The organism is Vibrio cholerae ATCC 14035, from assembly GCF_000621645.1.
GTDB lineage: Bacteria > Pseudomonadota > Gammaproteobacteria > Enterobacterales > Vibrionaceae > Vibrio > Vibrio cholerae.
Genome location: NZ_JHXR01000016.1, coordinates 1 through 57,671, shown reverse-complemented (window position 1 = coordinate 57,671; position 57,671 = coordinate 1). Strand labels below are relative to the sequence as shown.

The following is a 57,671-nucleotide window of genomic DNA, read 5'->3' as shown; positions in this document are numbered from 1 at the left end:
GGTTTCGTTGATTTTGCACGCATCCACTTTATTTCTGCACTGCATGGCACAGGTGTCGGTCACTTGTTTGAATCGGTGCAAGAAGCGTATCGCTCTGCAACCACGCGTGTGGGAACGTCTGTACTGACTCGTATTATGAAAATGGCCACCGATGATCACCAGCCGCCTATGGTGCGTGGGCGTCGTGTGAAACTGAAATATGCACACGCGGGTGGTTACAACCCACCGATCATCGTTATCCACGGTAACCAAGTCAACGAGCTGCCAGATTCATACAAACGTTATTTGATGAACTATTACCGTAAATCGCTAGAAATCATGGGTACACCAATTCGTATCCAGTTCCAAAATAGCGAAAACCCATTTGAAGGTAAGACGAATAAAATGACCCTCTCACAAGAGCGACAACGTAAGCGATTGATGAGCATGGTGAAAAACCGCAGAAAATAATTTATAAAGCCCAAGTTTACTTGGGCTTTTTTGTCTCTGAAGGAGAGAGATGCATGACCTATTGCGCAACAGAAGTCACCTTTCCACAAGGAATTACATCACTAGAGACTCAAGTGATGTTGCTTCAGACTCATCAAAATGGAATGGATATTGTCACCTACAGTACGCCTTTTCACCCTGTCAGTCATATTTGGCCCGATCATCCTGCTGACCGTGGAATCTTAATTTGGCAAGGTAGTGAGTATGCCGTCACTGACTGTGTCGTGGGGGCGATTGAACAAGCCTCGGGTCATTTGTACGTTGGAAATAATATCCCCGTAAAACGTGAAGAGAGCGGCTGGCTCTTTGTGGTCGTTCATCGTCTTGGCGAAGTCATAGCCGCATGCCAAGTGGGCGATAAGGTTCAGTTGCAAGTCGATACCCAATATCAAGCAAGTTTAAGCCGAGGTCATAGCGCAGGGCATTTAGGTTATTTAGCGCTCAATAAAGTCTTAGCACAGGGGTATTGGCGTAAAGATGCAGAGCGTAAAGACCCGCAGGGTTATTTTGACTTCAACAGCTATGCCCAAATCTCAAGTGATGTTACTCCTGATTGTTCAACCGATGTCTATCGTTTGGGGAAAACACTGCGTAAGCGAGGTTTAAATAGTGATGATGTGCTGAGAGATTTAAGTTTTATAGAACAAAAGACTAATGAACAGCTTGCGCAGTGGCTAGCTTTAGCCAGCCCAATTCGTCTTGAGTGCACGGGCTCAACCTTGACCGATTCACGTTATTGGGAATGTGACTTACATGAAGCCAATATCGCACGAATTCCTTGTGGAGGCACACACTGCAAGGGTTTAACCGCCTTTCAGTCGATCCAAGTGACACTGAAACAAGTCGATGAACAGCATATTGAGGCAGTCACTTGCGCGCAGCCCTCAGAATCTGAGTGATCTTTTTACTATATTCTGTCTTAAGTCTTAAATGGTTTTGTTTTTAGATTTTTATTCTTTTTAAAATTGAAATGCAGAATATGTAACTTATGCTTTCGGTGGGTGGTTATATAAAAGTTCTTTTCATGGCAGATCGCTGATCAAAACCTTTTGAGCAGAAGATCCGGTTAGGATCCTGCTTAAAAGAGTATCAGTTATTGGTTAATTAAGTCGCATCGATCTGAGTAGGCGTGATAAAGATCATGGCGTCGGATCCCATCTCGATGAATTATGTGATACAACGCAAAATGATAAGGAGAGTGCTATGGACAACCCATGTCCAACATGTGGCCAAGAATTAGAATGGACAGGTCAGTACCACTGCAGCGCTTGTACGGTAGATTACCGTAAAGTCGGATTTTGCCCTGAGTGTGGCAGTGAATTAGAAAAGCTACAGGCTTGTGGTGCGGCGAATTATTTCTGTAATCAGTGTAATGAGCTGAAATCGAAATCCAAAATCCGTTTTGTCTTCCAACCGCTTAACGGGAATTCACAGTAGAGAGAATCTCACCATCCATTAACTGGGTGACTAAAGTGTCACCCGGTTTCACTTGCGCGCTTTGGCGCACTAACTCACCTTGTGTGGTACGTGTCACCGAATAGCCACGGGCTAAGGCTGCAAGAGGGCTGACCGCATCCAACTTTTCACTCAACAAAGCGAGTTGATGGCGTGATTGGATCAAATAGCGTTGGATCGACTGATTTATTCGCTGCTCTTGCTGGATCAGATTAAAACGCTGCTGGCGGATCAAGTGAATGGGCGAATGGAGCTCGATCTTATGGCTTAAGCGATCCCAGCGTTGCTGCTGAGTTGCCAGACGTTGCTGCATCTTTTGCTCAAGACGCAGGCTGAGCTCATCAAGTTGCTGCTGCTGGCGCTCTAAACGAGCTTGAGGATGCTGTTTATCAAGCTTGTGCTGTAAACGGGCAAATTGCGTCTCTTGCTGCGCCAAATAATGGCGCATGGTGCTAGCCAGTTTGGCTTGCCATTGATGGAGTGCTTGCTGTTTATGGCGATGATCACGGCTGACCAATTCCGCCGCTGCTGATGGGGTAGGGGCACGCACATCGGCGACAAAGTCAGCGATCGTCACATCGATTTCATGGCCTACAGCACTGATAATTGGGATTTCACTCGCAGCGATAGTACGTGCCACGATTTCATGGTTAAAACACCACAAATCTTCCAAAGAGCCACCACCACGACCTACTATCAACACATCGCACTCGGCGCGTGTATTCGCACGACCAATCGCTTGGGCGATTTGAATAGCTGCCTCTTCACCTTGTACGAGAGTGGGGTAGATCACTACAGGCAGATTCGGGTCACGGCGCTTAAGCACGTGCAAAATATCGTGCAAAGCCGCGCCAGTCCGTGAGGTGATAATCCCCACGCAGCGTGGATTTTCCGGCAATGGTTTTTTACGTGTCTGAGCAAACAAACCTTCGGCGGCGAGCTGCATCTTCAGTTGTTCAAACTGCTGCTGCAGACGGCCATCCCCTTCCGGTTGCATGCTTTCAAGAATAATTTGGTAGTCACCGCGCGGTTCGTAAAGAGAAAGTCGAGCTTTAACTAATACTTGCTGACCATTTTGCGGTTTGAAATTCACCAGACGGTTATTGCCTTTGAACATAGCGCATTTAACCTGCGCTTGGCTGTCTTTTAAAGTGAGATACCAGTGACCAGAGACGGGAGCGGAGAAGTTGGAAATTTCACCCACCAACCAGACGATCCCCATTTCATTTTCCAGTAATAAACGAACTTCAGAATTTAAACGGGAAACGGTGTAGATATTTCGATTGGCGAGAGAAGAAGACAACGCTGATTCCTCAGACGTGGGTATGGAAATTAGCCGCAATATAATACATATCAAGGGGTGAAATGCAAATAAAAAATGAAAAAATGTGTAGTCAACCGATTGCCTCGGGCGTATAATCCGTCCGCAATATCAAATATAAATCCCTTTGTTACGCGAAACGATGAAGTGGATTTCCGTTGTTAACACTCCTGTTGTGAGATATTGCACATGCTACGAATCGCAAAAGAAGCTCTAACCTTTGACGATGTTTTACTCGTCCCTGCTCATTCCACCGTTCTTCCAAACACTGCCGATCTTCGCACTCGGTTAACCAAAAATATTGCGCTGAACATCCCTATGGTTTCTGCGTCTATGGATACTGTTACGGAAGCACGTCTTGCGATCGCTCTGGCTCAAGAAGGCGGCATTGGCTTTATTCACAAGAATATGTCGATTGAACAGCAAGCGGCTCAAGTTCACCAAGTGAAAATCTTTGAAGCGGGTGTGGTGACTCACCCTGTCACTGTCCGTCCAGAACAAACCATTGCTGATGTTATGGAACTTACCCATTACCACGGTTTTGCGGGTTTCCCTGTTGTCACTGAAAACAATGAACTGGTTGGTATAATCACTGGCCGTGACGTTCGCTTCGTTACTGATCTCACCAAATCTGTGGCTGCTGTGATGACGCCAAAAGAGCGCCTCGCGACAGTCAAAGAAGGTGCAACGGGTGCAGAAGTGCAAGAAAAAATGCACAAAGCGCGTGTTGAAAAAATTCTGGTGGTGAATGATGAGTTCCAACTCAAAGGCATGATCACCGCGAAAGATTTCCACAAAGCCGAAAGCAAGCCAAATGCGTGTAAAGATGAGCAAGGCCGTCTGCGTGTTGGTGCCGCTGTCGGTGCAGCACCGGGTAACGAAGAGCGTGTTAAAGCTCTGGTTGAAGCCGGGGTTGACGTTCTACTGATCGACTCTTCTCATGGCCACTCCGAAGGGGTTTTACAGCGTATTCGCGAAACTCGCGCAGCTTATCCACACCTTGAAATCATTGGTGGTAACGTGGCGACAGCTGAAGGTGCACGCGCACTTATTGAAGCGGGCGTAAGCGCAGTGAAAGTCGGTATCGGTCCTGGCTCAATCTGTACCACGCGCATTGTCACAGGCGTGGGCGTTCCACAAATTACTGCTATTGCTGATGCAGCGGGTGTGGCTAACGAGTACGGTATTCCTGTTATTGCTGATGGCGGTATTCGTTTCTCTGGCGACATTTCGAAAGCGATTGCGGCGGGGGCTTCTTGCGTTATGGTTGGCTCAATGTTTGCTGGTACTGAAGAAGCCCCAGGTGAAGTGATCCTTTACCAAGGCCGCTCTTACAAAGCCTACCGTGGAATGGGTTCACTGGGTGCGATGTCAAAAGGTTCATCAGATCGTTACTTCCAAACCGATAACGCGGCAGACAAGCTGGTTCCAGAAGGCATCGAAGGCCGTATCGCTTATAAAGGCCATCTGAAAGAGATTATCCACCAACAAATGGGCGGCCTACGCTCTTGTATGGGGCTGACTGGCTCAGCCACAGTAGAAGATCTGCGTACTAAAGCTCAATTTGTACGCATTTCTGGTGCGGGTATGAAAGAGTCTCACGTACATGACGTGCAGATCACTAAAGAAGCACCAAACTACCGTCTGGGTTAAGCGTAAACGTTTGCTTAAATGCTTGATGAGTGAATGTGAGGCGAGTAGACTCGCCTCCGTTGAAGAATCCCCCGTATTAATTCTCGGCTGATAAGACTGCTAAACAATGACTAAAAATATTCATGACCAACGAATTCTGATCCTCGATTTCGGATCTCAATATACCCAGCTAGTAGCCCGTCGCGTGCGCGAGATCGGTGTGTACTGTGAGCTGTGGAGCTGGGATGTAGAAGAGGCGGACATTCGCGAATTCAATCCTGACGGCATTATTCTTTCGGGGGGACCTGAAAGCGTGACCGAAGCTAATTCACCACGTGCCCCGCAATATGTGTTTGACAGTGGTGTGCCTGTCTTTGGTGTTTGCTACGGCATGCAGACCATGGCTGAGCAGTTAGGAGGCCGTGTTGCGACTTCTGATGAGCGTGAATTTGGTTATGCTCAGGTAAAAATTTCTGGCGAATCGGCGCTATTTAAAGATCTCGATCTCACGCAAGACGTTTGGATGAGCCACGGTGACAAAGTGGTCGAAATCCCAGCGGATTTCGTGAAAATCGGTGAGACCGATACCTGCCCATACGCTGCGATGGCCAATGAAGAGAAGAAATACTACGGCGTGCAGTTCCACCCCGAAGTGACACACACCAAAAACGGTTTACAGATGCTGGAGAACTTTGTTCTGGGCGTGTGTGGCTGTGAGCGTCTGTGGACGTCTGAATCCATCATCGAAGATGCGGTTGCTCGCATCAAAGAACAAGTGGGTAACGATGAAGTGATCCTTGGCCTGTCGGGCGGTGTCGATTCTTCTGTGGTTGCCATGCTGGTTCACCGTGCGATTGGAAGTAAGCTCACTTGTGTGTTCGTGGACAACGGACTACTTCGTTTAAACGAAGGCGAGCAAGTGATGGAGATGTTTGGTGATAAATTTGGCCTCAACATCATTAAAGTCGATGCAGAAGAGCGCTTCCTAAAAGCGCTAGAAGGCATTGATGAGCCTGAAGCAAAACGCAAAACCATCGGCCGTGTGTTTGTTGAAGTATTTGATGAAGAATCGAAAAAACTCAGCAACGCAAAATGGTTGGCGCAAGGCACCATCTATCCAGATGTGATTGAATCTGCCGCTTCAAAAACCGGTAAAGCGCATGTGATCAAATCGCACCACAACGTGGGCGGTTTACCTGATGACATGAAAATGGGCTTGGTTGAGCCACTGCGTGAACTGTTTAAAGATGAAGTGCGCAAGATTGGCCTTGAGCTTGGTTTACCTTACAACATGCTTTACCGCCACCCATTCCCAGGCCCAGGCCTTGGTGTGCGTGTACTGGGTGAAGTGAAGAAAGAGTACTGTGATTTATTGCGTCGTGCAGATGCAATCTTTATTGAAGAGCTGCACGCAGCGGATCTGTACAACAAAGTTTCTCAAGCCTTTACTGTGTTCTTGCCAGTGCGTTCAGTTGGTGTCATGGGCGATGGCCGTAAGTACGATTGGGTTGTGTCATTGCGCGCAGTCGAAACCATCGACTTTATGACCGCACATTGGGCACATCTACCTTATGAGTTCTTGGGTAAGGTTTCCAACCGCATTATCAACGAAGTGAATGGCATTTCTCGCGTAGTGTATGACATCTCAGGTAAGCCACCAGCGACCATTGAGTGGGAATAACTACTTAATAATGCGGATGAATATTCCGGATTAATCATATAAAACCTCAGGCATAGCCTGAGGTTTTTTCTTTTACAAGAGAATCTGTTGTTTTTGTATTTCCGTTCAAAGTCTTGATGTAGACCGCAAGCGTACGATTTACATCGGCTGGAAATGGCTCGCAATTCTGGCTTTTTTCTTATTTTTCACTATTAAATTAGTTATCAATAAGCCTACTCTCAAATGGATTTCCAAGTTGAGAGAGGGACTTTTATCCATGTTTAAACTCAAACATACCGCATGGTGGGTGGCCATGGCGTGTGCATTGCCTGCGCAAGCGGCGATGAATATTCAGCCTGATCCACAAAATCCTGGTGGATATTTGGTGGCTAAAGCGGATATTGCCGCAGCAGAACAAGCCAAAACCGCCAATCCTATGTATGCCATTTGGTCAAATGCCTTAGCGACCCGCGCCAATGCGATTGTTGATGCGATCGAGCCGGGACTGGCGACAAACCCTGATAACGTGAAACGGGTTGAACGCGTATTTCCTGAGTCTGAGTGGAATTTCCTCACTCACATGGCGGCACCTGAATACACTTATACCCGTTTCTTGCGTGCGATTGGCAAATTCCCGGCATTTTGTGCCGAGTATACCGATGGCCGCAATTCTGACGCGATTTGTAAAAAATCGATCGTGACCGCTTTTGCTCACTTTGCTCAGGAAACTGGTGGACACATCGCGAAGGACAACATTTCTGATAACCCATTAGCGCTGGAAGAGTGGCAACAAGCGCTGGTGCATGTGCGTGAAATGGGCTGGTCTGAAGGTCAAGAAGGTTATACCACGGGGTGTGGTCAAAATGACTGGCAGAACAAGAAGTGGCCTTGTGCTACTGGGCAAGGTTACTTTGGCCGTGGAGCAAAACAGCTTTCTTACCACTTTAACTACGGCGCTTTCTCCGAGGCTATGTTTGATGGTGATGCAACAGTATTGTTGAACAACCCCGGTTTAGTGGCTGATTCGTGGTTGAACCTTGCGTCTGCAATCTGGTTCTTCCTCACGCCACAAGCACCAAAACCTGCCATGTTGCATGTGATTGATCGTACTTGGGTGCCTTCACAGCGTGAAATTGATGCAGGGATTGGTTACGGTTTCGGCACCACGATCAATATCATCAATGGTGGTATTGAGTGCGGGGAGCAAAACAAAGATAAAGGGCAGCCGGTTAACCGTATTCGTTATTGGGAAGGCTTAGCGGCGCATTATCAAATCCCTATTGAAGCTGATGAGAAGAATACCTGCTGGCAGCAACTGCCTTACGGCAGCCTTAACCTCAATGGTGCGACCGATGTGCTTTACACAAACTGGGATGGTAACTGGAAATATTATCCAGATCGTCCGGGTGGCTACTCATTTGAATGTGAGTTGGTGGGGTTCCAAACCGCGTATTCTGCTTTGGTGGAAGGGGATTATGAGAAGTGTGTGACTAATCTGTATGGTTCACATGCGAGCTGGCCAAAAGTTCGTGTAGTGGAAAAACTTGATCCATTACCTACCGATCCGACAGATCCACCTGTAGGTGGTGCCCCTGCGTGGGAAGTGGGTAAGGTTTATAACTCAGGTGACAAGGTCAGTTATAAAGGTGCGGTTTACCAAGCTAAATGGTGGACACAAGGTGATGAACCTTCTAAAGGCGGGCCTTGGGCGTTAGTTTCTGGTGAGCCAACACCACCAACTGAGCCAACGCCAAGCGAGCCAGTACCTCCCACTGAACCTGTACCACCATCGGAGCCAACACCAGTGCCGCCGACAGAGCCAGCCCCTACGGATGCCATTGTGTGGCAACCTGGAGTCACTAAGGTCTCGAACGGCGATAAAGTGACCTATAACGGCCAATGCTTTATTACTAAGAACAGTCCAGGCGTTTGGGAGTCACCTACTCAATCTAACTGGTTCTGGGATAAGGTGTCCTGCTAAGTTGTTGTATTAAAAGTGTTTATTTCATCGCTCAACTTAGGTTGGGCGATTTTTTACTCGCATCTGTAACTAACTGTTTCAACAATCTAAGTTTCCAATAAGATCTTTTTTCTTTTATCTGCCTGTTAATTAAAATCCGCGCGTAATTTTTACAAACATTTTTGAATTCACACTCTGAAGGTAAGTTCACATGTCAACTAAGCTAGCCAACCCAGCACCACTCGGTCTGATGGGTTTCGGTATGACCACCATTCTGCTTAATATCCATAACGCAGGTTTTTTCCCAATCGACTCAATGATTCTGGCGATGGGTATTTTTTACGGCGGTCTGAGTCAAGTTATCGTCGGCATCATGTGCTTTAAACGTGGTGACACCTTCGGTACAACGGCATTTACTTCTTACGGTCTGTTCTGGCTGACGCTGGTTGGTTTGATCGTAATGCCACACATGGGACTGCCTGCAAGCCCTGCGCCTTTCATGGGGTGGTACTTGGCTCTGTGGGGCATTTTCACTGGCTTTATGTTCATTGGTTCTCTGTGCTACCCAACGGCGAAACAAGTGGTATTTGGTTCTCTGACCATCTTGTTTGCTCTGCTGGCTGCTCGTGATTTCACTGGTAGCGAGCTGATTGGTACTATCGCAGGTTTTGAAGGCATCTTCTGTGGCGCGAGCGCTATCTACTTCGCTATGGCACAAGTACTCAATAATGAATACGGCCGTGTTGTTCTGCCAATCGGCGAAAAACGTGTGCAGCCAGTGAAAGCGCAAGAGCTTGCTGCATAAGTCAAACATTTGGGAACATGTAAAGGGTTAGCCATCGGCTAGCCCTTTTTTATGGGCGATTTTCAACGGAGTGAGGAGAGGGAAGCTCACAACGTTTGGTGCTTATGAGCAATGAGAAGCGCCGCCATGAAGTGAAATTGGATTAAATGATAATTGTTATTATTTACATCCATGAGTGATGTTGTTAGCATCGTTGCATTATTGATCGGCAGAAGATTCGGCCGAATGGCTGCTTCTGCTGCGTCGTGCGATGACATAACAACACTAACAACGCTCAGTTGGCTGAGTATCAATAAGGATGATGTACTTTCATGGCTATTCCTAAAATCGCTTCTTACCCTTTACCCGTATCATTACCGACTAATAAAGTCGATTGGCGCATTGATGCATCGCGGGCGGTACTGCTTATCCATGATATGCAGGAGTACTTTGTACACTATTTTGACTCGCAGGCAGAACCCATCCCAAGTTTAATCAAGCATATACAACAGCTTAAAGCTCATGCCAAGCAAGCGGGGATCCCTGTGGTCTATACGGCTCAACCCGCGAATCAAGATCCTGCCGAGCGAGCACTATTGAGCGATTTTTGGGGGCCCGGTTTGAGTGAAGAGACGGCGATCATTGCGCCTCTTGCTCCAGAATCAGGTGATGTTCAGCTCACCAAATGGCGTTATAGCGCGTTTAAAAAGTCGCCGTTATTGGATTGGCTGCGTGAAACAGGGCGGGATCAGTTAATCATTACGGGTGTCTATGCGCACATTGGCATTCTCTCGACTGCGTTGGATGCCTTTATGTTCGATATTCAGCCTTTTGTGATTGGGGATGGCGTGGCAGATTTCTCGCTCAGTGATCACGAATTCAGTCTGCGTTATATCAGTGGTCGTACTGGTGCGGTCAAATCCACTCAACAAGCGTGTTTAGAGATTGCCGCCCAACACTCAAAGCTTACTGGCTTAAGCTTGCGAACCATGCAACACGATGTGGCCGCTGCGCTCAATCTGAGTGTGGATGAAGTGGATGTGCAGGAGAATCTTCTGTTTCTCGGTTTAGATTCGATTCGCGCGATTCAGTTGTTGGAAAAATGGAAAGCCCAAGGTGCTGATATTAGCTTTGCTCAACTGATGGAGCATGTCACTTTGCAGCAGTGGTGGCAGACCATTCAAGCCAATTTACATCAACCTTGCTCTGCGTGATTGAACGAGTTCCCTTCCTGCTTAACACACGGATTCTAAGTAGGAAGGGAACCGCTTATTCAAGGATTCCCTCTACTCACTCATTGTCTTTACATTGATTTCACGACATTAACGCTAAGCCGAGCGTGTCAAATCGACGACGAAGCGCGTTCTTATCGATTTTTCCAACCGATGTTTTGGGCAGTTGATCGATAAATTGGATTTGATCTGGGATTTTGTAATCGGCGAGCCCCGCTTGGTGTAAAAAACGTTTGAGCTGGATGGTATTCACCGACTGCTCGGGTTTGAGTACGATCACCGCGCAACTGCGCTCTCCTAGGTATTCGTCACTGATGGCAATTAAAGCGGCATCATGCACTGCTGGATGATGTAAAAGCTGATTTTCCACCTCTTCGGCGGCAATCTTTTCCCCTCCACGATTGATCTGATCTTTGGCCCTTCCGGTGACAATCACGTAACCTTCGCTACTGAGTTTGACTTTATCGCCGGTGATGTAAAAACCTTGTGCATTGAACGCTCGTTGATTGTGCTGATCAGCTCGATAGTAACCGCGAATCGTATAGGGACCTTGGGTTAACAGATACCCTTCTTCTCCGCTGGCGACAGGTTGACCCTGCTCATCAACCACCAGTAATTGATCGTGAGCGGAGATAGGCCGACCTTGAGTTGTAGCAATCAGTTCCGCACTGTCATCCAAACGAGTGTAATTGACCAAGCCTTCTGCCATTCCAAACACTTGTTGCAATTGGCAGCCTAGCGCTTTCGGCAGACGCCTTGCGGCCGCTTCACTAAATTTTGCCCCGCCTACTTGCACAAAGTGCAATGAGGAGAGATCGTAGGTGCTTTTTTCTGCGTGATCCATCCAGAGTAGTGCTAAAGGCGGCACCAACGCGGTAACAGTAATTTTATGCTGTTCTATCAATTTAAACGCGTGTTGGGGTGACGCATCTTGACTGAGGACAACGCAGCCACCCGCCCAGAAAACACCGAGTGCGCCGGGGGAGCTGAGAGGGAAGTTATGTGCCGCGGGCAGTACGCACAGATAGCGAGTATGCTGATCAAAACGGCAAATTTCGACACTGGCGGTTACGCTGTAGGCGTAATCATTGTGGGTACGCGGGATGAGCTTGGGCGTGTCCGTTGTGCCACCGGAAAGTTGGAAAAAGGCGATTTGATTCGGGTCGGCATTCGCTTGACAAGATGATGCCGAGTAGCAACTCGCCAGTTCAATAAATTTTGGATCTGTCACTCGAGTTTGGCCGCGTACAATCACAGTCTGCAGTGTTGGGCAGCAAGCAAGCAGCTCTTGCGCCAAAGCTTGATAGTCAAATGGTCGCTGAGCGCCATCAATGAGGTAAGCTTTGGCTTGGCTGTGCTGACAAAAATAGCGAATTTCCGCTAAACGGTGAGCGGGGAGCGCCAGAATCGGTCGTATGCCTTGGCGCAGCAAAGCGAAAAAGCATAAATAGAATTCCGCAACATTGCCTAATTGCAGCACTACGTTATCGCCACAGCCTAGCCCAAGTTCGGTAAATCCGGCAGCAAGCTGCTCAATACGTTCGAGCATGGCTTGGTAACGCCACTGCTGATTATCACCGACCAGCGCAAGCGCATTGGGGGTACGCTCAGCACTTTGCTGTAAGTAATCGAGCAAGGTTTTATCTTGCCAGTAGCCTAACTGACGGTATTGAGCGGCAAGTGCCTCTGGCCAAGGGGTAAAATCGGTTGTCATTCTTATCTCCTTAAGCGGTGAGCACATCGTTGAGCTCAATACCTGCCGCAGCCAAGATGGTTTTCATCTTCGCGCCCGTCTCTTCCAGTTCACTTTGTGGTAACGACTCATCGACAATCCCTGCGCCAGCAAAAAGCTTCATTTGGTGAGATCCCACTTCAGCACAGCGAATGGTGACTACCCACTCACCATTGCCACGTGCATCACACCAACCGACCATGCCAGTGAAGTAGCCACGATCAAATTCTTCCAGCTCTCTTATTGCTTGATAAGCCGATTCGCGCGGAAAACCGCATACGGCTGGAGTGGGGTGTAAATCGGCGGCGACTTGCAAAGCACAAACCTCAGGATCGCTGACTTGTCCTTCAAGTAGGGTTGAGAGGTGCAGCATGGTTTCGGTTTCAATCACAGAAGGCACCATGGGGGTGTACAAGTTACGACAGTAGCGGCTCATGATCCGCTCGACTTCTTCGACGACTAAACCGTGCTCATGCAAATCTTTGGCGGTATTGAGCAGTGAGGCACGGCGCTGCGCATTTTCTTGGGCATCTTGACTTCTCGGGCGCGAGCCAGCCAGTGGGTTTGAGATGAGATAGTTTCCGCGTTTGGCGACCAAGAGTTCAGGGCTTGCACCAATCAGCTTTCTCTGCTCGTCCAAGCTGGCCGCAAAAGTATAGCCGTGATGATTAATGGCGAGCAGACTACGCAGCAAGGTCGGTAGTGCTATCTCTTGCTCGGTGGCAATTTCAATGGCGCGCGACAGCACCACTTTAGACAGCCCAGAGTGATGAAACATGTTGAGCAGATGGCTTACACCTTGCTTGTATTGCTCTCCTGATGGCGAGGAGATGAGTTTAGCCACTTGGCGGGTGAGGTGAGCTGGACGGTTTAAGCGCGGGCTACTCGACACGTATAAGGTGCGCGGAATCATAAATCGAGTCGGTGTTTTAGGGTCAAACGGCACTATGCCAAACAGTAATGGATTGTCGCACTCATCACGTTTGGCCTGCTGCAAAAGCTGTTTGGCTTGGTTAGCCAGTTCAGCAAAAGGAATGGCTTGCTGAAAAGCATGAGCGACCCCACAACCGAGCATTGACTGGTTTGCTGAGGCAAAGAAAAACGGTGAGCGAGTGAGTTGGGTGTCGATCAGATGTTCAGACATAGTGGTGTATCCGACCACTTCACGCTTCATGACCATGTTGTTTATCCATATTTGCGAGTGAATGGGTTGCGTTGCCAAGCGCAACAGATTACATTTGCTTACATTCAAATGAGAATAGTTTTTATTAATAAATGCAAGCAATTTCCATTTGGTCTGATAATCAAAGTGATGATTGTGAAGGTTGATCTCGTTTGTGATAGGGGATGAAAGATATGTCGTTGGTTAACAGCAAGGTTCTTCTAGTGGGGTCAGCGCGTGGGATAGGGTTCTCCGTGCTTGAACATTTATTGCAAGCGGGAGCGCAAGTGATGGCGGCAGATTGTGAGTGGCAGTTGTTGCTAGAGCAGAGTGAGTCGTTATTGGGGCGTTATCCGGACCAGCTCACTTTAAAAAAACTCGACTTAGCAGAGCCTGAAGCGGTGCGCGAGCAAGTCAATCAATGGGCTGAGCAAGTGGCGGGATTTGATCATCTGGTCTGCTGTGCAGGAATCCTACATGTTGCGCCATTGCATGAAATGCCAATGGAACAAGTGAGTTCTATTTTTACCGTGAATGCTTTTGGTGTGTTGGCCTGTATGCAAGGTGTCGCTTCAAGTATGAAAGCGCGTCAGCAGGGAAGTATGGTGATTATTGGGTCTAATGCTGCCAATACGCCGCGCATGTCGATTGGGGCTTATGGCGCTTCGAAAGCCGCATTACACATGCTGGTTAAGTGCATTGGTATGGAGCTAGCCCCTTACGGAATTCGTTGTAATTTGGTCAGTCCCGGCTCCACTCGCACCGCTATGCAGCAACAGCTTTGGACTGAGCAGTATGGTGAGGCACAAGTCATTGCCGGAGATGCTGCGCAATTTCGGTTGGGGATCCCGCTCAATAAAATTGCCGAGCCAGCGGATATTGCTCAAGCGGTCCTGTTTTTGTTATCCGATAACGCAGGTCACATCACGCTGCATGATTTACGAGTGGATGGTGGAGCCACGCTCGATCATTGATCGTTCATCTTTCAACTGGCGATAGCCCGTGTGGAGGTGGTGGCTGCCAATGCCGCAGGCTCTGCGAGTAGGCGTGCAACATCTTGCTCCACCTGTTGGAAACGGGCGAGTAACTGCTCGAAAAAACGTGGAAACCGCTCGCAATGACTTTGCCAGTGGGATTGCGGGTAGCTGGCTAAATCTGCGGTGATGTCTAGACAGAGTTCATGCTGGGGTGAGCCACGAAAGGTAAAATTAATCCCTTCTGCAGAGCCTGAAGCCAGCACCTTGAGCTCAGTCTGGCAATCAGCAAAGTGTGGGGATTCAAAAGGCAAAATATTGATAAATGGGCTCATAAAATAACTTTGCTCAGCATTTAGCCCTTGATCTTGTTCGATTTGTTCAATTCGATAGCGGCCATGCAAATAGAGTGAGCGTATCGCTTGCCCTGACTGTTTAAGGTAGTTGCCGAGCGAGGTTTGCTGCGCAGAAAGACGCAGCAAGGGCAGCGAGTTAACCATTAAACCGGGCACATTAGCGGCCACGCTGCCCCATCGGTTCATAAAGGGCAGCCACAGCCAAGGCGCATCAGGTTCAGCCGATTCCAAATAGAGCGCGCACAGCGCGACTAAGGCATCAGGCCAGCCAATCTGATTCGCGTTAGCGAGCTTGAGTAACAAATGGTTGAGTTGGCTATTGAGTGTGTAAGAGAGGCTCACGGCATGACTAAGTTGAGGATCATAGGTTGCAGAGGTGAGCGTTAAGTCGGGAGCTTCGCGTAAATAGCCTTGCCAAAACTGCTTATCTTGCCAGTAGCGATGGCTGGTAAGATAAGCCGCCTCTTCTTCCAGATAGGATTGATAAGGTTTAAACGCGGCAGTTGGCGTCTGCCCACTGAGCAAGGATTGGTAATGTTGGCTGAGGCGCTGCTCAAACAGCATCATGCCATAACCGTCCAGCACAATGTGGTGCGCACGGGTATAGATAAGGTGCTCACTGTGTGACAAACGATACACTTGATGGCTCGTTATTGGCGCGTCAATCAGTGTGCTTGAGCGCTGTAAATCCTGCTCTATTTGCCGCCAAGCTAAAGGTTCTGCTTCAAGGTGGATGCTGAGGTCTTGATAGTCGATAGGCGGAGAAAATGGGTGCCAATACAGCTCACCTTGCGCAGAAAAGCGAGCACGGAACAGATCTATCTCACTGACGGTTAAATGCAATGCGCGCAGCAAAAGTGTGGTATCTAAAGGCCCTGTCAGGCGTAGCGAATGGGCAACGGTGTCGAGATTAATGTGAGGATAAGCCAGATGGCGCTGCCAAAAAGGCTTTTGAGCCAATAACATAGACACGATATTAAGCCTTATCCAGTTGGAGAATCATAATTACTCTTTCGCGTGAGGCGGTGTTCGGTGGCTTGGTTGCGAGCCTGAGGGGGCATGGCTATACTGAGTTCACTTTTTACTCACCCCTCTGTCTCTAGAGTCCACCCTAAGATGATTGATGAGCGATAGTAAACTTTTAACGAAATGAGAATCAATATTACAATGAAAAACATTTTTATTTTATTGTCTGTGATATTGGGTTGCCTGTTCAGTGGTTTTGTCAGCGCGCAGCAGAATGTTTGGCCAAGAACCTTTCAGAATGCGGACGGTTCAATCACGACGATTCCCTCTCAGCCAAAGCGAATTTTGTCGACGGCCGTCACGGTGACCGGAACACTGCTGGCGATAGATGCGCCAGTTATTGCTAGTGCTGCGACCACGCAAAGCACCTTTTTTGAGCAGTGGCGAAAGCTGGCAGAGCTGCGCCAAGTGAAAAAACTTTGGCCTGCGGGAAGTGTCGATCTCGAATCGGTGTATGTCGAACAACCTGATTTGATCGTGGTTTCCATGATAGGCGCGGATTCCGCTCGCGATCAAATTCCCCTTTTACAAGCGATTGCTCCCACCATCTTGGTCGATTACAGCGATCAAACTTGGCAATCTTTGGCGCAGCAGTTGGGGCTTGCTACCGGACTTGAAGAGCAAGCGGAGCGCACAATACACAATTTTGAGCAGTGGACAAAGCAAGTGCGAGATGTGCTGGATCTGCCCAAAGGGCGCGCCAATATTGTGAGCTACCACGGCCCCGGTGTGGTCAATGCGGTGGCGAAAGCGCAAAGTGCTCATGCTCAACTGTTGCAATCGGTCGGGGTTGTGTTGGAGGAGCCAGATCCAGCATGGCAAGCGGGTTCCATCGTCCATCGAGATTTTCTGCGCATCCATTATGAGCATTTAACTCAGTTGCAGGCTGAAACCACGTTTCTTATCACGATGACCGATCAGCAAGCTCAAGCTTTTCTCCACGATCCGATTTTGAAAAACTTGCCTTCGATCCAGCGCAAACAAGTTTATGGATTGGGTGAAAACTCATTTCGCATTGACCTGTTCAGTGCCCGAGAAATCATTAACTCACTGCTGCGACGCTTTGCTGGCGAGCAAGCACAATCTTTAGTCATGCCATGAATGAGCTGATGGGAATAAGAGTTGCGTCCTCAAAGCGAGAAAATCCGACGTTGGCAGGGCGTGATTACTGGCTAATGGGGTTGATGCTGGTGGCATTGATGGGATTGACGATAAGCAGTGTGTTTGTCGGATCTCGCGACATTCCTTATGCCGTGACTTTCGATGCGCTGTTTCATTTTGATGAGCAGAATACTCAGCATCTTCTAGTGCATTACCTACGTGTGCCGCGCACGGGGTTAGCGATATTGGTGGGCGCAGCGCTCGGGGCTGCAGGCGTTATCATGCAAGCGATGACGCGTAACCCATTGGCGGATCCGGGCATTTTGGGTGTCAATGCGGGCGCAATCTTGATGGTGGTGATTGGCATTGCTGGGTTTGGTCTAACCGATATGCTGCACTATTTGTGGTTTGGCTTATTTGGCGCGGCAGCAACCAGTGTGGGCGTTTATCTGCTGGCAGGTATCAATCAATCACCCAATCCCGTTCGAGTGGTGCTGGCTGGTGCGGCGATGACGGTGGTGCTCTTGTCTATGACTCATTTGATTATGCTCAATAGCGCCCAAGAGGTGTTTAACCAGTTTCGACATTGGTCGATTGGCTCTTTGCAAGGCAGAGGATATGAAGTTTTGCTGCCGACAAGTGTATTCGTACTACTCGGGTTGATCGCGGCTATCTTACTCGCCCGCGGATTGGATACTGTGGTGCTCGGGCATGACGCGGGCAAAGCATTAGGCGTCAATCCGTTATGGATCTGGATAGCTTCTGCCGCCGTGGTCACGCTGTTGGCTGGCACCGCAACCGCAGCGGCAGGGCCAATCAGTTTTCTTGGCTTAACCGCGCCTCATTTAGCGCGGCTTTGGGTGGGCGCTGAACATCGTCGTTTACTGCCTTACTCTATGTTGCTTGGGGCGCTGTTATTGTTAGGTGCCGATCTGGCCGGGCGGCTAATCGGTTCAAACGATGAAATCAGCGCAGGGATCATGGTCGCCTTAATCGGAGGGCCAGTCTTTGTGCTATTGGTGAGACGATGGAAACTATCACATCTGTAGCCCCAGAAGGTCGGTCGAATCAAACTCGCTTTTGGCTATGGCGAAAAGGGGCATACACGCTGCGTGTTGAGCGGCGCAACATTGCGGTTGCGTTGGTGCTAAGCCTTATTGTTTTGGCTTTGATGATACTTGCGACCTGTGTCGGCAAATTGCCGATTTCAATCTCTGACGTCACTGCCATTTTATTGGGGGAAGTTACCTCAGGGTTCAAACGGCAAGTCTTACTCGATATCCGTTTACCACGGATTTTTACGGCGCTGTTTGCTGGTGCGGCCTTAGGCCTTTCCGGCGCGATTTTTCAGTCGATCTCTCGTAATCCGCTTGGTTCTCCGGACATCATTGGTTTCACCTCTGGCGCGGCCACCGGGGCTTTGCTGCAAATTATTTTATTTTCCGGCAGTGGGGTTGCCGTGGTTTTTTCGGCGATTGCTGGCGGAGTCATGACGGCCATCGCAGTCTATCTGTTGTCGGTAAAGTCAGGCACGGTCGGGCGCTATCGGCTAGTGCTAACCGGAATTGGCGTGGGTTCAGTGTTGACGGCGCTCAATGGCTTGCTGCTAGTCAAAGGCAGTTTAGACAGCGCCATCACCGCCAATTTATGGTTATCGGGCTCACTGCATGCCCGAGAATGGAGCCACGTATTTCCTGTCATGTGTGGCGTGTTGGTGCTGCTGCCGCTTATCAAAAGTCTTGCCCGCTCATTACAGATGCTTGAGATGGGGGATGAGATTGCCCGTCAACTTGGGGTCGTAGTCGAGCCGATACGCTTATTCATGATTCTCGCCGCGGTGACTTTGGCGGCATTAGCGACAGGAGCCGCAGGACCGATCGCCTTTATCGCTTTGGCCGCTCCTCAACTTGCAGCTCGCTTGCGTCAAACCGCCAATATTCCGCTGGTGAGTGCAGGTTTAATGGGAGCTTGCTTACTGTTGGGGGCTGATTTGCTCACTCAGTGGATGCCGCTCGCCTTAACCCTTCCCATCGGGCGAATTACGGGATTGGTTGGGGGCATGTATTTATTAATCTTATTGATGCGTTCAAAAAATACGGTTTAAGCCGCATCACATGCCGACAGGTTTTTTAGGCTATTTGCGCGCAGTCGTCAGCCTGTGCTTTGAGCCATTCAACGCTTTGCGGAATAAAGAGAATTTTGATTGAGTGAAATGCCGTTATGGACACAATTTGGGATGCTGACTTACAGAGCGCTGCATTAAAGGCTGAACATCACAGGCTTAAGACTGAGCGACTGAGTTTAGGTTATGAAGGAAAATCGGTGTGTGATGCGCTGGATTTGGCGATTCCGCACGGGAAATTTTCGGTGATAGTTGGGCCTAATGGCTGTGGTAAATCGACCTTGCTAAAAAGCTTGTGCCGTTTACTCAAGCCGCTGGCTGGGCAAGTATTACTGGATGGTCAGAATATTCACCAATTGCCGACCAAGGTGGTAGCCAAGCAGCTAGGATTACTGCCTCAAAGCGCGTTGACACCCGAAGGGATAAAGGTGGTCGATTTGGTCTCTCGTGGCCGTTATCCTCACCAAGGGCTATTTCGCCAATGGAGCAGGGTGGATGAACGAGCGGTAGAAGAGGCGATGCGAGCCACTCACGTCCATGAGCTTGCGCAGCATAGTGTGGATCAGCTTTCCGGCGGTCAGCGTCAGCGGGTTTGGGTCGCCATGGCGCTGGCGCAGCAAACGCCGTATTTACTGCTTGATGAACCAACCACTTATCTTGATATTGCTCACCAAATCGAACTGCTCGATCTCTTTTGGCGGCTTAATCGTCAGCAAGGGCATACTCTAGTCGCCGTGCTGCACGATCTGAATCAGGCGTGTCGTTACGCTGACCATCTGATTGTGTTGCAAGAAGGCAAAATCGTCGCGCAGGGCGATCCACACTCTTTGGTGACTCCAGCATTGGTTAAGCAAGTCTTTGGGATTGATTGTGTCGTTATGCCCGATCCTATCTCCTGCACGCCTTTGATTATACCTTATTCGTTAAAGCGCGGTTAAACATGGCTTTTATGATTTCAATGCCAGCGATTGAGCTGGCAGGGCTGACAATTCAGGTTTGCCAATTCGATCCTCAGCAATTTGATGAGGATCAGCAGCACTATTTAGCCCCTCCCACCTACCATAGCCTGCACAAGGCCGTGGTTAAGCGCCAAGCGGAATTTGTCGCAGGACGTAAGTTAGCGCAGCAAGCGCTCAAACAGATCGGGCAGGGTTATGATAGGCCAATTGCTATCGGAACCCATCGTGAGCCACTATGGCCTGCGGGGATCACGGGCTCGATCGCCCATTGTGACGGCTGGGCAGTATGCACTGTGCTTAAGGCAGAACACCTCTCGCTTGGTATTGATATTGAACATCGGCTCGCACATCAAACCGCTAGTGAGGTGCAAGCTATAATCGGCACCGCCCAAGAGTGGGCACTGTTGGCGCAACAGTTCGATCTCGCTTCAGCGGTGACTTTGCTGTTTTCTGCAAAAGAGAGTCTATTTAAAGCACTATTCCCACAAGTACACCTCTACCTTGATTTCTGCGATGCCCAGCTCAGTTCACTGGAGCCAAACAAAATGAGTTTCACATTGACGCGCGTACCTAATGCCGCACAACAGAGTTGTGAGGTTTACTTTCGTTGGTTTGAACAACAGCGAGTATTGACCGTCAGCGTGTTACCAATGCTAGGCAAAATCGAGTATCATGTCCCCACCTTACCTACTTGAGTTAACTTATTGATTATGCTGCGTGATTATGATCTAAACCTGCTGACGGTATTTGATTCTGTCATGAAATTAGGCTCAGTCAGTAAAGCAGCGGATAAGCTAGGTATGACTTCCGCAGCGGTGAGTCAAAATTTATCACGCTTACGAGAACAAGTTGGCGATCCGTTGTTTATCCGTCAGGGACGTGGGTTACAGCCGACGCAGTATGCGCTCAATATGCACAAACATGTGGCGGAAGGCTTGAGTGCCATTCGTTTTGGTTTAGAAACCGATGCCGGTTTTGATCCTGCAACCAGTAAGCGTGAGTTTATTATTGGCGGTCAGGGCTATTTCGATTTGGTGGTATTACCGCCACTTTTGCAAAAAATCAGCGACATCGCCCCGCATATCACGGTGAATTTAAAGTCTTATGAGGACGATCATTTCACACCAAGCCAAGTATTAAGTGAGCGAGAGGCGGATCTGTTTTTGGCTGCATTACCCATCAGCCATCCCTCTATCGTCACCACACAGGTGGCGGAGGAGGCCTTGGTTGTGGTGTATGCCAAAAATCATCCGCGTCTTGGAAGTACCCTCAGTTTTGAGCAGTTTTTTGCAGAAAAACACACTGCATTAACCAGTCGTCGCTTTGGTAATTATCTCTTTTCTAGCCTAGTCGATCAGGTGCTGCCCGCACGTCGAGTGCATTATCAAAGTGAGTCGATGCTCAATTTGATGGCGACCGCATCCGTCACCGATCTGCTCTGTTTTACTCCAAAGCGTTTAGCGGATATGTGGGCGGAGAAATTGGGTTTACAGATCCAACCTTTGCCGTTTGAAATCCGCTCGGTTCCGACTTTTATGTGCTGGCATAAAGCCAAACAGCAAGATAAAGGGCTGATTTGGCTGCGCGAGCAAATTGAGGCGATTCTCTGCGCCAATCCTCAATCTATTTAAGGTCACACAATTTATTGGCTGCGTTCTTGTTTCTCTCCATGCCATAGCGTGTCTTCGCGTATGGTGATTCACTCAAGTGCTCTCTCGCGGCAGCGCCAAACAATAATCAATAGTTAAGCAATGCTTAACTATTGATTATTGTTTGGCGAATCGTTTGTCGGCAATTTCTCTCATATCCTTGTCCTTGTTCCCTAATGACTAAAAAGAGAGATTCCCAATGAAAACAGTCTTTAAACCCACTTTGTTGGCGGTATTAGTGGCCGCCTCTGCGCCCGTATTAGCTCATTCATTGATTGCGGATACCAAAGCCCCGAGCCCTACCACAAAAGCGTTTGCGGCTGAGCAACGCAATACGCTGCCGTTTGCGGATCAGGAAGATTTCAAATTGGTCGAGAAAGGTCTGATCGCGCAGCAAAAAGATCTCGAAATCAAAGATGCGAATGGCAAGGTGGTTTGGGAATTGGGTAATTACCGCTTTTTATTGGATGGACTCGACTATGACAGCATCCATCCTAGTTTACAGCGTCAAGCGCAACTGAATATGCATCACGGCCTGTATAAAGTGACGGATCGCATTTATCAGGTACGTGGCTACGATCTGGCCAACATCACCTTTGTAAAGGGCGATACGGGATGGATTGTGTTTGATCCATTGACCGTTCCTGCTACGGCTAAAGCGGCGCTGGATTTTGTTAACCAAGAGCTAGGTGAGCGTCCCGTTAAAGCTGTGGTGTACAGTCATGCGCATGCTGACCATTTTGGTGGTGTCAAAGGCATTGTGAGCCAAGAGCAGGTCGACCGAGGTGAAGTGCCGATCATCGCACCGAAAGGCTTTTTAAATCACGCGGTGGCTGAGAATGTTTTGGCAGGAAATGCCATGTCGCGTCGTACGACTTATCAATATGGCAACGTTTTACCGAAAGGGGCGACCGGGCAGGTGGATGCCGCGATTGGTAAGAATGTCGCGCAAGGTGAAGTGAGCTTGATTGCGCCAACCAAAGTCATTTCTGAGCAAACGGAAACTGTGGTGATCGATGGCGTAACCATGGAGTTCCAGAATACACCGGGAACCGAATCTCCAGCGGAAATGAACACCTACTTCCCACAGTTTAAAGCCTTGTGGATGGCAGAAAACACCGTTGGTGGTTTGCACAACGTCTACACCTTACGTGGTGCAGAAGTGCGAGATGCCAAGGCGTGGAGCAAATACATCAATGAGTCGATTCATATGTACGCGAAAGAGGCGGATGTGATGTTTGCTTCACACACATGGCCGCGTTGGGGGAACGACAATATCAACCATTTCCTGCGTAAACAGCGTGATATGTACGGCTACATTCATGATCAGGCTTTACGTTTGGCCAACCACGGTGTCACCATCAATGAAATTCAAGACGAATTCCATGTACCGGATGTGTTAGCACACGAGTGGTACAACCGAGGTTATCACGGTAGTTACCACCGCAATGCTAAAGCGGTGATCAACAAATATCTGGGGTATTTTGATATGAATCCCGCCACGTTACGCCCATTGGCTCCAACCGATGCGGCTCCTAAATATGTCGCGGCGATGGGCGGCATGGATAACGTGATTAAGCTTGGGAAAGAAGCGTTTGATAAAGGCGAGTTTCGTTGGTGTGCAGAGATTGTCGATAAAGCCGTGTTTGCAGAGCCGAGCAATAAACAAGCTCGTTACTTACAGGCGGATTGCTTGGAGCAACTGGGCTACCAGAGTGAATCGGCAGGGGAGCGTAACACTTATTTGATGGGCGCGTATGAGTTGCGTAATGGGGTACCGAAAGTGTCAGCAACCAAAACGGCGGGTGCTGATACGGTTGTGGCGATGGATACTGAGCTGTTCCTCGACTATTTGGGCGTTCGCCTCAATGGCGACAAAGCCGCTGGTATTGATTACACCATTAATTTCGTCTTGCCAGATGTGAATGAGAAATTCTTGGTTGAACTGGAAAATGCCCACTTGAATAACTTAAAAGGCATTCAATCGGAGAATCCGGATATGACGCTGACTCTCAATCGTGCTCAGCTCAATCAAGTATTGATGGGTAAAACCACCATTCAACAGTTGGCCAAAGAAGGCAAAGCGAAGATTGAAGGCAACGCGCAAGCGCTGACCGATATCGCAGGTATGCTGGATAACTTCGAATTCTGGTTCAATATTATCGAACCGAAAACGAAGTAATCTTCACCTTGAGTTGAAAAATAAAGGGTTAGCGAATGCTAACCCTTTGACTTATTTATGTTGTGTTCACTGCTTTTTCTTATAGTGAGCTAGTTTGCTCTACCCTTTGGGTCTCTTTCACTTCCGCGGTTGGGGCTTTGCCCGTTTTGCGAAGGTATTTCCCTTCCCAGTACGTCGCCCCTTTGATACCAAGCTTCACTGGGTTGAAGGTAAATTCGGTCACACCTTGTTTTTGCTGATCTTCATAATCTTTCAAAGCCGCCATGGTTGGCTTAGACATAAAGAAGATGATGATGATGCCGACAATGTTGAGCCAAGCCATTAAGCCTACCCCGACATCACCCAGCGCCCATGCCAAGTTCGCGGTTTTCACTGTGCCGTAGAATACCGATGCCATCAGTACAAGTTTGAGCACAAACATCAAACCATCGACTTTGAAGGTACGGCGGATATAGGCCACGTTAGTCTCAGCGATGTAGTAGTAAGCCAAAATTGTAGTAAAGGCGAAGAAGAACAACGCAAACGCCACGAACGGTTTACCAATGCCGGGGAGGGCACTATCTACCGCAATTTGGGTAAAGGCTGGGCTGCTGGCAATGATGTCCGCTGGCAGGTTTTGCACAAGGAACATGCCTTCAGCGGCACCGTGAACGTTGTAAGCGCCGGTGATCAAAATCATGAACGCGGTGGCAGAACAGACCATCAAGGTATCAATGTAGATAGAGAAAGACTGTACCAAACCTTGCTGCGCAGGGTGTTCTACACTGGCTGCCGCTGCGGCGTGTGGACCAGTACCTTGACCTGCTTCGTTAGAGTAAACCCCACGTTTTACCCCCCAACCAATCGCCGCACCTACGCCGGCCATCGGTGAGAATGCGTCGCCGACGATCATCGCAATAATGCGTGGAACTTCACCGATGTTGAGCAGAATGATCACGAACGCAGTGATGATGTACGCCAGCGCCATAAAAGGCACCACGATCTGAGTGAAGCTTGCAATACGTTTTACGCCACCAAAGATAATGAAGCCAAGTAGGATTGAAATCACCGTACCGGTGAAAATTTTGGCAAAGCTAAAGGTGCCGAGTGCGGTTTCAATCATTGGGCCTGAGCCAAATGCTGACTCAACGGCGTTGCCGATACTGTTAGATTGCACGCCAGGCAGCAACACCCCACAAGCAAAGATGGTCGCAATCGCGAAGACCCAAGCGTACCATTTTTGACCCATGGCTTTTTCGATGTAGTAAGCGGGGCCGCCACGGAATTCACCGTTGTCTTCTTCTTTATAAATTTGCGCCAGTGTGGATTCTGCATACGCGGTGGCGGCACCAAAAAACGCAACCATCCACATCCAGAATACCGCACCCGGGCCACCGAAACCGATAGCGGCAGCAACCCCAGCAATGTTACCGGTACCCACACGGCCTGAGAGTGATACGGCGAGCGCTTGGAAAGAGGAGATCCCTTTTGAGGACTCTTTATTATTCAGAAGTAGGCGCCACATTTCGAAGAAGTGACGAACCTGTACAAAACGAGTCAGAACGGAATAAAACAAGCCAGCACCGAGGCAGAGATAAATCAGCGCCGGACTCCAGATGATTCCATTCAGAAAATCAACAAATGACTGCATAAGTAGTTTCCCTGTAAATGAGTTGTTGTGTTTATTGTGTCTGTTGTGTGTTCGGTATATTAATCTTTTTGTAACTCAAATGTTAATTCTTTTATCTGGCAAAGAATGGATGCGTGACGCTGAACACAAAAACTGTTTATTCGTTGTACAACGGGCTGAGTATTGGAGGGTGTGGTGAGTTTTTGGTCAATCTGGTGGGTGATATGTGCTAGATAAAAATTTTATGCTTTGGTTAAGTAGGATAAAAATAAATAAGAAATGACCATAATTTAGTCAGCTTATTGGAGTTTTACACTGCGGATGGCGTGCGGATGGCGTGCGGATTGTGAGAGATGACTCTGCCATGCTCCTGCAGGCAGAGCCAAAAAGCCGCGCATTTAAGATGCTTTCGGATAACGGAACAGATCTAGCCCCAAACGGCTGAGCGGGCTTTCGCCATGGGTGAGCACATCGGCCAGAATACTGGCGGATCCGCAAGCCATGGTCCATCCCAGTGTGCCATGCCCAGTATTTGTATAGAGATTGGTATAGGGAGTGGCACCGATGATTGGTGTGCCATCGGGAGTCATGGGACGAAAACCGGTCCAGAATTGCCCTTTTGCAAAATCGCCGCCGTGCGGAAACAAATCACGCGCGACCATCTCAATCGTCGCTTTACGTGCTTCTGGAATCGCTGGATCAAAACCCGCTAACTCAGCCGTTCCCGCCACGCGGATCCGATCGGAAAAGCGAGTCAGTGCAACCTTATAGGTTTCATCCATCACGGTCGATTGCGGCGCAAATTTTTCATCAATAATCGGTAAGGTTAACGAGTATCCTTTTACTGGGTAGACAGGAATTTCAATCCCCAGCGGTTTAAGCAATGAGGTCGAATAACTGCCCAATGCGACTACATAAGCATCCGCTTTGAGCAAGCCTAAATCGGTTTGGACACCGATGATCTTTTTGCCCTCACAAACCAGTTGCTGAATGTGGCAGTCAAAATGAAAACGTACACCCTGTTGCTTGGCCAGTTCGGTTAACTGTTGGCAAAACAAGTAATAATCGCCCGTTTCGTCATCCGGCAGCCATAGGCCGCCCACCAGTTTTTCCTGCACAGGGGCGAGCCCCGGTTCATGAGTCAGACACTGGGCGACATTCAGTAACTCAAAACGTACGCCACTTTGCGCCAGAAGCTGCATGTCTTTTTCAATCGCGGTTAACTGCTTTTCATCACGAAATACCTGCAAAGTACCGCGTTGGCGGCCTTGGTAATCGAGCGAATAGGTTTGATTGAGCGCTTTTAAACACTCGCGGCTATAGTTGGCAATCGCCAACATCCGCGATTTGTTAACTTGGTAGCGCGACAACTGGCAGTTGAGCAGCATTTTGCCCATCCAGCTCAGTAATGCAGGATCAAGCGAGGGTTGGATTTTGAGTGGTGCATGTTTTTCCAGCATCCATTTTAGCGCTTTTTGCGGAATGCCCGGCGCAGCCCAAGGGGAAGAGTAGCCATAGGAGATTTGCCCTGCGTTCGCAAAGCTGGTTTCTTCGGCGCCACGTGGTTGGCGATCGACGACGGTGACATCATGGCCTGCCTGCGCAAGATACCAAGCGCTGGTTAATCCGACCACACCACTGCCTAAAACCAAAACTTCCATCATTGACTCCTTGCTTCATTTTCGGCTCAGTTTCGGAGGTTTACTTTTCATTAACAATCGATAAAAATTATCACCACCCTTTAGTAAAACTAAAAGCAAGTCCATGTTAAAAAGCCAGCAAGTTGCCAGTCTGCATACTTTTATGCAGGTAGCTCAATACACCAGCTTTAGTTTAGCTGCTGCGGCTCTCCATCTCACCACGGGGGCGATCAGCCAACAAATGTTGCAGTTAGAAGCGCAGTTGGGTTTTAGCTTATTTGAACGGCACTCTCGCGGGGTACGTTTAACTGAGGCAGGACGAATCTTACTGACAACGGTGCAACGTAGCTATCAAGATATTGAGCAGACAATTCACAGTTTAGTGCCATCAACGGAGCGAAAAGAGATCCGGCTGAAACTGACGCCATCATTTGCGTTTAAATGGTTGGTTCCGCGGCTAGAGGACTTTTATCGCCGTCATCCTGAGATTCAGATTCAGACGTTCGCGGAAGGCGCGTTGGTCGATAGTGAGCGGCGTGATTACGATCTGGCGATTGATTATGGCGCGTTACCTTATCCACGGCGAGATGCGCAGTTATTGATGGAGGAGTGGTTATTGCCCGTGATGAGCACGAACTATCTCGCAGCCCATTCTTGGTTACAGGAGGATTGGGCTAACTCCGAAGCTTGGCAGCAAGTGGTTTTATTGCATGATGCAATGCCGTGGGCGAATGCGGCACGCGACCAAGAGTGGCACTACTGGGCTCACCAGATGGGAATTACCTTGCCTGAGCGGCGTGATCACTACTTCAACCGCACGGATATGGCGATGTCAGCTGCAGAGGCCGGAGTGGGGATTGCAATGGCGCGTACTGCCTTACTTTCAAACGAACTCGATACAGGGCGTTTGGTTACCCCGTTTGCTCCCATTCGAGCCAAGGCTGGCTACTTTTTGATTACTCACCAAGCCACTGACGCGACGCAAGTTTTTTGCCAGTGGTTGCAAAAGCAAATTCCGGTGCAGGTTAGCCAAACCGATCGCGATTCTACGCTATAGGGGCGGTGTATTTTGCACTCTCGTTCGAAGAAATCGACCTTATTGTGCAAATTCGACTGCTGATATTGTGTTTAGTGTAGCGCTATGCTGACCTCGTCCTGTTGTTCTCTCCTAAGGAGTTACTATGTTCCATGCCCATGTTTATTTTGACCCAGACCAAGCGATTGTCGCGGAGCGCTTTCGCCAACAAATTGCCCGTGAACGCCGTGATGTGATCGCGTTATTTGGTTTAGTTCCGCGTCGTGTTGGCCCGCATGTTAAGCCGATGTTTGAAATGCATTTTCGCGATAACCAACACGGCTTACTGGAATGGTTAGAGGAAAATCGCGGTGCGCTGAGTGTACTGATCCATCCGGTATCGGGCGATGATGCTTACGATCATCAAGACGACCGTATCCGCTGGCTCGGTGAGCCGCTAGGTTTAAATCGCACCATTTTCCGTTATACACAGTGAGTCCTCCTAGTCGATGACTCAACGAGTTGATTAAATCGGAATTGAAGATAACCACATAAAAACCAATAAGATTTTTATCGCTACGGCGAACTTTGAATCGCTTCATGCTTAGCGGAGTCGAAATCCATTGTAATAGGGCGACTCAATAGCCACAGTGGTGATGCGATGTTAGTAAGAAAAGTTTCTAGAGATTTGGCTTCTGCCCAAGCGCGAGAAAATTGGTTGGCCTATTGGCAGCACTTTAGCCGTGATAATCAGGCGTTTTGCGCTGAGATTAACTGCTTAACGCCATCTTCTCAGGCGATGCTAGTGAAATGCGATAAAGATGAAGAAGGGGTATTTGTGATCCCACTTTGTCAGTGTCACAGCAACAACTTAGAAGGAATGTTGGAAATAGGGGAGAGCACCGAAGTGATCCCCTTTCACTACACTTTGTAACTCATGCCTGATGCATTCGGCATGCTGAGTGGGTTAGCGCTTTTGATAAAGTCGTTCGGGACGGCCCACCCGACCATGCTGAATACAGGCTTCCAGAAAACCACTGGCCACACAATATTCCAAATAACGTCTGGCCGTGGTTTTGCTGATCCCAATCGCTTGTCCTAACAATTCTGCGGTGTAGGCCGCTTGCGGTTCATGGTGATAAATCTCTTGGATTTTGATTAAGGTCAGCTCATCAATCCCTTTCGGCAACCCATCAAGCTGCTCGGTTTTGGCTTGAAAATTAAATAGCTCATCGACGTGTCTTTGATTCACACTGTCATTGGCGCGCAGCGAGCTGATGTACTTCAGATACCGTTCCAGCGAGTTTTGTACTCGATCGTAGGCGATCGGTTTTAACAGGTAATCAAAAACCCCGCAGCGTACGGCTTCGCGCACGGTCTCCATATCCGAAGCGGCGGTGATAAAAATGACATCCGGCGCTTGTGGTTGATGGGTTAGCTCTTTCAAAAACTCAATGCCACGACCATCAGGCAGGTAGTTATCCAAGAAAATCAGTTTAGGTTTGAGAATGCGCACCATATTGCGCGCTTCGTTGATACTTTGAGCCACGCCGACTGGGCGAAAGCGGGCGGTTTGTTTGAGATAAAAGCTGTGCACGTCAGCAATACTCGTTTCATCCTCTACGATCAATACGTCGATTAATTCCATCATAATCAAACTCTTCTTATGCCCGTTCGGCAAGCGCTGGAAGGTTTTCCGCCGCAAGCGTTTTGGGTCTATTGGGAATAAAAATAGAAAAAATAGTCCCTTGCGGCTCCGCACTGTCGATAAGAATCGATCCATGAGCCTGAGTGACAAATTGATGGACAAGGTAAAGTCCGATACCGTGTCCTTCTTGGTTTTTGCTACTCACTCCCTTGAGAAACAAAGTTTGGGCGATGTCGGCCGAGATCCCGATGCCGTTGTCCGCCACTTCAATCACCAACTCCGCACCGTTATCGGTCAGCAGCAGAGAAATGGTTTTATTGCTGTGTGGATTTTTTAGCGTGGCTTCAAACGCGTTATCCAGCAGATTGCCAAGTACCGCCGCCAGTTCATCTGAAGTCATGCACTGCGGCTCTTGGTGCAGATGCGATAGCGGATCGAACTCTAAACACAGTCCTAACTCTTTGGCGCGGCTGTATTTTCCCAGCAGTAACCCCGCGATCACTTTCGGGTGAAAAGTTTGGGCGATGAAATCGATCAGCTGTTGCTGCTCTGCCGTTTCGCGGCGAATGGTTTTCACTGCTTCGTCGTACGCACCGATTTGAATTAAGCCGCCGATGGTCGAGAGGCGGTTGGCAAACTCGTGACTCATCACGTGCAGATTATCGTTATGTTGACGGATCTGGGTGAGCTGCGAGGTGAGTGTGTTGAAATCATTGCGGCGACGAAAGCTGACCACCCAGCCGATTTGCTGCTGGCCAGAATTGATCGGTACCCGATTCGCGACCAAGGTTTCACCATTACAGCTGATCAGTTCATCTTGCTGGCTGACACGGTTTTGCTGCGCCAACTTGCCAAACGGGCTTGCGCCCATAAAAAAGCAGGTTGGAGTGATGAACTCTTGAACATTACGCCCAATCAAATGGGTCGGCTGATGGGCAATACCCAAAATATTCAGTGCCTTAGCATTGACGGACAGGATTTCCCCTTTCAAGCTGATCGCGACGATACCTTCATACACACTTTGTAAAATCGACTGCTGTAGGTTGAGGTTCATGGCGATCTCTTCCGGCTCCATATTGAACATCTGCTGTTTGATATGGCGGGTAAAGATCCACGCGCCGAGCGCAGAAAGCAGCATTAAAAGCAGCACAGTGAAAATCACTGGGTAGGAGTAAACCCGCAGCCAACTGCTGATGTTATCGAGCAGGTAGCCAACAGAAACCACGCCGAGGATCTCTCCCGAAGGGGCGACAATCGCGGCTTTGCCACGAATGGCCCAGCCTAGGCTGCCTTTTTGGGTTGAGGTGTAATATTCGCCCTCTTTTAATGCACGACGGCTGTCACCGCCTTGCATCGGTAAACCGATTTTTTGCTCATCTGGATGCGCGATGCGAATGCCATTGGCATCACCAATCACAATAAAATTGGCATCCGAGATGCGTTGTAAACGATCGATTTTGGCCTGCACTTCAGCAAGCCGATTTTGTTGGATCAGCACAATGAGATTGGGATCGGTCGCAATTTCGCGCGCTTGGATTAGCGCTTTGGTGCTGATCTGATCTTGTAAGGTTTCACTTAAGGTTTGATGAAAAAAGCCAGCCACCAGCGAAAGCTGGATCACCACCATAGCCACCAAAAGAGCGCCAACCCTCTGTTGAAACGAAAGCGTCTGGCAGACCTTGGTGTGTAAAAATTGCGTGAGGGATATGTTCATGCCGGCGAGTCTATCCTTACTATAAATGAGGCTTATTGATTGGGGTCTAAGAAACCCCAACCAATTATGTTTAGCCCATCACATATTTGATCATTACCCCAGCGGCGACCGCAGAGCCAATCACCCCTGCGACGTTGGGACCCATGGCATGCATCAGCAAAAAGTTCTGCGCATTGGCTTCAAGCCCAACCTTGTTGGAGACGCGTGCCGCCATCGGTACAGCCGAAACTCCAGCCGACCCAATCAGCGGATTGAGTTTGGTGGTGGTGAAACGGTTCATCAGTTTCGCCATCAACACCCCAGCTGCGGTGCCGACACAAAACGCTACAATACCGAGCACCAAAATGCCGATGGTTTGAGGCTGCAGGAACTTATCAGCCATCAGCTTGGAGCCGACGGACAAGCCAAGGAAAATGGTCACTATGTTGATGAGGGCGTTTTGCGCCGTGTCGGATAAACGCTCCACCACGCCACATTCACGCATCAAGTTACCAAAGCAGAACATGCCGAGCAGTGGCGTTGCCGAAGGCAGCAAGAGAGCAATCAAGATCAGCAGTAGGAGCGGAAAGCCGATTTTTTCCAGCTTGTGCACCTGACGCAGCTGCTGCATCTGAATTTTGCGCTCTTCTTGTGTGGTCAACGCCCGCATGATCGGCGGCTGAATCATAGGCACTAACGCCATGTAAGAGTAAGCGGCGACCGCAATCGCTCCCAATAATTCTGGTGCGAGCATACTCGATACGTATATCGCGGTTGGGCCATCAGCTCCCCCGATGATGCCAATCGCCGCCGCTTGCGCCACGCTAAAATCCATCACCCCTAAACTGCTTAATGCCAATGCGCCCAATACGGTGGTGAAAATACCAAACTGAGCCGCCGCGCCGAGCAGCAGGGTTTTAGGGTTGGCGAGCAGAGGACCAAAATCGGTCATCGCGCCTACGCCCATAAAGATGATTAACGGGCCTGCGCCAGAAGCAATCGCAATGCTGTAAAACAGATACAGCATGCCATCACTGTATTGGTACTGCTCAGCAAGCAGGTGCAAGGTGGTCATCTGCAGTGGCGTTGCGCTGCTCAAGGCTTGCTTGATGTCGGCAGGCATGTAGGAGCTGAGTTGCAGCACTTCTGAAAACGCTGTCATCACTTCCGGCTTGGCCGCATACACCGCATTTTCGATGGCTGACATGGCAAGCCCGGCATCGGGCAGATTTGAGAGGATTCCCCCAAAACCTATGGGTACCAGCAGCAAAGGCTCGAAACGTTTGACGATGGCAAGATAGAGCAACACTAACCCAACAAGGATCATGATGCCCTGTCCCCACTGAAGGTGGAACAGGCCAAAATCACGCACCATGGCTAAAATATTTTCCATACTTTCCGCCTCTGATTACGCCAATACCAACAAAGCATCGCCGACTTGTACGGCATCGCCTTCATTGACTTCAATCGCACTGATCACTCCGGCACGTGGCGCGCGGATTTCGGTTTCCATCTTCATGGCTTCTAAAATCAGCAAGACATCGCCTTCGGCCACTTCATCACCGGCTGAGGCATGAATTTTCCAGATGTTGCCAGAAAGGGGCGCGGCGAGGTTTTCACCTTCTGCGGCACTCGGGACTGGTGCGTGGTTGGTTGATGCCGTCGGCGCAACATGCGTCAGGTCACCGCCTTCATCCACCTTCACCACATAGCTTTGGTTGTTGACGGTAATGGTGTACACACCGTGACTTTCCACTGGCTGTACTTTGCTTTTTTCTGTTGGCGCTTTCGGTGTGCAGGCTGAACTTATCGCTTGCGGCGCAGGTTCAAAGGCTTCTGGGTTATGGCGGTTGGCTAAAAACTTCCAGCCTACCTGATCAAACAGCGCAATGGTCAGTACATCATCAATCGCATTCTCGGCGAGGGTGATGTGCTGCTCTTTAGCTTGCTGCAATACGCGGTCTTGCAAGGTTGGCATTTCGGCGGCAATCAAATCCGCAGGGCGACAAGTAATGGCTTCTGCGCCCGCCAACACGCGAGCTTGCAGCTCAGTGTTAACCGGTGCTGGCGTTTTGCCGTATTCCCCTTTCAGCACACCGCTGGTTTCCTTGGTGATGGTTTTGTAACGCTCACCCAGCACCACGTTGATCACCGCTTGTGTACCGACAATTTGTGAGGTAGGGGTGACCAGAGGCAAAAAGCCGAGTTCTTCACGCACGCGTGGGATCTCTTCGAGCACTAAATCGAGTTTATCCAGCGCGTTTTGTTGTTTGAGTTGGCTTTCCATGTTGGTCAGCATGCCGCCAGGAACCTGAGCCACCAAAATGCGCGCATCGCTGCCTTTCATCATGCCTTCAAAGGCGTGGTATTTTTTGCGTACATCACGGAAGTAAGCCGCAATCTGTTCGAGTTTGGCGATATCCAATCCGGTGTCGTAGCCGGTGCCTTGCAAGGTAGCGACCAGTGATTCGGTCGCAGGATGACCATAAGTGCCACTCATGCTGGAAATCGCGGTATCAACCCGATCCACGCCCGCTTCAATCGCTTTAAGCAGAGTCATATCGGCAAGGCCCGCGGTGGAGTGGCAGTGCAGATGCAGCTCGACATCCACTTGTTTTTTCAGGGTAGACACTAGCTCTTCAGCGGCATACGGGGTCAAAATGCCGGCCATATCTTTCAGGGCTATTGAGTCGACGCCGAGCTCCGCCAGTTGCTGCGCCACATCGACCCAAGTTTGTAAATTGTGTACTGGGCTGGTGGTGTAGCAGAGCGTGCCTTGCGCATGCGCGCCCATCTTTTTCACCGCTTGCAGCGCCTGTTGCATGTTGCGTACATCGTTCATCGCATCGAAGACACGAAATACATCCATGCCGTTTTTCACCGCACGCTCTACAAAAGTATCCACCACATCATCGGCATAGTGACGGTAGCCGAGCAGGTTTTGCCCGCGCAGCAGCATTTGCAGTGGCGTATTGGGCATGGCTTGTTTGAGTAAACGTAGACGTTGCCATGGGTCTTCGCCTAAAAAGCGGATGCAGCTGTCAAAGGTCGCGCCTCCCCAACATTCCAAAGACCAATAACCGATCTGATCTAATTGCTGCGCAATCGGCAGCATGTCGTCAATTCGTAAACGGGTGGCAAAAAGAGATTGGTGAGCATCGCGCAATACGACATCCGTAACACCAACGCGTTTGATCGCCTGAGTCATCTGTGGTTTCTCCTTCACTTAAGATAGTTTTTGTTGTGTTTTATGGTGATGGACAGCGGCCGTGAGCACCGCGAGCAATTCACCTTGGTTTTGATTTGGGTTGGCTTTGGCCTTGTTGGCAGAGGCTTTTTTATTGGTGGTTTTGGCTGGCACTTCCGGCGGGGCAAAACGCACAATCAATTGCGACATCGCACGCGTGGCATACACCAAGAAAATCAGAAAGATGAACACAAAGCCCATCCCCAGCGTCAGCAAATTAATCCCTTCGAGGAACAGTGAGGTTGATTGCATGGTCACTTCCAGTGGTAAAAACAGGGTTGAAAACGGAGAGAAAAAAAGGCGCGCTAAGCGCGCCAAATAATCCCAAGGAGCAAGGGTTAAAGGGTTAAACAAACATTCCGAATACGACGCTGGCGATGACCAGCACAATGCCGCCACCCAGACGTGAAGAGATTTGTGCGTAAGAGAGCAAGCTCATACGGTTAGAGGCGGCAAGCACTTCAAGGTCGCCCGAGCCGCCGCGGTTTGCCATACATAGCCCTGCTGTAATCGAAGCTTCAACAGGGTAGAAGCCCATCGCCCAGCCACCTAAAGCAGCACCGATAATTGCACCAAGCACAATCACAGTAGCAATGATCACGTTGGCAAAGGTAAGAGCGTTGATGATTTCAGCCAGATCGGTATAAGCAATACCAACGCCGACCATCAATAGCCACAGCATCTGTTTTGAGAAGAAATTCGATAGACGTTTCGCGCCTTCTTTGATTTCATCACTGCACAACCCCGCCGCGTTAAGGATGGCGATGATCACCACCATGTAAGCAAAGGTGTGGATTTGAATCGAACCAAAACCGGGCAAAATCTCTTTCGATAGCGCATAAGAGAAGGTGTAGACGCAAGCGGCCAGCATTAAACCGATGGCGATTTCACGGTGGGTCACCGTTAGGTTTTTCGCTTCTTCGCTCACATCCAGTTTCGAGCTGCGTACCAGTTCGCCATTGCCGGTTAAGGATGGGATCTTTTCACCAATGATGTTGATGACTGCCGCGGCGACGATGGCCACAATGTTGGCGATAGTCAGGATCGCGATAGCAACCGAGTAGTATTGCTCTTTCGATCCACCTGTGACCGATTCATAAATTTCGGAAAGCGGGATAGCGCCAGCGCCATTACCACCGCCCATAATCGGTAGCACGTACAGCATCATGATGCGATCAGGCGTGATACCAAATACGAGGCCGATAGCGATACCGAATACCGCAGCACCCGCTACCGCAGCGAGAATGGTTGGAATGTAGCCGGCCAGAGAGCGGATCAGCAGTTTACGGTTGACCGCCAGAATTGAGCCAGTGATCAGCACTGCGATGAACAGATCCAAGAATTTGCTCTTATCCATCACTTCGGTCACGGTTTTGATTTCGCGATCACTGAGCCAGCCCATGTGCACGAACCAAGCGGCCACCAAGAAAATCATTACTGGCGCACCGCCGATGTATTTATTAAAAATCGGTAGACGTTTGCCAACTTCGCCAAATATTGCGCCTATGACAAACATAAACGCAAAACCACCCACCAGACCGCTAGGTAAAGTGTCAGTAAAATGAGCGGCTAATACGGTGAGCAGTAAAAATAAAAATAAAGGGAGTGGAGTACCAAATATTTTCGTTTGGCTTAGATTCAATCCACCTACGACTGCGGACTTTTTATCTAAATGTAGGGTTTTCTCGTTCATAATTCCATGTCCAATGAGGTTATTAAGACCTTTACTACATTAAATAAAATAGTCAGTGATAATTGTGAAAATAGTCATCCAAACCAGTGGCTTTAAAAATCTCAATGGTTTTTATGGTTTAAATTTTAAATAAAATTAAAAATCAAAGAGATATAAATTAAATTCATTAAAACCATAAAGAGCGTTAACGGCGGGAAATAAAGTGATTACCCTCATTAAACCTTTTCGGCTGAATTTAGATAATAAAGCCAGAAAAAATAGGTGAGGAAGCCGACCATGGTGGATATTTATACCTTCTCGCGAGTTTCAACCAAGAATCGAACCAAGCTCTTACAGATCAAAGAGTTTCTCTGCCAGCATCAGCTGACCGTGGATGACGATGTCGAGCATTTTGTGGTGGCTTATGGCACAAACCAAATCATCGCTTGCGGCGGAATTGCGGGGCACGTGTTGAAGTCCATCGCGGTTTCTCCTGCGCTGCAAGGCACTGGTTTTGCGCTCAAACTGATGACCGAATTAACCAACTTCGCTTATGAAATGGGGCGTTTTTCACTCTTTCTATTTACTAAGCCAGCCAATATTGATTTATTTAGACAGTGTGGTTTTTTCTTGGTCGATAAAGTCGAACCGCATATTGCTTTATTAGAAAATAGCCCTAATCGCCTTTCTGTTTATTGCAAACAGTTGCAGTTATTAAAAATGTCTGGCCGTAAAATTGGCAGTATTGTGATGAATGCCAATCCATTTACCTTAGGTCATCAATATTTAATTGAACAAGCCTGTGAACAATGTGACTGGGTGCATTTATTTGTTGTAAAAGCAGAGAATAAAGATTTTTCTTACGCTGATCGCATGGCCATGATTAAGGCGGGTAGTAAACATTTATTGAATTTAACTATTCATTCCGGTTCAGATTATATTATTTCGCGCGCGACCTTCCCCAGTTATTTTATTAAAGATCAGCAAGTGGTCAATCAATCCCATACCGCGCTGGATTTAAGTATTTTCCGCCATTCGATCGCGCCTGCCCTTGGCATTACGCACCGCTTTGTCGGTAGTGAGCCGATTTGTACGGTGACGCGTCACTACAACCAAGCCATGCGCCGCTGGCTAGAAGAAGCGCACGATGCCAGTGCGTCGATCCAAGTGGTTGAAATTGAGCGCAGTCAGCAAGCCTCGCAGCCAATTTCAGCATCGCGCGTGCGTTACTTGCTCAAACAATTTGGCGTTGCTGCGATTGCCGATCTCGTGCCAAAAACGACCTATTCCTACCTTTGCCAGCACTATGCGGAACATTCGCTACAGACCGCACCGCAACGGTTAGCGGTATGAGCGCGGTGCTGACACTGTTTTATCCAATAACTCATTAACAAGGTTGTACCCATGAAAATTGCCCATCCCGCCTTTGCGGGAACACTGGAATCCAGTGATCTTCAGGTTCGGATTGAACCCAATAACGATGGCGGTATTGAACTGGTGTTAGACAGTACCGTCGAGCAGCGATTTGGTCATGCGATTCGTCAGGTCGTGCTGCACACCCTCGATGCGATGCAAGTGCATGATGCGCTGGTCACCATCGAAGACAAAGGTGCGCTGGATTGTGTGATCCGCGCGCGCGTACAGGCGGCGGTGATGCGCGCTTGTGATGTTCAGAACATTGAGTGGAGTCAGCTATCATGACCAAACTTCGTCGCAGTATGTTATTTGTGCCGGGCGCGAATGCCGCCATGCTCAGTAATACCTTTATCTATCAACCGGATTCGATCATGTTCGATCTGGAAGATTCGGTCGCGCTGCGTGAAAAAGACACCGCGCGGATGTTGGTGTTCCATGCGCTGCAACACCCTATGTATCAAGAGATGGAAACCGTGGTGCGGGTCAATCCGCTCGATTCTGAATTCGGCATCAAAGACCTTAATGCCGTGGTGCGCGGCGGAGCCAAAGTGGTGCGTCTGCCGAAAACCGATAACGCCAACGATGTGATTGAGATGGAAAAAGTCATCGAGCAGATCGAGCGTGAATGCGGACGTGAAGTGGGTAGCACGCGTATGTTGGCCGCGATTGAAAGCGCGCAAGGCATCAACAACGCGGTTGAGATTGCCTTTAGCTCCCGCCGCCTGATTGGGATTGCGCTCGGCGCGGAAGACTATGTGCGCGATCTGCGCACGCAGCGTTCAGCGGAAGGGATTGAGCTGCTGTTTGCACGCGGCTCCATTCTGCAAGCGGCGCGTGCTGCCGGGATCATGGCGTTTGATACCGTCTATTCCGATGCCAATAACGAAGAGGGATTTTTGCGTGAGGCGGAGCACATCAAGCAGCTTGGCTTTGATGGCAAGTCACTGATTAACCCGCGCCAGATTGACCTGCTGCACAACGTGTTTGCCCCAACCCAAAAAGAGGTCGATCACGCCATCGCAGTCATCGAAGCCGCCGAAGAAGCCGCGGCGAAAGGGCTGGGCGTGGTTTCCCTTAACGGCAAAATGGTCGATGGGCCCATCATCGAACGCGCACGTTGGACACTGCAACGTGCTGAATCCGGCACCAAACACTAAAGGTCATCTCATGAGTATCAATACATTAAATAACCCTCTGTCTGTGCTGGAAGTGGAACGCTATGCGTTGACGCCTTACACCCAAGCGCACGCGATCACGCCGCATCTGCTGGATGAGCCTGCCAAGAAAAACCGTAAGGTGAAAAGTTCGATCCGCGAAGCGATTGTCGATCTTGGCTTAAAAGATGGCATGACCATCTCTTTCCACCATGCATTTCGTGGCGGCGATAAAACCGTCAATCTGGTGATGGAGGAGATTGCTGAATTGGGGATTAAAAACCTCACGCTCGCCTCAAGCTCGCTCACCTCTTGTCATTCGCCTTTGATTGAACACATCAAAAACGGCGTGGTGAGCAAGATTTACACCTCAGGGATCCGCGGAGCGCTGGCCGACAGCATTTCTAACGGCCTGCTTGATGAGCCAGTGCATATTCATTCGCACGGTGGTCGTGTACATCTAATCCAAAGTGGTGAGCTGTACATCGACATGGCGTTTATTGGCGTGCCTTGTTGCGATGAGTTTGGTAACGCCAACGGTTTTAAAGGTAAATCCAATTGTGGCTCACTCGGCTATGCCAAAGTTGATGCCGAGCATGCTGAAAAAGTGGTGATGCTGACCGAAGCGATCGTCGGTTTCCCGAATTTCCCTGCATCGATTACTCAAGATCGTGTTGATGCGGTGGTACAAGTAGCCGAAGTGGGCGACCCAAGCAAAATCGGTGGGGATGCCACGCGCATGACCACCAACCCACGCGAGCTGTTGATTGCCAAACGCGCTGCGGAAGTCATTGAGCATTCTGGCTATTTCTATGATGGTTTTTCAATGCAGACTGGTTCGGGCGGTGCATCGCTCGCGGTTGCGCGCTTTTTGAAAGAGAAGATGCTGCGCCAAGACATCCGTGCTTCTTTCGCTCTCGGTGGTATCACCGCAACCATGGTCGATATGCATGAGCAGGGGCTGATTGATTACTTGCTCGATGTGCAGTGTTTCGATTCGGTGGCGGCGGGCTCGTTAGCGCGCAATCCGCATCATCTCGAAATCTCTGCTAACGAATACGCCAACCCAAGCTCGAAAGGGGCGGCGGTGGATAGGCTGGATGTGGTTATCTTGAGTGCGCTGGAGATTGATACCCAGTTTAACGTTAACGTGATCACCGGCTCTGATGGGGTAATTCGCGGTGCATCCGGCGGCCACTGCGACACGGCGGCTGCGGCAAACTTATCGATTATTGTGGCGCCTTTGGTGCGTGGCCGCATTCCGACCTTGGTCGAGAAGGTCACTAACGTCATCACCCCAGGATCCACCATTGATGTGTTGGTGACGGATCAAGGTATCGCGGTAAACCCGAATCGTCCCGAACTGAAAGCACGTTTCATCGAGGCGCAACTGCCCGTTGTCGAGATTGAAGCGTTGCAACAGCGTGCCGAGTTGCTGACGGGCAAACCCCAGCCGTTGCAATTTGAAGACAAAACCGTTGCCTTTGTTCACTACCGTGACGGTTCGATCATTGATGTTATCAAACAGGTAAAAAGCCTATGAGTCACCATCCGGATCTTTCAGTCAGTCTGGACCAGCTCCTTCTGCGTAAAGAAGTGCGGGTTCGGCAACAAGGTGAGTGGCTAAAGCGCCATTCACTGCCTCTGGTTTCTTTCACGGTTAACATGCCGGGCGCGTTTAAGCTCAACGCTGCCAGCCAAACCGTGATGGATGCAGGTATGCGTGCCATTCAAGAGCTCTGTCAGAAAACGGGCTGGCGGCAAGTGGCTTGTCAGTTGTTGGTGGAAAAAACCGGACCGGAAGCCTTTGTGGTAATTCAGGCTCCATCGGCCAGCATGTTGAAAAAAGCCATGATGAAGATTGAACGCGAGCACCCGCTGGGGCGACTGATGGATCTGGATGTAATTGATGTCGATGGACATATTATTTCGCGCCAAGGTGCGCAGTTGCCAAGACGGCGCTGCCTGCTGTGTGAACGCGATGCGGTGATCTGTGCTCGCTCACGGCGGCACAGTGTCGAAGCTTTGCTGGCAAAAATTGAGGAGATGACGCATGACTATTCCTGCTGCGCTTGATCTGCTGCTTGAACTGCCTAGCCAAGCGTCTTCCTCTTCAGGTTCAAGGACCTTCAGCTTGCCCCGCTTAGTGGGGCATCTGGCCTACCATGCCATGATGTTGGAGGTGCATCTCACCCCTAAACCGGGTTTGGTGGATACCGCCAATAATGGCGCGCATCGCGATATGGATCTCAACACTTTTATCGCCAGCGCCGAGGCGATCGCGCCTTATCTGCACTCTTTTGTCAGTGCTGGTTGGGAGAGTGCGGGAAATCCGGCAGCTCAGTTACTGAGCGCCTTACGCCCGATAGGCATAGAAGCTGAGCAAGCCATGTTTGCGGCCACACAAGGGGTGAATACCCACAAAGGGATGATTTTCATCTTGGGGCTTATTTGCGGCTCGGTGGGGTGGCTTAAAGCCAATCAACTCAAAATCGATGCGCAGCATATAGGTGAAACCATTCGCCAAGCGTGCCAGTTTTTGGTTATCGATGAGCTAAAAGCCAAGCGTGATTGTGAACCTGAAACCGCAGGCGAGCGCATTTATCGCCAGTATGGTTTGACTGGCGCACGCGGTGAAGCTGCTTCAGGCCTTGCGATGGTGATGCAACATGCGCTGCCAGCCTACCAAGCCTGTTTAACCAAAGGAGCCAGCACCGAGCAAGCCTTGTGGCATACCTTATTGGTGTTGATGGCCAACAATAACGACAGCAATCTTGTTTCACGGGGTGGATTAGCAGGGCTGCATTTTGTGCAAGAACAAGCGCAGCAACTGCTCGCCAAAGGTGGCTTTTTATATCAAGAAATCGAACAAGCTCTTACCGCGCTCGATAGCGTGCTGATTGAAAAACACTTAAGCCCCGGCGGCAGCGCCGATTTATTGGCCGCCACTTGGCTTATTTACGAATTGGTGCAGTTATTTAAAGTGCGTCACTAAGCTTACCGGTTATTCCATTTTTCATACTGCCCTGCCTCGACAGCAGGGCTTTTTATTGCATTTTTCTTAAATCACGCAGTTATGATTGTCTGAATATCCCCTTCCTATTTGAAGCTGCAGCGGTGTTGGCTACGTTCGTTCACCCCAATCACATCGTTTATCTATACTCATGGGGATGAACTCACTTGCCGCCTACCTGCAACTCCAAGTAGTTTGGGTATAACAGGGCTTAATGCCAGAATTATTAGTAGAACTGATTACGGATTAAAAATATTCCATATACTTATGATACGAGCTTTTCTATCCTGCCTGCCAAGCAAAAGACCTAGAGAGTAAGCGAGGAAAAATGTCAGGAATCAAAAGCTTAGAACTGTTGTTGCAATCCATGTCGCCAGAGCTGATGGCGGGAGATTACGTGTTCTGCACAGTCAATGGGGCATTGAGTGACTATTTATCTTTAGAGCCTATCGCCACTTTTCGTGAGCCAGAAGGGTTGACGTTAGTGTTGGAGGCTGAAAAGGCGCAGCAAGCAGGGCTGGAGAGCAGCGCGTTGTTTAGTTTGATCACCTTAACCGTGCATTCCAGTTTGGAAGCCGTCGGGTTAACCGCCGCGTTTGCCACTAAGCTTGCTGAGCATGGCATTAGCGCCAATGTGATTGCAGGTTATTACCACGACCATATTTTCGTGCAAAAAGAGAAAGCGCAGCAGGCATTACAAGCATTAGGCGAGTTTGCTCAAGCCTAGCGCTTGGCAATCGAAAGCTGCCATTGTGTTGGTTTGATGGCTTCCCCTACGCGCCCCTTTAGCTCGTAGGGGCTTTGCACTATAATTCGCCGGCATTTATCTCGGACAGCACCATGATTTCGAAAACCCAACTCAAATTGATTCGCGCTTTAGGGCAGAAGAAACAGCGCAAAGCGCACGGCTTATTTCTGGTTCAGGGCGAGAAAAACGTCCTAGAGCTGACCAACAGCACGCTGAAAGTACAACACATTTTTGCGACCGCCGAGTTTCTCGCCGAGCACGCACAAGCCTTAGCCGGTTTCGAGTGTATTGAAGCAACCTTGGATGATTTAACCAAAGTCAGCACCTTGGTGAGCAACAACGCCGCGATTGCGGTGGTGGCGATCCCACACATCGAGGTGCCTAAAGCACAAGGGTTGATGATTGCGTTGGATGGCGTTTCCGACCCCGGTAACTTGGGCACCATTATTCGTGTCGCGGATTGGTATGGCATTTCGCACATCATCGCCAGCCAAGATTGCGCCGACCCGTATAACCCGAAAACCATCAGCGCCACGATGGGCAGCTTTGGCCGCGTGCAAGTTAGCCAAGTGGATTTACCCGACTACTTAGCCAAGGCGAATTTGCCAGTGTACGGTGCATTTTTGGAAGGGGTGAGCGTGCATCAAACCGCTTTTCAAGCCGAAGGCATTTTGCTGATGGGCAGTGAATCTCACGGTATTCGCGAGCAAGCGGCGCAGTACGTGACGGATAAGATCACCATTCCGGCCTTTGGCGGCGCAGAGTCACTCAATGTCGCGATGGCAACGGGGATCATTCTCGACAATATTCGCCGTCAGCATAGTTAATCCATTTACCTAAAACGAATTTACCTAAAACGAACATACCTAAAACCAAAAAGCGTCGGACTGTCCGACGCTTTTTTCATCTCTAGGCTTTTTTCTTAAGGCGCTGTGGTCTTAAAGTAATGCGGTCTTAAGGCATTTCGGTCTTAAGGGATTGCACGCTCAAGCTCGCGGCTGGGTTTTATTTCTCCAGCATATCCAGTTTGTTTGGCACGCCATCCCACTTTGCGGCGTCTTCCATCGCCGGCTTCACTTCAGTCAGATTTGGCCAATGCTCCGCCAACTCAGCGTTGAGTTCGATAAAAATCCGTTGGTCACCCACCAATTCGTCTTCCTGAAAAATGGCTTGCGCGGTACATTCCGGCACACACAGCCCACAGTCGATGCACTCAATCGGGTTGATCACCATAAAGTTCGGCCCTTCATGGAACGCATCCGCGGGGCATACCGCCACACAGTCGGTGTATTTACATTGGATACAGTTATCGGTGACGACAAAAGCCATGACAATTCGCTCTATCTAGTTAGCCGTTTCGCACACCTAAAGTGTACGCAAAAATCAAGAACGGGGATGATACTGCGCCGCCGCTAAAATTCAACCCAAGCCGTTTCGATGGTGGGCGTTTCCTGCCCGAATCTTAAGACAAAGCTTTTAATATGACAGTGGAGGCGAATTCTCGTAAAATGCGCGCCATTGTGAGCCGCCACGCCAGTGGTGAGGCTAAGACACCCATGACCCACGAGACATCCCATGATACGTTTAACTGAACTTAAGCTGCCTCTCAACCATGAGGAAGGCGCGCTGCTTGATGCCATTGCTGCCAAGTTGAAAATTCCTGCTCAGCAAGTCCTCTCTTTCACTCTGTTTAGACGTGGCTACGATGCTCGTAAAAAAAGCGATATCCAACTGATTTACACCGTTGATGTGGAAGTGGCGAACCCAGAAAAACTGCTCGCCAAGTTCAGCAAAGATCAGCATGTGCGCCCAACGCCGGATATGTCCTACAAATTTGTCGCCAAAGCACCTGAGAACCTACCTGAGCGTCCACTGGTGATCGGTTTTGGTCCTTGTGGCCTGTTTGCTGGCTTAGTGCTGGCGCAAATGGGGTTTAACCCGATCATCGTTGAGCGCGGCAAAGAGGTGCGTGAGCGTACCAAAGATACCTTCGGCTTTTGGCGTAAGCGTACTCTGAATACCGAATCTAACGTGCAGTTTGGTGAAGGCGGTGCCGGTACGTTTTCGGATGGAAAACTGTACAGCCAAGTGAAAGATCCCAACTTCTACGGCCGCAAAGTGATCACCGAATTTGTCGAAGCGGGCGCGCCAGAAGAAATTTTGTATGTGAGTAAGCCGCACATCGGTACCTTTAAACTGGTGACCATGATTGAAAAAATGCGCGCGAAAATCATCGAACTGGGCGGCGAAATTCGCTTTAGCACCCGCGTTGACGATATCCACATGCAAGATGGCCAAATCACCGGCGTGATACTCTCCAACGGCGAAGAGATCCAATCTCGTCACGTGGTGCTCGCGGTCGGCCACAGTGCGCGTGATACCTTTGAGATGCTGCATGCGCGTGGTGTGTACATGGAAGCCAAGCCTTTCTCGGTCGGTTTTCGTATTGAGCACAAGCAATCCATGATTGATGAAGCGCGTTTTGGACCCAGTGCGGGTCACCCGATTCTAGGCGCCGCGGATTACAAACTGGTACACCATTGTAAAAACGGCCGCACCGTGTACAGCTTCTGTATGTGTCCGGGCGGTACAGTGGTGGCAGCAACGTCTGAAGAAGGGCGCGTTGTCACCAACGGCATGAGCCAATATTCGCGTGCTGAGCGTAACGCCAACAGCGCGATTGTAGTGGGCATTTCGCCTGAGCAAGATTACCCAGGCGATCCGCTGGCGGGCATTCGTCTGCAACGTGAACTGGAAACCAACGCCTATAAACTGGGCGGTGAAACTTACGATGCGCCCGCGCAGAAAATCGGTGATTTCCTGAAAGGCCGTAACCCAAGTGAACTGGGCGATGTACAGCCTTCTTTCACTCCGGGAATCAAGCTTACCGACCTTTCCAAAGCGCTGCCTGCCTTTGCGGTAGAAGCGATTCGTGAAGCGATCCCTGAGTTTGATCGTCAAATCAAAGGCTTTGCTTCTGAAGATGGCTTGCTGACTGGTGTGGAAACGCGTACTTCATCTCCGGTGTGCATCAAGCGCGGCAAAGATTTCCAAAGCATCAACCTCAAAGGCTTCTACCCAGCCGGTGAAGGCGCGGGTTATGCGGGCGGTATTTTGTCAGCAGGGATTGACGGCATTAAAGTCGCGGAAGCGGTCGCACGTGACATGATGGCGAGATTCGCAGGCGAGTAAGACTTGCAATAAAACCAAAGGGCTCAGTTGAGCCCTTTGTTGATCTTGATGGTTCGATGCGAAGCGATTACTTGCTACGCAGAAAATCTTCCATCTTATGGCCTGTGATGCTGGAAAGGCTTCTAAACAGATAGAACAGCGCGCCCATCATCAAAATCGTCACCGGCAGTGAAATCACCGGAAAGCTCAGCGCCGTCATTTTACCGATCTCTTCGTTAAAGGCTTCCGTACCCGCAGGGCTTTTGACAATCCACTTTGCCAAGCCATAGTTGAGCACGGCTGAAACAAAAAACGAGAACGCAATCAGATAAGAGCTGACATTCACCCGACGCTCAAACTCTGCCTTCTTCTCTGGCGTGCTTAACGCGCTGTGCAGCTTGTCGTGATCGACAATATCTTCATTGAGCAGCATTTTACGCACTAGCGGATACCCAATCAGATTACTGACCACCAGAATCACAAAAATCAGCCCCGGAATCGCCGCTTCTTTAATGGCTATATAAGCAGGGTCGAGTTGCAGCAAGCCAATGCCACCGGTGAGCAACACGCTAATCATGCCGAGCGCTGAGTAAAAATTGACTTTGCGCTCTTGAATAAAGCTGTAAACCCCAAACAGCAGGGGAAAGGCTAACGCGGCCACCAATGCCCACGTTGGGCCAAGGTTATCTTCACCGCTCATTTTGCTCAAAATCACCACTGGAATAACAATGTTGATCAGAACATTACTGAGTAAGCTTTGGTTGGATTTCATACAAACAACTTCCTAGTGATTGAGCGCCCAGTATACGAATGAAGCGGTTTGACTCAAGCCCATTGATGGCGGCTCGTTGGGTTAATTGTAAGCAGGTGTTGGGCAGTAAAGCTAAAAATTGCATAGAGTGACTTGAACCATCGGGATTCGATAGGCAAAGTGCAATTCATCTTGAGCTATCTCTACTCTAGAAAGCCAAACAACTTTGAAATGGAACTGCCCATGCCTAGCCACTCCTCGTTTTTAGATATTTCAGCGCTGTTTGAACAGTGTGAACAGAGTTCACTACTGAAAGGTGCACAACTCGCGAAAAGTGGCTCGGTACGCAAGCTCACCATCACTGGGCATACCGTCAACGCAGAAGTGAAAGGCTCTCAACTTTATCGCGTACAACTTACTGGCGGTCAAGCTTCCTCTAGCCGCTGCACTTGCCCTGCGGCGGGCCATCAAGCCGTATGCAAGCACGCCGTGGCTGTTGCCCTCTGCTTACTCGATCAGCAATCACAGAATGAAGACGGTGAACGTGAGCAGATCCGCCGTTATCTAAGCACATTAAGCGAAGAGGCGAGGCTCGAGATGTTACTTGATTATCTCGAGCGAGATAAGTCGGTTTGGCAAGCCTTACTGGCGAAAGAACAACCCAAAGATCAGAGCCTCAGTTATAACGAGCTGAAGAAAAAAATTACCCAAGCGCTCCCTCGTAAACAGCTTTGGGATTGGGGGGACGTGAGCGATTACTTTGCACAGGCCGAAGAGCAGCTCGACTGGGTATTTGATGTTGCGATGCAACTTGCAACCGATCAGCAGTGGAAACTGATCCAGCACACAGTCACTCGTTTGAACAGCGTGTTAGAGCAGATTGATGACTCCAACGGTGAACGTTTTGGAGTCGAAGCGCTGATCAATGTTCAGATGCCGATGATTTTGAACCGATTGGAGTGGAGTGAGGAAGAGAAAGCGCAGTGGATGTTTGAGCGCATGACCCACCATGAGTTTGATGTGTATCCCTCAATTGAAACCGACTTCGCGATCGTTTGGCGCAGCAACCCAACATTTTTACACTTGTGTCGCAAAGCCATTGAGAACACACCACTAAACCGTGAAAACGCGTGGGATCTCAAAACGTGGGCCGCACCACTACTGGCCATGGCAGCGGATTGGCATGAAGTTATCGCCATTAAGCAAAAAATCGCGTGGCGCTGCGATGATTTTCTGGACATAGTGCAGCTCTACCTTGAGCACCAAGAGCCACATCAAGCGGAATTCTGGTTAGCTAAAGCCAAAAAGCACGCGACCCCTTATGAAAAGCAGCAGTGCGAGCAACTGCAGGTCAACCTCTACCTCTGTTTGGGGCAAATGACTCAAGCGTGGCAGTTGGCGAACCGACTTTTCACTGAGAATCCCTCCTTTGATAGTTACCAAAAGCTGAGTGCGTTCAAAACCACACACCAAATTGAAGATGCGGAGTTTTTAGCGCGTATCGAACAGAGCTTGATCGCCTGCTATCAACCCGCTGATGCACGAGGATTTATCAGCCGCAACAGTAGTGATGTGGTCGAATTTTATATCGAGCAGCAAGCGTGGAAAAAAGCCTGTGATTGGGTAGCCAATCGAGCCACCGAAAGTCAGGTACTACTCAGGTTGGCCGATCACATTATTGCCAACCAACCTCAGATCTCGTTGCAGTACTACCTTCGCGTGGCGCGCGCTTCAATTGAACAAACCAGCAACCAAGGTTATCAAAATGCGATTCACCATCTACAACGTATCGAGCGTTTATTAGCCAAAAATCCCACCGTGTTGGCCGATTTTTATCTCGAAATCACCGCTCTGGCAGAAGCCTACAAACGTAAGCGAAATATGCATAACTTATTGAAAAAACACTATCCCAAGCAGGTTTAGTGGTTCTCTTCTGGTTGCTATTATACCCAAACAACTTGGAGTGCAGGTAGGCGGCAAGTAAGTGAATCCTCATGAGCATAGGCAAACTATGTGACTGGGGTGAACGAGCGTAGCCAACACCGCTGCAGCTTCAAGTAGGAAGGGTATAAACAAAATAAATATTAAGTTTGGCATTATATTTTTCTGGATGATTGAATATGAATAGAGCACATGGGTTTTTCCTCTTTTTACTCTCAATTCCTACCGCCATCATTTCAGCTTTGACTTTTGAACAACAAGGTGGATTCATTATTGGTGGATGGTTTGTAATAGCTCTTGCGCTCTCTGGAATGGGTGCAATTAAACAATTTATAAAAGAGCGCAATAACCAATATGGAATCACAACTGGTGTCGTGGTCGGATTTGAAGTAACTGTTAAATACAATAGAAATATCGAGGAGCGTTTTAGAAAGAAAAAATTTCTCAATCCTCAGGTTGAATATACTTGGAATGGTCAGGTTTACACTCAATCATTATTAGTAACTTACGATGCTACTTTACATCGTATTGTTGGTAAGAAACTAGGAGAGAAAGTTGTTTTGCGTGTTCCATTAAATGAACCTCAAAACGCAAGAGAGAATACATTTATTTCCAAGTATATCTATCTAATAATTAGTGTCTGTGCTGGTTTTCTTTCTTTGTTAATATTGTTTTTGTTGGCTTTCTAGTATGAACCACACTAAATAATATCAACATAATACGCCATGCCCTGTTGATTAAGCAGGGCACTATTTTATATCAATCATGAAATATACACTATGCTGTTTTTTCTAATGATTGATATTCATACTCTACTTTATGACCACATTCGCAACTTACAGTATAAGTGTTTTTATCTTTTGATACATGGGTTTTTCTATTCCCACATTTTATGCAAGCTACGTTCATTGATGTGTTCTTATTACAATCTTTACAGGTGACATAATATCCAAATTTCCCATATTTTGGTGAGGTGTTATTACTTGAACACTCCTTACATATAAACCAAGGATTTGAGATGTTTATTTTTTTTCTGTTTGATGTGTAATGTTATCTGGTTTATTGAACTTATTAGTGAATTTTTTATCTTCGATTAACGGGTTCTTGTGTGCTTCAATTAAGAAGTTTTTAATATTTTGAAGCTCATTATCACTAAATGTTGGATTTGGTTTTAAGATACTCGATCTACTAGCTATTATTTCTTCCACTCGATTAGCAATTTGTTCTGATTTAATAATCATTGGTGATATTTTTGATGGGATGTTGTCTCTATCGATGATTGCATCATTCGAAGCCGCGCAAAGAGTGTCCCAGCATCGGCCGCCAAAATAGCCTTGAAGCATTAATATCTTTTCTAGTAACTGTTCTGCATTATCATTTAATAATGCTTTCAATAGTTTGGTTTGCATTTCTGCTTGGGTGATAGGAGATGGCATGCCGACCCATTTTCCACGAACCGTTCTTTGCCATTCTAGCTGTTTGTTAATTTGAACAGTACCCTTGATGGATTTTGATTCAATAATAACAAACCCTTTTTTATAAACAACAAGGTGGTCTATTTGTGCGATTTCACCTTTATGCTCAATACGTAAATCATTATAAATGAAGATGCTCTCATTTTCGGAAAAATGACGTCTCAAATAGAATGCGACATCATTTTCTACTTGATTGCCTAAGTCTTGTTTGAAATTACTAGTTTTAATATGTGTTTTTTCTTTTACTATCATAACTACCTAGCCTTTTTTTTACATATTGTTATTTAAAATTTATATATTTGAATTATGCCTTATTCATCGTCATCGAGTCTGTGATTGCTGACTATTATTTTTTATCACAGCTTTTAACCGTGCGAACGTTTTCATTGCATCGGTTGCTGGCATATTTGGATAACTTGGATTTTGTGCTTGTAGTTCATACTGGTTTGGTGCGATTTTACGTACTACCCGCAGTAAGTACTGGTTATCCCCCGTTTCATCTTGAGTTTCTATAGCCATGGTGAGGTTTGATATAGAGCCAGCACTGCTTGGTGTCACCCACTCAAGCAATAATAAGTCACCATCTTGAATAGGATTTTTACCGCCATTCATTGAGTTACCAGAGGCTGGCGAGACAAAATGCCGTGTGGGATCAAGTAATCCATAGCCATCAGGAACAAAATAAGTCTGTACTTCTCGCTCTGAACCGCGCTTAAAATGGCCACAGGCAATTTTGAGCTCTGGATAGAATGGGATAGGTGTTCCTATCGTTTTTTGTTCAGGTATTAATGAAATGACAGCAGCTTTGCTCTTAGCCTTAATAAGATTTTCTTTATGTTGCTTGGGTCGCTGAGCATATTCCGCCAAACGCAGATCAACCAATTCTTGTATACAATCGTGTAACCGTTCTAGATCTTGCTCTCGGATATCAAAGTTAGCGACGAAGCGTTGTTGGCTATCGATGGAAAACCAAGTGGCCTGTTTCGTTGCTTTGTTCGTAAAGGCCTTAATAGGGTTGTTCCGCCAATAGTTAAGCCAATCTTTATCTGCTGCTTTAAATTGTTTGGCATTTTCAGTTAGGTCTTCAGCCATGAGGTCTGGTCTGCGTGCGATAACAGTGTAACTGCATTCAGCCAATGTGGCTAAGGTCGGCGGAGTTCTTAATCCATCCAGTTCGAGTAAGGCCTCAAGTAGAATTGCTTTGAAAGATTTACTCATGCTGGTGCTTTCAATGCCATGCAGAAGAAAATCACCATAGCGTGTAACAATCTCAGCCAACTCGGGATCATTTTCTTGGCTCGCAACCAAATGAAACCAGCTTTGCGCTTGTTTACGCACTTTACTTATTTCAATTCCATGATAGAAAAACTCACTAGCAGTTGGTCTATGTGCGAGCTGGTGTGCAAGTTGCTGATACTCATCTTGCACTGAGAAACGCATTTTCCGGGTTAATTGCTGCCAAAAGTTGAGCAAAGTGATATCAAAAGTGACATGGCATCCGTCAGGTAATGCTTGTTGTTGGTGTTTGGCTAAGGCGTCTTTTAAATGACTCACATTGTAGAGTGTGGTTGGACGATTTAAGAACGAGTCATGATTACCAATAAAATCAATAACAACCAGTTTACTTTTTTGAGTTTCAATGCTTCGACGCAATCCCCGTCCCAACTGCTGTAAAAAGAGAATTTTAGACTCCGTTGGACGAAGCATCAAAATGGTATCAATAGCGGGCAGATCGGTACCTTCATTAAAAAGATCGACGGAGAAAAGGATGTCTATTTTTCCTGAATCTAGCCACTGTAAGGCTTGGTTACGTCGAACCTTTGAATCACTGTAAACCGCAATCGCTTTTATGCCTTTACTCAGACAAAACTCAGCCATGAAGTCTGCGTGTTTTTTAGAAACACAAAAAGCCAGTGTGCGGGTTTGTTTTTTCTGGTGCCAATGCTGGTAAACGTGTTCGGCACGGCGTTGAGTTGCTAGGGCATTATCGAGTGAGTCTGGGTCGAATTTACCGTTACGCCATGGGATTTCTTGGTAGTTCACGGCTTGGTCGTAGATACCGTGATAGTCAAAAGGAACCAGAATTTTCTCATCAATTCCATGAACAAGGTTACGTTCAAAGACTAAATTACTGTCGCAAAGCGAGAGAATATCCGCTTGATCTGAACGTTCCGGTGTTGCGGTTAGGCCGAGGAGAAATTTAGGCTTAAAATAGGTGAGTAAGTTTCGGTAACTTCTCGCTGCCGCGTGATGAAATTCATCCACCACAATGTAATCAAAGTGATCCGCTGCAAAGCGTTGCAGGTGATTTTGTTTACCTATGGTTGCCACGGAAGCAAACAGCAGCATCGCTTGTGTATTTTGCGTTACACCGTTGTAGAGACCCGTTTTTGCATTGGGAATAAGCTGACAGAAGGTTTTTTCCGCTTGCAGAAGAATTTCTTCTCTATGCGCAACGAACAAGACTTTTGTCGACTGAGTTTGTAGAGCATCAAATGCTGCTAACCACGTTTTGCCCATGCCCGTAGCTAGCACGACTAATCCACGAGAAAATCCTTGGGCTCTAGTGGCGTTCAATGCGGTTAACGCCTCTACTTGAACTGCATTCGGCGCTGGCGGTTCTGACTGTTCATCTTGGCTATCGGCCAGTATGGGCATGCCGTGCTGCTTTTTCGCTTGTTGATAGCGTTCAAGGTAATGATCAATCCAAGTATGCGTTAAATCTTTACTATTTGTGTGGTTGAAAATGGAAGCAAACTGTTGACGAATATGGAGAAACTCAAGGGCAGCAGCACTGGTTTCAGGTGGTTCAAAGTCGTGACGTAGAGCCCATTCATGGCTGTCTAATAACGCTGTTTTGCTGATGTTGTTGGAACCAATCCAAGCGCAACCTTCAAGTATTTCTCCCTGTTCACATCGGACAAAAATGTACGATTTCATATGAAAGCTGTGCTGACCACATTCAAATACACGACACTGAGCGCCGCGTTCTGTTAGCAACATTAGGCGTCGCAGCGCAACAGGATGAGTAATCGAGAGATAATCTGATGTTAGGAGTTTTACCTGAGCACCACTTTGCACAGCATCAAACAGAGGATCAAACAGTAAATCCAGACCGGATGGCTGAATGAATGAGACTGAAATTTCAATTTCAGTCGCGTGATTAATGGCTTGGACAAGTCTTGGTAGGAGCGGATCGTTTGCACCACCAGAAGAGAGCTTATGACCTGAATACAGAAAACTTTGTCTATCACTCATCACTTAACGCTTAATTAATATGGCATTGAGCCATTGTTCATGTTCACGCCCTGCTCTGAGATCTTGTGTCACCCAAAGCTTGTCGATGGCTAGCGGTGAAGAGGTGAGTAATTGATTTAAAAGGACTTCATTACAGTTGGTGAAGCGACGCCCATCTCTCTCTACCTCGTCCTGACCATATTTAAATGAGCAGTAAAAAGCACCGCCACACTTGAGCATTTTTGCTAAGTGAGCAAACGTCTCCGGTAACGATTCTCTCGTGACATGCAGTAGGGAAGCACAAGCCCAAATTCCGTCATAGCGTTTACTAGAGGTAAAGTTCTCGAAGGTAGTCACAGTGACAGATTGATTGAGTAGTTCTTCAGCCAAAGCCGCTAAAGGTGCACTGGCATCAAAAGCATCGATCTGATAGCCCATATCTAGAAATCGTTTACTATCTCGTCCTGAGCCGCACCCTGCATCTAACACTAATCCACCTTGAGGTAAGTAAGGTACAAACTGGTCAAGTAGGGAAGTGGAATCGACTTCGACAGTGGAAGAGAAAAACTGCTGTGCATTTTGATTGTAAAATTCTACAGACATTGGCGTGAGCTCCTCCTGAATTGGATGCAGAGTGTAACTTCCTCATCCTCATTGCTCAATGAGTTGCAATGTAACTGTGAGCTACTTTGTGAAATCGAGGATGTACGGCTTGTCGGTTCAAGATGCTCTCCTCGTAAGCTCAAGCGGCCTTGGGCAAGTCGGGGTCAGTTAGAAGATGGCATCATGGTTTAAATAGTAGGGAGCATCGGTGGTTTCAATTCTTGAGCGTCTACAAGTTAATTCGCTTTACCTCAGCGTTTTTGACTTCCGTAGCGGATAGCGGTTTTGTCTGTCACGGCATGTTTAGGAACCATAAATTAGGAGCCCAAAAGGAACTGAACCCGTGTCCATGTATTCCTAAATCATTTAAAAATGCTAGCTTGTTATAGCAATTTAATCTAAATAAATAGAGCTGATACGGAGCAATTTACCCATCCTCACCATCCATTAAGAGCGATTTTAACGCATCGGGGGAAGAAGGCAGCAGCCCGATTTTTAAGCTAAATGGTTTGAATACCTTGTTGAGAATCTCTGTATTGTAGCTGCCCCGATCATTCTCTATGTCTGAGAGTGTTTTTCTTGAGACATCGACAAGTCTTGCGAATACATCCTGTTTGAGTCCCAGTATATTAATGCGTAGACTTTTCAGCGCTTGGCCCTGTGTTAGCTCTCCAAGCAATAAGTGTTTGATGATTTTGTTTGCCTCGGTTTTGCGCTCTGCTGCACTTACTGCTTTGGCGTTTTTTGAGGCTTTCGATCTCGTTGGAGTATCGAGTGGTGTTTGCTCTTTGCTCGAATGAGTTGCATTCTTCCCAACCTTGGACTGCTGTTGATTTCGGTTTTCTCTTAGACGAGCTACCGTATCTTGTACGGACTCTTTATTGCTTGGCTTCATAGTAGCCCCCATTTAGTGAGCTTTTCTGATAAATAATTAAGTCCAACGGCCGGCATCTCCAAGATTTGTTCTGGTACTCCTCGTAAAGCGAGTCTCTGCTTTAGGCCTACGCATTTACTTGCAGTAATTGCTAGCTCTTTTAATAACATTTCCTTTGGCACCAGATCAGATAAGGTGTCTGCAATGCCGACAAAGTCGTAAGTTCCGCCAACCTCTAGTGGGGCTTTCCATTTTGTTGTTCTTGGAATTCCTGCAGGATCGGCTTTCATTGGTGCGAAATCGTAAATGGGAGCAAGCTTTATGACTCCATCACCCTTTAAGAATGAAGTATTTCTGCCATGGTTATCACTATTACCAAACAAGATGTTGAGTAGATCTCTCTTCACCCATTCAATAACGAAAGCTTGGGTATCAAACCTATACCCTTGGTGTTTAACCATATTACTTTCAGTAATTTTTTCTATGAGAGTTCGGATTGTTGTTTCGTGATCAAGAGTGACTCCAGCGCCTTTGTTCAAAATGGAATACACTGATTCCATGCCAAATCGCTCTATTTGTTGATCAATAATTTGAACATCAAATCGAGGAAGCCATAAGGAAGGGTAGTTTAATCCTTCCTCCAAGCGCATACCGTCGGTGGAGATCGTTTCAACTCCCATTTCAGTTAGCTCGTGGTAGAAGTAGAACTCAGCTCTTAGAATATTACAGTCGATGGTGCTTCTTGAGCCTCTAGGGTACTTTACTAAGTAATGTAAGTCGTGGCTGCTATTGTCATCTTGGTATGGATCAATCCATATTTTTTCGCTGCCAGATCCATGATCGAAACCACATCGGAGGATCAGTTTTGGCGCTTCACCTCCAGCCCCTGTTGCACCACCTGCGGCTGCCCCTCTTTGCTGTGCATAGTCGAGGAAATCACCTGCTCGATTTTTAACATCATCAACAGAGAAGTAGAGGTTGTCTGCGACTTCGTAGCGTTCAGGAAGGGAGTCTTTTATTCTTAAGTTACCAATAGGCGACATCGTGCCAAATTTGAGCAAAACATAGTCTTGTTCATCAGAACTAAGATCTTCAATATCTAGGTGTTTGACCCAGTATCGTCTACTAGCGCCACTAGGCATAATATCGTCTAGAAACTTTAACCATCCAGGCTTACCCATGTCATCAAAAATGAATGAGACAGGGTGGTTTAGTGAAACAGCGTGAAAGTCATCTTTATCGTAATGTTCTAGCGCATAGTCGCTGAGGTAGTTGAGTTCAGTCACTCGAAAATTATGTTGGCTACTTTTAGGGAATGAGATGATACCAATATCTATCCATTCACCTCTGATAAAAGCTTGTACGGTTAGCTCTTCCATCGACAACACCTCTACTTATCAATGAGTAAAAATTTACTCTTAAAGCCATTTTCTTTCAAGTTGTGAGTAAAAAATTACTCATTAATGTATGTGGATACTATTTATGAGTAAATTATTACTCATGAGTTGTAAGTCAAAATTTGTTGATGAGCAGGATGGATTGTTTTAGCTATGTAAAGCTGCGATAGGGAGCTGGGCGTTAATTGTTTGTTCAGTGATGCAGGTTGTTCGTAATAAATGAACAGTTGCCTTAAATGAACAAAGTGAATCTTGATGAGACGCTCTGAACCACTTAAAGCCAAATAGGATAAGAGTTTAGAAAAGAAAACGGGACGTCCTGAGACGTCCCGTTACTAGTGATTGGTGGGCTGGGGTAAGTTGATCTTGTTTTTTAACTTATTGTTTATATTTAAATTGTATTGATTTGATTTTTAATGGTGTACCTTTTAGTGTACCCATAAATTGTTGCTACTTACCCAATGGCACTTCTGTCTCATTTATTTTTTAAGTTTTTATCCATGCTTATAGGCCCTGATAAAGCAGTAGCGTGAATGACTTAAAGTGTGTGATTCATAGACATCCTTTCAACTATACTGGGTGTCTATGGACAGAGAAATCCAACAAAGACTACAGTGGGTAAAAATGTATGAGGAATGTGGTGATGCAGGCCTCGTATGTCGACGCTGTGGTATTTCCAGACCAACATTACGAAAGTGGGCTAAGCGATATAAGCAATGTGGAATCGCTGGTCTGGAAAGCCAGAGCAGACGCCCTCATTCATCTCCAGATACCAAACTCACTGATGAGCTAAGAGCATTGATCCTTACGATGCGTGACAAACGCAATTTAGGGGCGCGACGTTTACAAACGGAATTAATCCGACTTCACAAAATACACCTAAGCACAGCGACACTCCATAAAGTTTTATCCGAAGCATCAGTCAAACCCATCGTAACTTACCGACGCAAAAAAGATTTCCAAAGATATGAGCGCCCAATTCCTGGTGATAGAGTCCAGATGGACACGTGTAAAATAGCGCCTGGAATTTACCAGTATACAGCTATTGATGATTGCTCTCGCTATCGGGTTCTAAGGTGCTACTCTCGGCGCACAGCAGCAAATACAGTCGACTTTATCGATTGTGTCGTGGAAGAGATGCCATTTCCTATCCAGCGTATTCAGACGGACAGAGGGCGTGAATTCTTTGCTGAAAAAGTCCAGAAACAACTCATGATTTATGGGATCAAGTTTCGCCCAAATAAGCCTGGCTCACCTCACTTGAATGGCAAAGTGGAACGCTCGCAGAAAACAGATAAAAGTGAGTTCTATCCGACCATAGATGTCTCTGTGGGGCTGCAAGAACTGGATCTGCTACTAGCTGAATGGCAACACTACTACAACTGGGAACGGCCCCACAGCTCGTTAAATGGGCTAACCCCGATAGACAGGATTACTGAGATATCTGATCAAACTCCTTTGTCTGAAGAGGTATCTCAGAACTACCAGATCAAGAAAGAGCGGTTTCAAGAGCAAAATTACAAGCTCGATCTTCAGCTAAGAAAATTGAAACCATCTCTATGAATCACACA

At 48.1% G+C, this 57,671-nt stretch carries 50 protein-coding genes (1 of these 50 running past the window's edge); 31 read left to right on the top strand and 19 right to left on the bottom strand.

What is annotated here, in order from left to right; all coding sequences use genetic code 11:
* The 3 genes from der to T411_RS0110325 all read left to right on the top strand — a co-directional run.
* On the top strand, positions 1-450 hold the 3' end of the coding sequence (der, locus tag T411_RS0110335) for a ribosome biogenesis GTPase Der (protein ID WP_000249403.1). Its footprint begins 1,035 nt before the window's first position; the window shows 450 of its 1,485 coding nt (coding positions 1,036-1,485); its start codon lies off the left edge, out of view; its stop codon occupies positions 448-450.
* Positions 451-503: 53 nt separating this feature from the next.
* Positions 504-1,388, top strand: coding sequence for an alanyl-tRNA editing protein (locus T411_RS0110330; protein WP_000220475.1), 885 nt, complete (start codon positions 504-506; stop codon positions 1,386-1,388).
* 304 nt (positions 1,389-1,692) lie between these two features.
* The gene (locus tag T411_RS0110325) at positions 1,693-1,926 is read left to right on the top strand and encodes a zinc ribbon domain-containing protein (RefSeq protein WP_000369855.1); all 234 of its coding nucleotides are present in this window, start codon (positions 1,693-1,695) and stop codon (positions 1,924-1,926) included.
* On the opposite strand, the gene xseA is transcribed toward T411_RS0110325, so the two are convergent.
* Entirely contained in the window at positions 1,907-3,247 is a 1,341-nt protein-coding gene (gene xseA / locus T411_RS0110320) for an exodeoxyribonuclease VII large subunit (protein ID WP_000099130.1), read from the bottom strand. The genes T411_RS0110325 and xseA overlap by 20 nt on opposite strands.
* A gap of 207 nt (positions 3,248-3,454) precedes the next feature.
* Between xseA and guaB the strand changes: the two genes are divergently transcribed.
* From guaB to vibB, 5 genes are all read left to right on the top strand, one after another.
* On the top strand, positions 3,455-4,918 hold the full coding sequence (gene guaB, locus T411_RS0110315) for an IMP dehydrogenase (RefSeq protein ID WP_000944163.1): 1,464 nt from the start codon (positions 3,455-3,457) through the stop codon (positions 4,916-4,918).
* Between the two features lie 106 nt (positions 4,919-5,024).
* The gene (guaA, locus tag T411_RS0110310) at positions 5,025-6,578 is read left to right on the top strand and encodes a glutamine-hydrolyzing GMP synthase (protein WP_000164597.1); all 1,554 of its coding nucleotides are present in this window, start codon (positions 5,025-5,027) and stop codon (positions 6,576-6,578) included.
* 256 nt (positions 6,579-6,834) lie between these two features.
* Complete coding sequence (locus tag T411_RS0110300) at positions 6,835-8,538, top strand: chitinase (protein ID WP_000475487.1); 1,704 nt, start codon at positions 6,835-6,837, stop codon at positions 8,536-8,538.
* A gap of 190 nt (positions 8,539-8,728) precedes the next feature.
* Positions 8,729-9,322, top strand: coding sequence for an acetate uptake transporter (locus T411_RS0110295; RefSeq protein ID WP_000104914.1), 594 nt, complete (start codon positions 8,729-8,731; stop codon positions 9,320-9,322).
* Between the two features lie 311 nt (positions 9,323-9,633).
* Positions 9,634-10,515, top strand: coding sequence for a vibriobactin biosynthesis bifunctional isochorismatase/aryl carrier protein VibB (gene vibB, locus T411_RS0110290; RefSeq protein WP_000997093.1), 882 nt, complete (start codon positions 9,634-9,636; stop codon positions 10,513-10,515).
* Positions 10,516-10,615: 100 nt separating this feature from the next.
* Here vibB and T411_RS0110285 read toward each other — a convergent pair whose 3' ends face one another.
* Together T411_RS0110285 and T411_RS0110280 are read right to left on the bottom strand one after the other, a co-directional pair.
* On the bottom strand, positions 10,616-12,247 hold the full coding sequence (locus tag T411_RS0110285) for a (2,3-dihydroxybenzoyl)adenylate synthase (RefSeq protein ID WP_000205542.1): 1,632 nt from the start codon (positions 12,245-12,247) through the stop codon (positions 10,616-10,618).
* A 10-nt stretch (positions 12,248-12,257) separates the two neighbouring features.
* Positions 12,258-13,445 carry an isochorismate synthase gene (locus T411_RS0110280; protein WP_000245175.1) on the bottom strand — a complete coding sequence of 396 codons (1,188 nt, stop codon included), beginning with the start codon at positions 13,443-13,445 and terminating at the stop codon, positions 12,258-12,260.
* 176 nt (positions 13,446-13,621) lie between these two features.
* On the opposite strand from T411_RS0110280, the gene T411_RS0110275 reads away from it, so the two are divergent.
* Entirely contained in the window at positions 13,622-14,401 is a 780-nt protein-coding gene (locus T411_RS0110275; protein WP_014164040.1) for a 2,3-dihydro-2,3-dihydroxybenzoate dehydrogenase, read from the top strand.
* 11 nt (positions 14,402-14,412) lie between these two features.
* Here the strand turns inward: T411_RS0110275 and vibH are convergent, their stop codons facing one another.
* On the bottom strand, positions 14,413-15,729 hold the full coding sequence (gene vibH, locus T411_RS0110270; RefSeq protein WP_001880577.1) for a norspermidine-2,3-dihydroxybenzoate synthase VibH: 1,317 nt from the start codon (positions 15,727-15,729) through the stop codon (positions 14,413-14,415).
* Between the two features lie 195 nt (positions 15,730-15,924).
* Between vibH and fepB the strand changes: the two genes are divergently transcribed.
* From fepB to T411_RS0110235, 7 genes are all read left to right on the top strand, one after another.
* On the top strand, positions 15,925-16,884 hold the full coding sequence (gene fepB, locus T411_RS0110265) for a Fe2+-enterobactin ABC transporter substrate-binding protein (RefSeq protein WP_000789212.1): 960 nt from the start codon (positions 15,925-15,927) through the stop codon (positions 16,882-16,884).
* The gene (locus T411_RS0110260) at positions 16,881-17,933 is read left to right on the top strand and encodes a FecCD family ABC transporter permease (protein ID WP_001880579.1); all 1,053 of its coding nucleotides are present in this window, start codon (positions 16,881-16,883) and stop codon (positions 17,931-17,933) included. Before fepB ends, T411_RS0110260 begins: the two co-directional genes overlap by 4 nt.
* Positions 17,912-18,988, top strand: a complete 1,077-nt coding sequence (locus T411_RS0110255) for a FecCD family ABC transporter permease (protein WP_000447980.1) — start codon at positions 17,912-17,914, stop codon at positions 18,986-18,988. The genes T411_RS0110260 and T411_RS0110255 overlap by 22 nt, the downstream gene beginning before the upstream one ends.
* Positions 18,989-19,104: 116 nt before the next feature.
* On the top strand, positions 19,105-19,944 hold the full coding sequence (locus T411_RS0110250; RefSeq protein ID WP_000379797.1) for an ABC transporter ATP-binding protein: 840 nt from the start codon (positions 19,105-19,107) through the stop codon (positions 19,942-19,944).
* Positions 19,945-19,946: 2 nt separating this feature from the next.
* The gene (vibD, locus tag T411_RS0110245; protein WP_000874996.1) at positions 19,947-20,660 is read left to right on the top strand and encodes a vibriobactin biosynthesis 4'-phosphopantetheinyl transferase VibD; all 714 of its coding nucleotides are present in this window, start codon (positions 19,947-19,949) and stop codon (positions 20,658-20,660) included.
* Positions 20,661-20,675: 15 nt separating this feature from the next.
* The gene (locus T411_RS0110240) at positions 20,676-21,596 is read left to right on the top strand and encodes a LysR family transcriptional regulator (RefSeq protein ID WP_000943024.1); all 921 of its coding nucleotides are present in this window, start codon (positions 20,676-20,678) and stop codon (positions 21,594-21,596) included.
* Between the two features lie 217 nt (positions 21,597-21,813).
* Positions 21,814-23,796, top strand: coding sequence for an alkyl/aryl-sulfatase (locus T411_RS0110235; RefSeq protein ID WP_000859398.1), 1,983 nt, complete (start codon positions 21,814-21,816; stop codon positions 23,794-23,796).
* A gap of 79 nt (positions 23,797-23,875) precedes the next feature.
* Here the strand turns inward: T411_RS0110235 and T411_RS0110230 are convergent, their stop codons facing one another.
* Positions 23,876-25,426, bottom strand: a complete 1,551-nt coding sequence (locus T411_RS0110230; protein ID WP_001190518.1) for an alanine/glycine:cation symporter family protein — start codon at positions 25,424-25,426, stop codon at positions 23,876-23,878.
* 377 nt (positions 25,427-25,803) lie between these two features.
* The gene (locus tag T411_RS0110225) at positions 25,804-27,066 is read right to left on the bottom strand and encodes a D-amino acid dehydrogenase (RefSeq protein ID WP_000453459.1); all 1,263 of its coding nucleotides are present in this window, start codon (positions 27,064-27,066) and stop codon (positions 25,804-25,806) included.
* Between the two features lie 103 nt (positions 27,067-27,169).
* Here T411_RS0110225 and T411_RS0110220 point away from each other — a divergent pair, with 103 nt between their 5' ends.
* The 3 genes from T411_RS0110220 to T411_RS0110210 all read left to right on the top strand — a co-directional run bounded on the left by T411_RS0110220 (position 27,170) and on the right by T411_RS0110210 (position 28,994).
* Positions 27,170-28,102 carry a LysR substrate-binding domain-containing protein gene (locus T411_RS0110220; RefSeq protein WP_000920410.1) on the top strand — a complete coding sequence of 311 codons (933 nt, stop codon included), beginning with the start codon at positions 27,170-27,172 and terminating at the stop codon, positions 28,100-28,102.
* Positions 28,103-28,226: 124 nt separating this feature from the next.
* On the top strand, positions 28,227-28,556 hold the full coding sequence (locus T411_RS0110215; RefSeq protein WP_000468221.1) for a DOPA 4,5-dioxygenase family protein: 330 nt from the start codon (positions 28,227-28,229) through the stop codon (positions 28,554-28,556).
* A 165-nt stretch (positions 28,557-28,721) separates the two neighbouring features.
* Positions 28,722-28,994: a hypothetical protein gene (locus T411_RS0110210; protein WP_000961035.1), complete on the top strand. Its 273-nt coding sequence runs from the start codon at positions 28,722-28,724 to the stop codon at positions 28,992-28,994.
* A 33-nt stretch (positions 28,995-29,027) separates the two neighbouring features.
* On the opposite strand, the gene T411_RS0110205 is transcribed toward T411_RS0110210, so the two are convergent.
* The 6 genes from T411_RS0110205 to citS all read right to left on the bottom strand — a co-directional run bounded on the left by T411_RS0110205 (position 29,028) and on the right by citS (position 36,341).
* Positions 29,028-29,711 (bottom strand): response regulator, encoded by a 684-nt coding sequence (locus T411_RS0110205; RefSeq protein WP_000970288.1) that lies wholly within the window; start codon positions 29,709-29,711, stop codon positions 29,028-29,030.
* Between the two features lie 13 nt (positions 29,712-29,724).
* Entirely contained in the window at positions 29,725-31,422 is a 1,698-nt protein-coding gene (locus T411_RS0110200; protein ID WP_011929368.1) for an ATP-binding protein, read from the bottom strand.
* A gap of 70 nt (positions 31,423-31,492) precedes the next feature.
* Complete coding sequence (locus T411_RS0110195; protein WP_000427753.1) at positions 31,493-32,794, bottom strand: sodium ion-translocating decarboxylase subunit beta; 1,302 nt, start codon at positions 32,792-32,794, stop codon at positions 31,493-31,495.
* Positions 32,795-32,809: 15 nt separating this feature from the next.
* Positions 32,810-34,609 carry a sodium-extruding oxaloacetate decarboxylase subunit alpha gene (gene oadA, locus T411_RS0110190; protein WP_000189439.1) on the bottom strand — a complete coding sequence of 600 codons (1,800 nt, stop codon included), beginning with the start codon at positions 34,607-34,609 and terminating at the stop codon, positions 32,810-32,812.
* A gap of 18 nt (positions 34,610-34,627) precedes the next feature.
* The gene (locus T411_RS0110185; protein WP_000483003.1) at positions 34,628-35,002 is read right to left on the bottom strand and encodes an OadG family protein; all 375 of its coding nucleotides are present in this window, start codon (positions 35,000-35,002) and stop codon (positions 34,628-34,630) included.
* Positions 34,995-36,341, bottom strand: a complete 1,347-nt coding sequence (gene citS, locus T411_RS0110180; protein ID WP_001003394.1) for a citrate/sodium symporter CitS — start codon at positions 36,339-36,341, stop codon at positions 34,995-34,997. Before citS ends, T411_RS0110185 begins: the two co-directional genes overlap by 8 nt.
* 276 nt (positions 36,342-36,617) lie before the next feature.
* On the opposite strand from citS, the gene citC reads away from it, so the two are divergent.
* The 8 genes from citC (at position 36,618) to T411_RS0110140 (ending at position 43,478) form a co-directional block, all read left to right on the top strand.
* On the top strand, positions 36,618-37,673 hold the full coding sequence (citC, locus tag T411_RS0110175) for a [citrate (pro-3S)-lyase] ligase (protein ID WP_000227740.1): 1,056 nt from the start codon (positions 36,618-36,620) through the stop codon (positions 37,671-37,673).
* Between the two features lie 51 nt (positions 37,674-37,724).
* A complete protein-coding gene (gene citD / locus T411_RS0110170; RefSeq protein ID WP_000684019.1) occupies positions 37,725-38,021 on the top strand; it encodes a citrate lyase acyl carrier protein in 297 nt (98 codons plus the stop codon).
* Positions 38,018-38,893 carry a citrate (pro-3S)-lyase subunit beta gene (gene citE, locus T411_RS0110165; protein WP_000164139.1) on the top strand — a complete coding sequence of 292 codons (876 nt, stop codon included), beginning with the start codon at positions 38,018-38,020 and terminating at the stop codon, positions 38,891-38,893. The genes citD and citE overlap by 4 nt, the downstream gene beginning before the upstream one ends.
* Before the next feature lie 10 nt (positions 38,894-38,903).
* Positions 38,904-40,433 (top strand): citrate lyase subunit alpha, encoded by a 1,530-nt coding sequence (gene citF, locus T411_RS0110160; RefSeq protein ID WP_000026587.1) that lies wholly within the window; start codon positions 38,904-38,906, stop codon positions 40,431-40,433.
* Positions 40,430-40,966: a citrate lyase holo-[acyl-carrier protein] synthase gene (gene citX, locus T411_RS0110155; RefSeq protein WP_000018079.1), complete on the top strand. Its 537-nt coding sequence runs from the start codon at positions 40,430-40,432 to the stop codon at positions 40,964-40,966. Before citF ends, citX begins: the two co-directional genes overlap by 4 nt.
* Entirely contained in the window at positions 40,944-41,885 is a 942-nt protein-coding gene (gene citG, locus T411_RS0110150) for a triphosphoribosyl-dephospho-CoA synthase CitG (RefSeq protein WP_000154857.1), read from the top strand. The genes citX and citG overlap by 23 nt, the downstream gene beginning before the upstream one ends.
* Positions 41,886-42,231: 346 nt before the next feature.
* Entirely contained in the window at positions 42,232-42,630 is a 399-nt protein-coding gene (locus T411_RS0110145) for an ACT domain-containing protein (RefSeq protein WP_000014298.1), read from the top strand.
* A 113-nt stretch (positions 42,631-42,743) separates the two neighbouring features.
* A complete protein-coding gene (locus tag T411_RS0110140) occupies positions 42,744-43,478 on the top strand; it encodes an RNA methyltransferase (protein ID WP_000624132.1) in 735 nt (244 codons plus the stop codon).
* A 178-nt stretch (positions 43,479-43,656) separates the two neighbouring features.
* Here T411_RS0110140 and fdxA read toward each other — a convergent pair whose 3' ends face one another.
* Positions 43,657-43,980, bottom strand: a complete 324-nt coding sequence (gene fdxA / locus T411_RS0110135; RefSeq protein WP_000896327.1) for a ferredoxin FdxA — start codon at positions 43,978-43,980, stop codon at positions 43,657-43,659.
* Between the two features lie 246 nt (positions 43,981-44,226).
* Between fdxA and T411_RS0110130 the strand changes: the two genes are divergently transcribed.
* Entirely contained in the window at positions 44,227-45,843 is a 1,617-nt protein-coding gene (locus T411_RS0110130) for an NAD(P)/FAD-dependent oxidoreductase (RefSeq protein ID WP_000620446.1), read from the top strand.
* A 67-nt stretch (positions 45,844-45,910) separates the two neighbouring features.
* Here T411_RS0110130 and T411_RS0110125 read toward each other — a convergent pair whose 3' ends face one another.
* A complete protein-coding gene (locus tag T411_RS0110125) occupies positions 45,911-46,594 on the bottom strand; it encodes a VC0807 family protein (protein WP_000841479.1) in 684 nt (227 codons plus the stop codon).
* Positions 46,595-46,816: 222 nt separating this feature from the next.
* On the opposite strand from T411_RS0110125, the gene T411_RS0110120 reads away from it, so the two are divergent.
* Positions 46,817-48,496 (top strand): SWIM zinc finger family protein, encoded by a 1,680-nt coding sequence (locus T411_RS0110120; protein ID WP_001139117.1) that lies wholly within the window; start codon positions 46,817-46,819, stop codon positions 48,494-48,496.
* 197 nt (positions 48,497-48,693) lie between these two features.
* A complete protein-coding gene (locus tag T411_RS0110115; protein ID WP_001077909.1) occupies positions 48,694-49,203 on the top strand; it encodes a hypothetical protein in 510 nt (169 codons plus the stop codon).
* Between the two features lie 333 nt (positions 49,204-49,536).
* Here the strand turns inward: T411_RS0110115 and T411_RS0110110 are convergent, their stop codons facing one another.
* From T411_RS0110110 to T411_RS0110090, 5 genes are all read right to left on the bottom strand, one after another.
* The gene (locus T411_RS0110110) at positions 49,537-50,241 is read right to left on the bottom strand and encodes a nuclease-related domain-containing protein (RefSeq protein WP_001880605.1); all 705 of its coding nucleotides are present in this window, start codon (positions 50,239-50,241) and stop codon (positions 49,537-49,539) included.
* 69 nt (positions 50,242-50,310) lie between these two features.
* Positions 50,311-53,247: a DEAD/DEAH box helicase gene (locus T411_RS0110105; protein ID WP_001283873.1), complete on the bottom strand. Its 2,937-nt coding sequence runs from the start codon at positions 53,245-53,247 to the stop codon at positions 50,311-50,313.
* Positions 53,248-53,250: 3 nt separating this feature from the next.
* The gene (locus tag T411_RS0110100; RefSeq protein ID WP_000109982.1) at positions 53,251-53,829 is read right to left on the bottom strand and encodes a class I SAM-dependent methyltransferase; all 579 of its coding nucleotides are present in this window, start codon (positions 53,827-53,829) and stop codon (positions 53,251-53,253) included.
* Between the two features lie 427 nt (positions 53,830-54,256).
* A complete protein-coding gene (locus T411_RS0110095) occupies positions 54,257-54,724 on the bottom strand; it encodes a helix-turn-helix transcriptional regulator (protein WP_000804849.1) in 468 nt (155 codons plus the stop codon).
* Positions 54,721-56,082 (bottom strand): type II toxin-antitoxin system HipA family toxin, encoded by a 1,362-nt coding sequence (locus T411_RS0110090; RefSeq protein ID WP_000392003.1) that lies wholly within the window; start codon positions 56,080-56,082, stop codon positions 54,721-54,723. Before T411_RS0110090 ends, T411_RS0110095 begins: the two co-directional genes overlap by 4 nt.
* 603 nt (positions 56,083-56,685) lie before the next feature.
* Between T411_RS0110090 and T411_RS0110085 the strand changes: the two genes are divergently transcribed.
* On the top strand, positions 56,686-57,663 hold the full coding sequence (locus tag T411_RS0110085) for an IS481-like element ISVch1 family transposase (protein WP_001889101.1): 978 nt from the start codon (positions 56,686-56,688) through the stop codon (positions 57,661-57,663).
* Positions 57,664-57,671 lie beyond the last annotated feature (8 nt).

Excerpts from the sequence above, each read along its gene's own strand:
- T411_RS0110330 (WP_000220475.1), top strand. The coding sequence starts at position 504 with ATGACCTATTGCGCAACAGAAGTCACCTTTCCACAAGGAATTACATCA.
- T411_RS0110325 (WP_000369855.1), top strand. The coding sequence starts at position 1,693 with ATGGACAACCCATGTCCAACATGTGGCCAAGAATTAGAATGGACAGGT.
- guaB (WP_000944163.1), top strand. The coding sequence starts at position 3,455 with ATGCTACGAATCGCAAAAGAAGCTCTAACCTTTGACGATGTTTTACTC.
- guaA (WP_000164597.1), top strand. The coding sequence starts at position 5,025 with ATGACTAAAAATATTCATGACCAACGAATTCTGATCCTCGATTTCGGA.
- T411_RS0110300 (WP_000475487.1), top strand. The coding sequence starts at position 6,835 with ATGTTTAAACTCAAACATACCGCATGGTGGGTGGCCATGGCGTGTGCA.
- T411_RS0110295 (WP_000104914.1), top strand. The coding sequence starts at position 8,729 with ATGTCAACTAAGCTAGCCAACCCAGCACCACTCGGTCTGATGGGTTTC.
- vibB (WP_000997093.1), top strand. The coding sequence starts at position 9,634 with ATGGCTATTCCTAAAATCGCTTCTTACCCTTTACCCGTATCATTACCG.
- T411_RS0110285 (WP_000205542.1), bottom strand. The coding sequence starts at position 12,247 with ATGACAACCGATTTTACCCCTTGGCCAGAGGCACTTGCCGCTCAATAC.
- T411_RS0110280 (WP_000245175.1), bottom strand. The coding sequence starts at position 13,445 with ATGGTCATGAAGCGTGAAGTGGTCGGATACACCACTATGTCTGAACAT.
- T411_RS0110275 (WP_014164040.1), top strand. The coding sequence starts at position 13,622 with ATGTCGTTGGTTAACAGCAAGGTTCTTCTAGTGGGGTCAGCGCGTGGG.
- fepB (WP_000789212.1), top strand. The coding sequence starts at position 15,925 with ATGAAAAACATTTTTATTTTATTGTCTGTGATATTGGGTTGCCTGTTC.
- T411_RS0110260 (WP_001880579.1), top strand. The coding sequence starts at position 16,881 with ATGAATGAGCTGATGGGAATAAGAGTTGCGTCCTCAAAGCGAGAAAAT.
- T411_RS0110255 (WP_000447980.1), top strand. The coding sequence starts at position 17,912 with ATGGAAACTATCACATCTGTAGCCCCAGAAGGTCGGTCGAATCAAACT.
- T411_RS0110250 (WP_000379797.1), top strand. The coding sequence starts at position 19,105 with ATGGACACAATTTGGGATGCTGACTTACAGAGCGCTGCATTAAAGGCT.
- vibD (WP_000874996.1), top strand. The coding sequence starts at position 19,947 with ATGGCTTTTATGATTTCAATGCCAGCGATTGAGCTGGCAGGGCTGACA.
- T411_RS0110240 (WP_000943024.1), top strand. The coding sequence starts at position 20,676 with ATGCTGCGTGATTATGATCTAAACCTGCTGACGGTATTTGATTCTGTC.
- T411_RS0110235 (WP_000859398.1), top strand. The coding sequence starts at position 21,814 with ATGAAAACAGTCTTTAAACCCACTTTGTTGGCGGTATTAGTGGCCGCC.
- T411_RS0110230 (WP_001190518.1), bottom strand. The coding sequence starts at position 25,426 with ATGCAGTCATTTGTTGATTTTCTGAATGGAATCATCTGGAGTCCGGCG.
- T411_RS0110225 (WP_000453459.1), bottom strand. The coding sequence starts at position 27,066 with ATGGAAGTTTTGGTTTTAGGCAGTGGTGTGGTCGGATTAACCAGCGCT.
- T411_RS0110220 (WP_000920410.1), top strand. The coding sequence starts at position 27,170 with ATGTTAAAAAGCCAGCAAGTTGCCAGTCTGCATACTTTTATGCAGGTA.
- T411_RS0110215 (WP_000468221.1), top strand. The coding sequence starts at position 28,227 with ATGTTCCATGCCCATGTTTATTTTGACCCAGACCAAGCGATTGTCGCG.
- T411_RS0110210 (WP_000961035.1), top strand. The coding sequence starts at position 28,722 with ATGTTAGTAAGAAAAGTTTCTAGAGATTTGGCTTCTGCCCAAGCGCGA.
- T411_RS0110205 (WP_000970288.1), bottom strand. The coding sequence starts at position 29,711 with ATGATGGAATTAATCGACGTATTGATCGTAGAGGATGAAACGAGTATT.
- T411_RS0110200 (WP_011929368.1), bottom strand. The coding sequence starts at position 31,422 with ATGAACATATCCCTCACGCAATTTTTACACACCAAGGTCTGCCAGACG.
- T411_RS0110195 (WP_000427753.1), bottom strand. The coding sequence starts at position 32,794 with ATGGAAAATATTTTAGCCATGGTGCGTGATTTTGGCCTGTTCCACCTT.
- oadA (WP_000189439.1), bottom strand. The coding sequence starts at position 34,609 with ATGACTCAGGCGATCAAACGCGTTGGTGTTACGGATGTCGTATTGCGC.
- citS (WP_001003394.1), bottom strand. The coding sequence starts at position 36,341 with ATGAACGAGAAAACCCTACATTTAGATAAAAAGTCCGCAGTCGTAGGT.
- citC (WP_000227740.1), top strand. The coding sequence starts at position 36,618 with ATGGTGGATATTTATACCTTCTCGCGAGTTTCAACCAAGAATCGAACC.
- citD (WP_000684019.1), top strand. The coding sequence starts at position 37,725 with ATGAAAATTGCCCATCCCGCCTTTGCGGGAACACTGGAATCCAGTGAT.
- citE (WP_000164139.1), top strand. The coding sequence starts at position 38,018 with ATGACCAAACTTCGTCGCAGTATGTTATTTGTGCCGGGCGCGAATGCC.
- citF (WP_000026587.1), top strand. The coding sequence starts at position 38,904 with ATGAGTATCAATACATTAAATAACCCTCTGTCTGTGCTGGAAGTGGAA.
- citX (WP_000018079.1), top strand. The coding sequence starts at position 40,430 with ATGAGTCACCATCCGGATCTTTCAGTCAGTCTGGACCAGCTCCTTCTG.
- citG (WP_000154857.1), top strand. The coding sequence starts at position 40,944 with ATGACTATTCCTGCTGCGCTTGATCTGCTGCTTGAACTGCCTAGCCAA.
- T411_RS0110145 (WP_000014298.1), top strand. The coding sequence starts at position 42,232 with ATGTCAGGAATCAAAAGCTTAGAACTGTTGTTGCAATCCATGTCGCCA.
- T411_RS0110140 (WP_000624132.1), top strand. The coding sequence starts at position 42,744 with ATGATTTCGAAAACCCAACTCAAATTGATTCGCGCTTTAGGGCAGAAG.
- fdxA (WP_000896327.1), bottom strand. The coding sequence starts at position 43,980 with ATGGCTTTTGTCGTCACCGATAACTGTATCCAATGTAAATACACCGAC.
- T411_RS0110130 (WP_000620446.1), top strand. The coding sequence starts at position 44,227 with ATGATACGTTTAACTGAACTTAAGCTGCCTCTCAACCATGAGGAAGGC.
- T411_RS0110125 (WP_000841479.1), bottom strand. The coding sequence starts at position 46,594 with ATGAAATCCAACCAAAGCTTACTCAGTAATGTTCTGATCAACATTGTT.
- T411_RS0110120 (WP_001139117.1), top strand. The coding sequence starts at position 46,817 with ATGCCTAGCCACTCCTCGTTTTTAGATATTTCAGCGCTGTTTGAACAG.
- T411_RS0110115 (WP_001077909.1), top strand. The coding sequence starts at position 48,694 with ATGAATAGAGCACATGGGTTTTTCCTCTTTTTACTCTCAATTCCTACC.
- T411_RS0110110 (WP_001880605.1), bottom strand. The coding sequence starts at position 50,241 with ATGATAGTAAAAGAAAAAACACATATTAAAACTAGTAATTTCAAACAA.
- T411_RS0110105 (WP_001283873.1), bottom strand. The coding sequence starts at position 53,247 with ATGAGTGATAGACAAAGTTTTCTGTATTCAGGTCATAAGCTCTCTTCT.
- T411_RS0110100 (WP_000109982.1), bottom strand. The coding sequence starts at position 53,829 with ATGTCTGTAGAATTTTACAATCAAAATGCACAGCAGTTTTTCTCTTCC.
- T411_RS0110095 (WP_000804849.1), bottom strand. The coding sequence starts at position 54,724 with ATGAAGCCAAGCAATAAAGAGTCCGTACAAGATACGGTAGCTCGTCTA.
- T411_RS0110090 (WP_000392003.1), bottom strand. The coding sequence starts at position 56,082 with ATGGAAGAGCTAACCGTACAAGCTTTTATCAGAGGTGAATGGATAGAT.
- T411_RS0110085 (WP_001889101.1), top strand. The coding sequence starts at position 56,686 with ATGGACAGAGAAATCCAACAAAGACTACAGTGGGTAAAAATGTATGAG.